General features: G+C 46.1%; 51 protein-coding genes and 1 riboswitch (2 of these 52 running past the window's edge). Of the genes, 28 read left to right on the forward strand and 23 right to left on the reverse strand.

Going from position 1 to position 57,671, the window contains the following annotated elements; genetic code table 11:
* The 3 genes from MHH56_RS00650 to MHH56_RS00660 all read left to right on the forward strand — a co-directional run.
* Positions 1-1,953 carry the end of a collagen-like protein gene (locus MHH56_RS00650; protein ID WP_339205947.1) on the forward strand. 2,175 nt of this gene lie to the left of the window's left edge, so the window shows 1,953 of its 4,128 coding nt (coding positions 2,176-4,128); the start codon falls outside the window, past its left edge; it ends in the stop codon at positions 1,951-1,953.
* Between the two features lie 75 nt (positions 1,954-2,028).
* On the forward strand, positions 2,029-3,135 hold the full coding sequence (locus MHH56_RS00655; protein WP_339205948.1) for a glycosyltransferase family 2 protein: 1,107 nt from the start codon (positions 2,029-2,031) through the stop codon (positions 3,133-3,135).
* Positions 3,136-3,531: 396 nt separating this feature from the next.
* The gene (locus MHH56_RS00660; protein ID WP_076271553.1) at positions 3,532-3,945 is read left to right on the forward strand and encodes an organic hydroperoxide resistance protein; all 414 of its coding nucleotides are present in this window, start codon (positions 3,532-3,534) and stop codon (positions 3,943-3,945) included.
* Between the two features lie 69 nt (positions 3,946-4,014).
* Here MHH56_RS00660 and MHH56_RS00665 read toward each other — a convergent pair whose 3' ends face one another.
* The 6 genes from MHH56_RS00665 to MHH56_RS00690 all read right to left on the reverse strand — a co-directional run bounded on the left by MHH56_RS00665 (position 4,015) and on the right by MHH56_RS00690 (position 10,707).
* Positions 4,015-4,728, reverse strand: a complete 714-nt coding sequence (locus tag MHH56_RS00665) for an amino acid racemase (protein WP_339205949.1) — start codon at positions 4,726-4,728, stop codon at positions 4,015-4,017.
* A 45-nt stretch (positions 4,729-4,773) separates the two neighbouring features.
* Positions 4,774-5,838, reverse strand: a complete 1,065-nt coding sequence (locus MHH56_RS00670; RefSeq protein ID WP_339205950.1) for a C39 family peptidase — start codon at positions 5,836-5,838, stop codon at positions 4,774-4,776.
* An 83-nt stretch (positions 5,839-5,921) separates the two neighbouring features.
* Positions 5,922-7,769 (reverse strand): asparagine synthase (glutamine-hydrolyzing), encoded by a 1,848-nt coding sequence (gene asnB, locus MHH56_RS00675; RefSeq protein ID WP_339205951.1) that lies wholly within the window; start codon positions 7,767-7,769, stop codon positions 5,922-5,924.
* Positions 7,770-7,808: 39 nt separating this feature from the next.
* Positions 7,809-9,278 (reverse strand): UDP-N-acetylmuramoyl-L-alanyl-D-glutamate--2,6-diaminopimelate ligase, encoded by a 1,470-nt coding sequence (locus MHH56_RS00680; protein WP_339205952.1) that lies wholly within the window; start codon positions 9,276-9,278, stop codon positions 7,809-7,811.
* 41 nt (positions 9,279-9,319) lie between these two features.
* Entirely contained in the window at positions 9,320-10,507 is a 1,188-nt protein-coding gene (locus tag MHH56_RS00685) for a carboxylate--amine ligase (RefSeq protein ID WP_076271558.1), read from the reverse strand.
* The gene (locus MHH56_RS00690; protein ID WP_339205953.1) at positions 10,504-10,707 is read right to left on the reverse strand and encodes a hypothetical protein; all 204 of its coding nucleotides are present in this window, start codon (positions 10,705-10,707) and stop codon (positions 10,504-10,506) included. Before MHH56_RS00690 ends, MHH56_RS00685 begins: the two co-directional genes overlap by 4 nt.
* Positions 10,708-11,057: 350 nt before the next feature.
* Here MHH56_RS00690 and MHH56_RS00695 point away from each other — a divergent pair, with 350 nt between their 5' ends.
* Positions 11,058-11,252: an aspartyl-phosphate phosphatase Spo0E family protein gene (locus MHH56_RS00695; RefSeq protein ID WP_076271559.1), complete on the forward strand. Its 195-nt coding sequence runs from the start codon at positions 11,058-11,060 to the stop codon at positions 11,250-11,252.
* Positions 11,253-11,258: 6 nt separating this feature from the next.
* Here MHH56_RS00695 and tadA read toward each other — a convergent pair whose 3' ends face one another.
* Positions 11,259-11,723 (reverse strand): tRNA adenosine(34) deaminase TadA, encoded by a 465-nt coding sequence (gene tadA / locus MHH56_RS00700; RefSeq protein WP_076271560.1) that lies wholly within the window; start codon positions 11,721-11,723, stop codon positions 11,259-11,261.
* 212 nt (positions 11,724-11,935) lie between these two features.
* On the opposite strand from tadA, the gene MHH56_RS00705 reads away from it, so the two are divergent.
* Genes MHH56_RS00705 through rluF form a run of 3 tightly spaced genes read left to right on the forward strand, consistent with a single transcriptional unit; the run spans position 11,936 to position 15,281 of the window.
* Positions 11,936-13,750, forward strand: a complete 1,815-nt coding sequence (locus tag MHH56_RS00705) for an ATP-binding protein (protein ID WP_339205954.1) — start codon at positions 11,936-11,938, stop codon at positions 13,748-13,750.
* A 45-nt stretch (positions 13,751-13,795) separates the two neighbouring features.
* Entirely contained in the window at positions 13,796-14,572 is a 777-nt protein-coding gene (locus tag MHH56_RS00710) for an NAD(P)H-binding protein (protein ID WP_339205955.1), read from the forward strand.
* A 7-nt stretch (positions 14,573-14,579) separates the two neighbouring features.
* On the forward strand, positions 14,580-15,281 hold the full coding sequence (gene rluF / locus MHH56_RS00715) for a 23S rRNA pseudouridine(2604) synthase RluF (RefSeq protein WP_339205956.1): 702 nt from the start codon (positions 14,580-14,582) through the stop codon (positions 15,279-15,281).
* Between the two features lie 76 nt (positions 15,282-15,357).
* Here the strand turns inward: rluF and MHH56_RS00720 are convergent, their stop codons facing one another.
* On the reverse strand, positions 15,358-16,191 hold the full coding sequence (locus MHH56_RS00720; protein WP_339205957.1) for a flagellar motor protein MotB: 834 nt from the start codon (positions 16,189-16,191) through the stop codon (positions 15,358-15,360).
* Complete coding sequence (gene motA, locus MHH56_RS00725; protein WP_054027115.1) at positions 16,175-16,975, reverse strand: flagellar motor stator protein MotA; 801 nt, start codon at positions 16,973-16,975, stop codon at positions 16,175-16,177. Before motA ends, MHH56_RS00720 begins: the two co-directional genes overlap by 17 nt.
* 181 nt (positions 16,976-17,156) lie before the next feature.
* Between motA and MHH56_RS00730 the strand changes: the two genes are divergently transcribed.
* Together MHH56_RS00730 and MHH56_RS00735 are read left to right on the forward strand one after the other, a co-directional pair.
* A complete protein-coding gene (locus tag MHH56_RS00730) occupies positions 17,157-17,450 on the forward strand; it encodes a hypothetical protein (protein ID WP_076271564.1) in 294 nt (97 codons plus the stop codon).
* A 131-nt stretch (positions 17,451-17,581) separates the two neighbouring features.
* Complete coding sequence (locus MHH56_RS00735) at positions 17,582-18,820, forward strand: EAL domain-containing protein (RefSeq protein ID WP_339205958.1); 1,239 nt, start codon at positions 17,582-17,584, stop codon at positions 18,818-18,820.
* Here MHH56_RS00735 and MHH56_RS00740 read toward each other — a convergent pair.
* Positions 18,817-19,293: a GNAT family protein gene (locus tag MHH56_RS00740; protein ID WP_339209449.1), complete on the reverse strand. Its 477-nt coding sequence runs from the start codon at positions 19,291-19,293 to the stop codon at positions 18,817-18,819. The two genes, MHH56_RS00735 and MHH56_RS00740, sit on opposite strands and share 4 nt — an antisense overlap.
* A 164-nt stretch (positions 19,294-19,457) precedes the next feature.
* Between MHH56_RS00740 and MHH56_RS00745 the strand changes: the two genes are divergently transcribed.
* A complete protein-coding gene (locus MHH56_RS00745) occupies positions 19,458-20,693 on the forward strand; it encodes an MFS transporter (RefSeq protein ID WP_339205959.1) in 1,236 nt (411 codons plus the stop codon).
* Between the two features lie 96 nt (positions 20,694-20,789).
* Here MHH56_RS00745 and MHH56_RS00750 read toward each other — a convergent pair whose 3' ends face one another.
* The 5 genes from MHH56_RS00750 to MHH56_RS00770 all read right to left on the reverse strand — a co-directional run bounded on the left by MHH56_RS00750 (position 20,790) and on the right by MHH56_RS00770 (position 26,951).
* Complete coding sequence (locus tag MHH56_RS00750; protein WP_339205960.1) at positions 20,790-22,133, reverse strand: deoxyribodipyrimidine photo-lyase; 1,344 nt, start codon at positions 22,131-22,133, stop codon at positions 20,790-20,792.
* A gap of 158 nt (positions 22,134-22,291) precedes the next feature.
* Positions 22,292-22,768 carry a C40 family peptidase gene (locus MHH56_RS00755; RefSeq protein ID WP_339205961.1) on the reverse strand — a complete coding sequence of 159 codons (477 nt, stop codon included), beginning with the start codon at positions 22,766-22,768 and terminating at the stop codon, positions 22,292-22,294.
* 3 nt (positions 22,769-22,771) lie between these two features.
* Positions 22,772-22,925, reverse strand: a riboswitch (cyclic di-AMP (ydaO/yuaA leader).
* Between the two features lie 417 nt (positions 22,926-23,342).
* On the reverse strand, positions 23,343-23,927 hold the full coding sequence (locus MHH56_RS00760; protein ID WP_339205963.1) for a hypothetical protein: 585 nt from the start codon (positions 23,925-23,927) through the stop codon (positions 23,343-23,345).
* Between the two features lie 165 nt (positions 23,928-24,092).
* Positions 24,093-24,908 (reverse strand): hypothetical protein, encoded by an 816-nt coding sequence (locus MHH56_RS00765; RefSeq protein WP_339205965.1) that lies wholly within the window; start codon positions 24,906-24,908, stop codon positions 24,093-24,095.
* A gap of 27 nt (positions 24,909-24,935) precedes the next feature.
* Positions 24,936-26,951, reverse strand: a complete 2,016-nt coding sequence (locus tag MHH56_RS00770) for a M1 family metallopeptidase (RefSeq protein WP_339205966.1) — start codon at positions 26,949-26,951, stop codon at positions 24,936-24,938.
* 106 nt (positions 26,952-27,057) lie between these two features.
* On the opposite strand from MHH56_RS00770, the gene MHH56_RS00775 reads away from it, so the two are divergent.
* The 5 genes from MHH56_RS00775 to MHH56_RS00795 all read left to right on the forward strand — a co-directional run bounded on the left by MHH56_RS00775 (position 27,058) and on the right by MHH56_RS00795 (position 30,795).
* Positions 27,058-27,582 (forward strand): YwhD family protein, encoded by a 525-nt coding sequence (locus tag MHH56_RS00775; protein WP_339205968.1) that lies wholly within the window; start codon positions 27,058-27,060, stop codon positions 27,580-27,582.
* A gap of 304 nt (positions 27,583-27,886) precedes the next feature.
* Positions 27,887-28,339, forward strand: a complete 453-nt coding sequence (locus MHH56_RS00780) for a sigma-70 family RNA polymerase sigma factor (protein WP_339205969.1) — start codon at positions 27,887-27,889, stop codon at positions 28,337-28,339.
* Positions 28,336-28,899, forward strand: a complete 564-nt coding sequence (locus MHH56_RS00785) for a hypothetical protein (protein ID WP_339205971.1) — start codon at positions 28,336-28,338, stop codon at positions 28,897-28,899. The genes MHH56_RS00780 and MHH56_RS00785 overlap by 4 nt, the downstream gene beginning before the upstream one ends.
* A gap of 31 nt (positions 28,900-28,930) precedes the next feature.
* Positions 28,931-30,109 (forward strand): hypothetical protein, encoded by a 1,179-nt coding sequence (locus MHH56_RS00790; RefSeq protein WP_339205973.1) that lies wholly within the window; start codon positions 28,931-28,933, stop codon positions 30,107-30,109.
* Positions 30,106-30,795: a hypothetical protein gene (locus MHH56_RS00795; RefSeq protein WP_339205975.1), complete on the forward strand. Its 690-nt coding sequence runs from the start codon at positions 30,106-30,108 to the stop codon at positions 30,793-30,795. Before MHH56_RS00790 ends, MHH56_RS00795 begins: the two co-directional genes overlap by 4 nt.
* An 85-nt stretch (positions 30,796-30,880) precedes the next feature.
* Here the strand turns inward: MHH56_RS00795 and MHH56_RS00800 are convergent, their stop codons facing one another.
* From MHH56_RS00800 to MHH56_RS00830, 7 genes are all read right to left on the reverse strand, one after another.
* Positions 30,881-31,900: a GNAT family N-acetyltransferase gene (locus tag MHH56_RS00800; protein ID WP_339205976.1), complete on the reverse strand. Its 1,020-nt coding sequence runs from the start codon at positions 31,898-31,900 to the stop codon at positions 30,881-30,883.
* 170 nt (positions 31,901-32,070) lie between these two features.
* Positions 32,071-32,409 carry a cytochrome o ubiquinol oxidase subunit IV gene (gene cyoD, locus MHH56_RS00805; protein WP_076271578.1) on the reverse strand — a complete coding sequence of 113 codons (339 nt, stop codon included), beginning with the start codon at positions 32,407-32,409 and terminating at the stop codon, positions 32,071-32,073.
* Between the two features lies 1 nt (position 32,410).
* Positions 32,411-33,052: a cytochrome o ubiquinol oxidase subunit III gene (gene cyoC, locus MHH56_RS00810; RefSeq protein WP_339205978.1), complete on the reverse strand. Its 642-nt coding sequence runs from the start codon at positions 33,050-33,052 to the stop codon at positions 32,411-32,413.
* Complete coding sequence (locus MHH56_RS00815) at positions 33,052-35,022, reverse strand: cbb3-type cytochrome c oxidase subunit I (protein WP_076271580.1); 1,971 nt, start codon at positions 35,020-35,022, stop codon at positions 33,052-33,054. The genes cyoC and MHH56_RS00815 overlap by 1 nt, the downstream gene beginning before the upstream one ends.
* A gap of 62 nt (positions 35,023-35,084) precedes the next feature.
* On the reverse strand, positions 35,085-36,080 hold the full coding sequence (gene cyoA, locus MHH56_RS00820) for a ubiquinol oxidase subunit II (RefSeq protein WP_339209450.1): 996 nt from the start codon (positions 36,078-36,080) through the stop codon (positions 35,085-35,087).
* A 290-nt stretch (positions 36,081-36,370) separates the two neighbouring features.
* Positions 36,371-36,655 (reverse strand): hypothetical protein, encoded by a 285-nt coding sequence (locus tag MHH56_RS00825; protein WP_339205979.1) that lies wholly within the window; start codon positions 36,653-36,655, stop codon positions 36,371-36,373.
* 181 nt (positions 36,656-36,836) lie between these two features.
* The gene (locus MHH56_RS00830; protein ID WP_339205980.1) at positions 36,837-38,945 is read right to left on the reverse strand and encodes a PBP1A family penicillin-binding protein; all 2,109 of its coding nucleotides are present in this window, start codon (positions 38,943-38,945) and stop codon (positions 36,837-36,839) included.
* 510 nt (positions 38,946-39,455) lie between these two features.
* Here MHH56_RS00830 and MHH56_RS00835 point away from each other — a divergent pair.
* The 8 genes from MHH56_RS00835 to argS all read left to right on the forward strand — a co-directional run bounded on the left by MHH56_RS00835 (position 39,456) and on the right by argS (position 50,949).
* Positions 39,456-42,419, forward strand: coding sequence for a carbohydrate-binding protein (locus tag MHH56_RS00835; protein WP_339205981.1), 2,964 nt, complete (start codon positions 39,456-39,458; stop codon positions 42,417-42,419).
* A 166-nt stretch (positions 42,420-42,585) separates the two neighbouring features.
* The gene (locus MHH56_RS00840; RefSeq protein WP_339205982.1) at positions 42,586-43,629 is read left to right on the forward strand and encodes a LacI family DNA-binding transcriptional regulator; all 1,044 of its coding nucleotides are present in this window, start codon (positions 42,586-42,588) and stop codon (positions 43,627-43,629) included.
* A gap of 242 nt (positions 43,630-43,871) precedes the next feature.
* The gene (gene speE / locus MHH56_RS00845) at positions 43,872-44,699 is read left to right on the forward strand and encodes a polyamine aminopropyltransferase (RefSeq protein ID WP_054025894.1); all 828 of its coding nucleotides are present in this window, start codon (positions 43,872-43,874) and stop codon (positions 44,697-44,699) included.
* Between the two features lie 38 nt (positions 44,700-44,737).
* On the forward strand, positions 44,738-45,607 hold the full coding sequence (speB, locus tag MHH56_RS00850) for an agmatinase (RefSeq protein WP_076271583.1): 870 nt from the start codon (positions 44,738-44,740) through the stop codon (positions 45,605-45,607).
* A gap of 210 nt (positions 45,608-45,817) precedes the next feature.
* The gene (locus tag MHH56_RS00855; RefSeq protein ID WP_339205983.1) at positions 45,818-48,052 is read left to right on the forward strand and encodes a bifunctional 2',3'-cyclic-nucleotide 2'-phosphodiesterase/3'-nucleotidase; all 2,235 of its coding nucleotides are present in this window, start codon (positions 45,818-45,820) and stop codon (positions 48,050-48,052) included.
* 158 nt (positions 48,053-48,210) lie between these two features.
* The gene (locus tag MHH56_RS00860) at positions 48,211-48,720 is read left to right on the forward strand and encodes a DNA-deoxyinosine glycosylase (RefSeq protein ID WP_339205984.1); all 510 of its coding nucleotides are present in this window, start codon (positions 48,211-48,213) and stop codon (positions 48,718-48,720) included.
* A gap of 76 nt (positions 48,721-48,796) precedes the next feature.
* A complete protein-coding gene (locus MHH56_RS00865; RefSeq protein ID WP_339205985.1) occupies positions 48,797-49,270 on the forward strand; it encodes a DUF1934 domain-containing protein in 474 nt (157 codons plus the stop codon).
* Positions 49,270-50,949, forward strand: a complete 1,680-nt coding sequence (gene argS / locus MHH56_RS00870; RefSeq protein WP_339205986.1) for an arginine--tRNA ligase — start codon at positions 49,270-49,272, stop codon at positions 50,947-50,949. Before MHH56_RS00865 ends, argS begins: the two co-directional genes overlap by 1 nt.
* Positions 50,950-50,978: 29 nt before the next feature.
* On the opposite strand, the gene MHH56_RS00875 is transcribed toward argS, so the two are convergent.
* The gene (locus MHH56_RS00875; protein WP_339205988.1) at positions 50,979-52,115 is read right to left on the reverse strand and encodes a S8 family peptidase; all 1,137 of its coding nucleotides are present in this window, start codon (positions 52,113-52,115) and stop codon (positions 50,979-50,981) included.
* A gap of 460 nt (positions 52,116-52,575) precedes the next feature.
* On the opposite strand from MHH56_RS00875, the gene rpoE reads away from it, so the two are divergent.
* From rpoE to MHH56_RS00900, 5 genes are all read left to right on the forward strand, one after another.
* Positions 52,576-53,148 carry a DNA-directed RNA polymerase subunit delta gene (gene rpoE, locus MHH56_RS00880; RefSeq protein ID WP_076271588.1) on the forward strand — a complete coding sequence of 191 codons (573 nt, stop codon included), beginning with the start codon at positions 52,576-52,578 and terminating at the stop codon, positions 53,146-53,148.
* Between the two features lie 490 nt (positions 53,149-53,638).
* Positions 53,639-55,240, forward strand: a complete 1,602-nt coding sequence (locus MHH56_RS00885) for a CTP synthase (protein WP_339205989.1) — start codon at positions 53,639-53,641, stop codon at positions 55,238-55,240.
* A gap of 156 nt (positions 55,241-55,396) precedes the next feature.
* Positions 55,397-55,795 (forward strand): response regulator, encoded by a 399-nt coding sequence (locus MHH56_RS00890; RefSeq protein ID WP_076271590.1) that lies wholly within the window; start codon positions 55,397-55,399, stop codon positions 55,793-55,795.
* Positions 55,796-55,992: 197 nt separating this feature from the next.
* On the forward strand, positions 55,993-56,187 hold the full coding sequence (locus tag MHH56_RS00895; protein ID WP_339205991.1) for a class II fructose-bisphosphate aldolase: 195 nt from the start codon (positions 55,993-55,995) through the stop codon (positions 56,185-56,187).
* A 318-nt stretch (positions 56,188-56,505) separates the two neighbouring features.
* Positions 56,506-57,671 carry the 5' portion of a UDP-N-acetylglucosamine 1-carboxyvinyltransferase gene (locus tag MHH56_RS00900; protein ID WP_076271592.1) on the forward strand. 97 nt of this gene lie beyond the right edge of the window, so only the first 1,166 of its 1,263 coding nucleotides appear in the window; its start codon is at positions 56,506-56,508; its stop codon lies off the right edge, out of view.

Raw genomic sequence — 57,671 nt, forward strand, 5'->3', positions numbered from 1 at the left:
GCGACAGGAACGCCGGGAACGCCGGGATCTACCGGAGCTACAGGAGTCGGACTAAGCGGAATCGTGGTATTTGATCCACTCGCAGCGCCAGGCTATCCATTAAGTCAGGTCGTAACGTTTAATGGAAGCACGTATATCGTAAACACGGCACCGCCAACAGGCACACCGGGAACATCGCCGGATTACACGCTGCTTGCGGCGAGTGGTGCTACAGGAGCAACGGGTGCTACGGGAGCAGGAGAAACAGGTGCAACGGGAACAGATGGAGCAACGGGTGTAACAGGCTCCACAGGAGCGACTGGAGCCGTCGGTGCAACAGGAGTAGGAGTAACAGGTGCGACAGGAACGCCGGGAACGCCGGGATCTACCGGAGCTACAGGAGTCGGACTAAGCGGAATCGTGGTATTTGATCCACTCGCAGCGCCAGGCTATCCATTAAGTCAGGTCGTAACGTTTAATGGAAGCACGTATATCGTAAACACGGCACCGCCAACAGGCACACCGGGAACATCGCCGGATTACACGCTGCTTGCGGCGAGTGGTGCTACAGGAGCAACGGGAGCTACGGGAGCAGGAGAAACAGGTGCGACCGGGGCGACTGGATTACCAGGAACGACGGGTGTAACAGGCTCAACAGGAGCTGAAGGTGCAACAGGTGCGACAGGGGTAGCAGGAGCAACAGGTGTAACGGGCTCCACAGGAGCAACAGGAGCTGAAGGCGTAACAGGTGCGACAGGAGTAGCAGGAGCAACGGGTGTAACGGGCTCCACAGGAGCAACGGGAGCTGAAGGTGCAACAGGTGCGACAGGGGTAGCAGGAGCAACGGGTGTAACGGGCTCTACAGGTGCGACAGGTGTAACGGGCTCCACAGGTGCAACAGGAGCTGAAGGTGTAACAGGTGCGACAGGAGTAGCAGGAACAACGGGTGTAACGGGCTCCACAGGAGCAACAGGAGCTGAAGGTGTAACAGGTGCGACAGGAGTAGCAGGAGCAACGGGTGTAACGGGCTCCACAGGAGCAACAGGAGCTGAAGGTGTAACAGGTGCGACAGGGGTAGCAGGAGCAACGGGTGTAACGGGCTCCACAGGAGCAACAGGAGCCGATGGTGTAACAGGTGCAACAGGAGCTGAAGGTGTAACAGGTGCGACAGGAGTAGCAGGAGCAACGGGTGTAACGGGCTCCACAGGAGCAACAGGAGCCGATGGTGTAACAGGTGCAACAGGAGCTGAAGGTGTAACAGGTGCGACAGGGGTAGCAGGAGCAACGGGTGTAACGGGCTCCACAGGAGCAACAGGAGCTGAAGGTGCAACAGGTGCGACAGGGGTAGCAGGAGCAACAGGAGCTGAAGGTGTAACAGGTGCGACAGGAGTAGCAGGAGCAACGGGAGCTGAAGGTGCAACAGGTGCGACAGGGGTAGCAGGAGCAACAGGTGTAACGGGCTCCACAGGAGCAACGGGAGCTGAAGGTGTAACAGGTGCGACAGGGGTAGCAGGAGCAACAGGAGCGACGGGTGCCACAGGTTCCACAGGAGCCACCGGTGCTGAACCTACGGCTGATTCTAGTTATGCTGGCAATACGACAGGTGCAATTATCGCTGTTGTGCTCGGAGGAACGAATGTACCTCTCCCGAGCTCACAAAACCTTAGCCCTAATATTACCGTCAATGGACTTAATGATACCTTCACAGTTGTTAATGCAGGCAGATATTATATCACTTATCAGATCAATATCACGGCTGCCTTACTTCTTAGCACTCGTCTGGTGATTAATGGTACAGCGAATCTTGCTTCTACCGTGGCTCCAGTTCTAAGCGTATCAAGCTTTAATAATGATGTCATTGTTACTTTGACAGCAGGCAGTACCATAACGCTTCAAATGTTTGGATTATTAGGAGCAGCAACGCTGTTAGGCGGCGGAGCGGGTGCGGCTTTGACCATCATTCGGGTTAGTTAATAAAGCAGAAGTAACAGGACAATGGCATGAGAATATGATGTATCAATCTAATTGACTCGTGGGAGTGTGGTTTCGTTGATTTCCATCAGCTTGTGCCTCATTGTCAAAAATGAAGAGAAAACGCTCGGTCGATGTCTAGCTTCCATGAAAGATATCGCTGATGAGATTATTATTGTGGATACGGGTTCTACGGATTTAACGAAGCAGGTTGCGAGCGAGTTTACCGATCGCATCGAGCATTTTACATGGATCGATGATTTTGCGGCAGCTCGCAACTATGCTTTTTCTTTAGCAACCAAATCCCATATTATGTGGCTGGATGCAGATGATATTTTGAAGGAAATCGATCAGCAGAAACTGCTGGCGCTAAAGCAAAATGTAGATCCTGCCGTCGACTCCATATCTATGGAATACCACTTGGCGTTTGATGAATTCGGTAATGTAACTTCAAAGCTAAGACGAAACCGAATTGTAAAAAAATCGCGGGCTTTCAAATGGATTGGTCCGGTTCATGAATACCTTGAAGTTTACGGGGATATATTGAGCAGCGATATCGCCGTAACCCATAGCAGTATACATCATGACAGTGATCGCAATTTGAACATTTATGAGAAACGACTGGCTAAAGGGGAAATCTTTTCTCCGCGCGATTTATTCTATTATGCCAATGAACTTAAGGACCATGGGAAATATGAGGCTGCTATAAGGTATTACGAAAAATTTCTTGCGACGGGCAAAGGATGGATTGAGGATAACATTGCTTCCTGCGGCAGGCTTGCGGATTGCTACAGTGAGCTTAATGAAGTACGCAATGTGGTCGATTCGATCTTCCGCTCTTTTCATTACGACAAGCCTCGTCCGGAATTTTGTTGCCGCCTCGGTTATTATTTCTTAAAGCGTCAAGAGTATAAGCTGGCAATTTATTGGTATAAATTAGCGCTCAGCACAGAGAAGCCGGAACAGAACTGGGGCTTTGAGAATTTAGCTTGTTCTACATGGCTGCCGCAGCTTCAGCTATGCGTTTGTTACGATGGCATAGGTGATTACGAAGCTGCGTACGATCATAATGAAAAAGCAGCACAATTTAGGCCGATGGATGATCGCATTTTGGCAAATCGTGATTATTTGAACAAACGCTTAGGAAAGAAAACAATTGAGATTAGTCTAGAACCCACAACTTAATGGGTAACAGAGCGAATTTCTAAGATCGGATGAGGATTATTATTTCAACTGAATATAATTAAACAACAAGATTTCTTCCCGTCAGTTTGGGAGGAAATCTTTTTTTGTTAGTTCAGCATATTTCTCTTCGCACTATTGACATCGCCTATGAGCGAGTGTATATTATATTTTATAAAATTAAATTGTATAAAACACAAAATCTTCACTGCACCAAATTGCATAAGGAGAATAGAGAAGGCTCTCTTTGGCAATAAGAAAACAAGATGTTATTTCAAGTAACGGAGGTTAAATACAAGGCCATTGTCGATAAGGTGCTTTTTCATGAGGAGCTTCAAGGTCTAAAGCTTGCAAAGTAACGTTTAAACTAAAATAAAAACCTAAACGGAGGAATTAATGATGCAAAACTTATATACAGCTACGGTAACGGCAACAGGTGGAAGAGATGGCAAGCTTGTTTCAAGCGATAATATTTTGAATGTAGATGTGAGAGCCCCTAAAGAGCTTGGAGGAGTCGGTGGTGCAACGAACCCAGAGCAATTGTTTGCAGGAGGTTACGCAGCTTGCTTCGAGAGTGCTCTTAACGTTGTGTGCCGGATGAAGAAAATTAAAGTGGAGAAAACCGAAGTAACCGCTCATGTTACGCTTGGTAAGGATGCAGATGGCGGATATGAGCTGGCTGTGAAGCTGGATATTGCGCTTGAGGGCGTTGAAGCAGACGTAGCGAAGGAATTGGTCGAAGCCGCTCATCAGGTATGTCCGTATTCTAGAGCAACTAGAGGCAACATTAATGTAGAACTCAATCTTCTTTAATCTAAAATAGTACAAGCCCAAAGCACAAAAAAAATCCGGAGAATGATCTCCGGATTTTTTGTAATGCTCTTATTTCGCGATGGTTTGTTTGCCCGACAGCTCAATAGATCTTTGTACAAGCACCGTCATTGCATCTACACAAAAGGCTGCGACGTCTTTTTGGATCGGTATGCAGGATAATTCCGTGCATGCGATGATCACACACTGGCACTCATCCTGCACGAGCAAGTGGTTAATGATGCCTTCAAACTCAGAAGGCTCAACAGGCAAATTACGTTTGACCTTGTTGTAGATAATGTCCATCACATGCTCCTGAATGGCTTCTTCAGGCTCGTGAAGGTGCATATTATACTGATTGCAGCCATGACGATACACGCCGCTGCTAACCGTTCCATTTGTAGCTAGAATACCAATCTTGCAGTGTTCTCCAAAGGTGTCATGGATCTTTTTCAGCGTCTCATCCACCATGTTGATTATATTTATGCTTGTCATTTGCTGCATATCATTATAGAAATAATGCGACGTATTGCAAGGAATCGCAATATTAGATACGCCTGCTGCCTCAAGGATTTTGAAATCTTTAGCAACCGCTTTGAGAAACAACTCGCCTTTGTTTTCTAATATGACACCTGTTCGATCTGGCAAAGTGGCATGATTGAGAATGACGATATCAATATGCTCTTGATCACGGTCTGCTGCCGTTTGCTCGATAATCATATCGAAAAATACGGATGTTGCTTTTGGGCCCATCCCGCCTATGATGCCTAAGCTTTTAGCTTCCATTGCCTCAACCTACTTTTAATGAAGTGTTTAATTGAAATGATTTAGTTATTCAACGATCATAGCATGGCTTCCCATTGCGTCATAGCTGTTAAAAAAAGTGTCTGCATCGTAAGTAACTTGTCCTTTTAACGGATTCATTACATGTACTTTACCATCTTCATATCCATTTAGGACAACAACGTGCAAATTAATAGGAGCTGAATAATATTCACCAGTATCACTGAAATACCAAGCGTAATTCATTTTTGGCGGCGTGAGATCAAGCGTAATCCAAGTTACGACAGGAATCCCTTTATTAAGCTGCTCGATGATTTCCTCTCGCGTGCTGCCGCTAATATCTGAAGTACTGTTGCTGCGCCCTGCGACATCAAAATACAAGTTAGCCGCCTCCACGATAGGAGGTGCAAAGCTGAAAAATCCGCCTTTTAACGACCTAGGTTCGCCAGCGTATGATTTATAGGGATCAGGCCCATACAATTTATTGTTTTTGGTGATAAAAGCTTGCTTCGGCAAATAATTATCCGACATTTCTGTTTTGGTAACGTCATATCCGTAATAATTGAGTACCGCGGTTAATGAAGTAATTTCACAGCCGTTAGGCAGCTCAGGCTTCTGCATAATGGTATCGACATCGATATAAACCTTCTTAATGTTAACGGAGCCATCAGCTGCCCGCTCATAATCCTTCACATATTCAAACGTTTTGTTGGTGGTTGTCAGCTCTTGTGCAGGGCCGTTAACCGCTATTTGATGCTCTTCCTCCGACAGCTGATAAGGCCTGCCGACCTTCTGTTGTTTTATCTTATAGCTGGTACCGTAATCGAGCAGAATAGATGTTGCTTTACCCATTTCGTCTGTTGTCATGGTGCCGATAACCGATCCGCTATTAGCAGCGGTTATTGTAAATACAGCATCTTTAATTGGCTGCTGCGTTGCTTCGTCTTTGCTTATTATTGTAATTGTTCCTTGCTCTATTTCTGGAGTAGGGGCAGTCGTTGGTGTAGAATCGACTTTCTCATTGAATACAGGTTTTGCATCTTCTTTCGTAAACAATGTATAAATAAAAAATATAATACCCAATAACACCAGGAGCTTGATCATTCTTTTCATGTTGGTGGCTCCTTTACTTTATAGCCGTAATAGTTATGCGACAGTGTGTAACGAGCAGGCAGCCGGTGGCTGCCCTATGCCTGTTACGCTTGCTCGAAGAACGTCTTATGCCATATAAGGAACACATACACTGTCCAAATGTATCTAGCGTAGTTCTGCTTGCCTGAATAATGCGAATCCAGATATTTCATCAGCTCATCGGTATGAAAGAACAGCTTCGCTCGGTCCGAGAGAAACATGTCCTTAACGAGCTTATAATATTTCTCCTGTCTTAGCCAGTGCCTAATAGGTACAGGAAAACCAACCTTTGGTCGATTCGCCCATTCATCGGGAAGTACTTCCTTCGCAGCTGTACGCAGTGCATACTTCGTATTGCTTGGATGTACACGAAGATCAGTCGGCAGCTTGGAAGCCAGGTCCATAACCATTTTGTCTAAAAATGGAACTCTCAGCTCAATAGAATGGGCGAGGCTCATTTTGTCTGCCTTAAGAAGAATATCTCCCGGAAGCCAAAGCTTCAGATCGAGATATTGCATTTTGGTTATATCATCTTTGCCCCGCACTTGATCATATACAGTCTTCGTAATGCTTTGTACGGATGGTCCTTGCTTATATTCGTCCTTCAATACGGCTAAGGCATCAGCTTCTTCAAACACATGCGCTTGACCGATAAAACGTTCCTCAACCCGCTGTCCGCCTTTTACGACAAAGGAGGTGATTCTGTTTTTGGACAGCTTGCCGCTTAATAATGATAACGGCCGCCTGATTGCAAACGGAAGCTTCTTGTATTTTTTCATCGCTGGTGTCGTATCGTACCAATCATAACCGCCGAAAATTTCGTCTGCGCCTTCTCCAGAGAGCACCACGGTCACATGCTTGCTCGCAAGCTCTGCTAGGAAATAGAGGGGCACGGAGGAAGGGTTGGACTGCGGTTCATCCATATGGTACTGAATCGTTGGCAGCATCTTGAAGCACTCATCCGCTGAAACCAGTCGTTTATAGTTTTCGATGTTTAAAATTTCTGACAAATCCTCTGCGAGGTTCGTCTCATTAAAGTTGCCTTCATAATCCTCAAAGCCGACGGAAAATGTTTTGTTTGGTTTTAGCAATGCGGTAATATAACTGGAATCAATGCCTCCGGACAAAAAAGACCCGACCGGCACATCGCTAATTTGGTGATAGGCGACTGTTTCTTTTACTGTGCTTTTAATTTGGTTGACGTAATGGGACAGGCTGTTCGGTTCTTCTGCAAAGTTAACGTCCCAATAAGGCTTCACTTCCAGCTTGCCTTGTTTGTAAAGCATATAGTGACCAGGCTTCAGCTTGTACACGCCTTTAAAAAACGTTTCATCAAGCACGGAGTATTGAAAGGTCAGGTAAGGCTTGAGCGCATCCTTGTTCAGCTCTTTGCGGAAGGCAGGCTGCTTTAAGAAAGCTTTGATTTCAGAGCTGAATAAGAAGGAATTATCCGTTGTGTTTTGTGTATAATACAACGGCTTTATGCCAAAGAAATCCCTGGCGAGAAACATCGTTTCCGTATTCGTATCCCATATCGCAAAAGCAAACATGCCTCGTAACTTCTGAAGCAGCGAGGTTCCATACTCTTCATAAGCATGAATGATAACCTCGCTGTCCGTATGGCTAACAAAGGTATGCCCGCACTGAATCAACTCTTCACGCAGCTCTTGATAATTGTAGATTTCTCCATTAAATACAAGAACACAGCTTTTATCCTCGTTGTAAATCGGTTGGCTGGCTTCTTCAGACATATCTATAATTTTGAGGCGTCTAAACCCTAAAGTTACTTCCTCATCTGAATAGATACCGCCACTATCGGGACCTCTATGAACGATCATATCCATCATGTCTTTAATAATGGCTACTTGATCAACGTCGGGACGACTATCTGCAAAACCTACAAAACCGCACATGTGGAATACCTTTCATTAACTTTATTGTTTTAAGCGCAGTCACATCGTTTTTAATTTGATTTCCCTGACGATTTCCGATTCATTAAATGGGATTTCCGTTTTCCCAATAATTTGCGACGTTTCATGACCTTTGCCGGCAATGAGAATGACATCGTCTTTTCTGCTGATATCAATGGCAAAAGCAATAGCGTCTCTCCTGTCGATAACGGCCTCATAAGCTCCGTTATAAGCTTCGACTCCTTCAATAATTTCCCTAATAATCAGGTTATTATCCTGCTCCTTGGGATTATCAGAGGTGATTACGGAAAAATCAGCAAATGTAGCGGCTACCTTAGCCATCGCTCTACGTTTCTCTGTGCCTGATTCCCCATCAGATGCGTAAACGCCGAACACGAGAATGATTTTGCCTTTGGTAAAAGGCCGGATTGTTTTTAATGCCTTCTCTAGGCTGTCCTCGGTATGAGCAAAATCGACGATGATCTTCGTATCCTCATCTTGATAGACAACTTCCAGCCGGCCTTTAATGCCCTCAACAGCCAAAATGCCGTCTGCGATTTGCTGTAGCGTAAATTGATTGCAATAAGCCGTTGCAATAGCGGCTAGACTATTATATACGTAGATCGTCCCAGGCAGGTTTACTTTAATTGCGATGCTGCCCTTTGGCGTATTTACATTATAAGTCGTATAGTCGGCATAATAAGTAATATCCGTCGCGTAAATGTCAGCTTCCTGCTCAATGCCATAAGTAACCAGCTTTGGGCCTTTATGCTGCAATCGGTCAATGAGGATACGGCCAAATTTATCATCTGCATTAATAATGTTAAAGTCCGTCGTCATGTCGAACAGCAAAGCCTTCGCTTCGAAATATTCCTCCATCGTATGGTGAAGCTCCAAATGATCCGGCGTTAGATTTGTGAAAATGCCAGTTTTGAAGCTGGAATGAGCAACGCGTTTCAAATTGAGCGCATGCGAAGAAACCTCCATGACGCAATGCTTCATATGTGATTCAATCATATCGGCGAAGATTCGTTGCAAATACAGCGATTCCGGCGTCGTATTTTTGTTTTGAATCAGCTTGTCGCCGATAACTGTGCCGATCGTGCCGATAATTCCGAGGGCTGTCCCCGTTTGCTCGAATATAGATTTTAGAAAATATGTGGTCGATGTCTTCCCGTTTGTTCCAGTGATGCCGAGAAGATTCATTTGCTCAGTCGGGCGATGATAGAAGTTTGCAGATACCAGGGCGAGCGCCTCACGCGTGTCGTTAACTTGCAGTACCGTTATTCCTGCTGGCACATGAACATCCTTCTCCACAATAACGACGGTCGCACCAAGTGCGATTGCTTTTTCGATGAAATGGTGTCCATCAACCGAAAAGCCCGTTATAGCGACAAATACGCCATTGGCTGAAGCTTCCCTCGAATCAAAGGCAATGGAGCTTACTTCAATATGCAAATCGCCTTTCACGAGCGTGTAATCCAGATCTTTCAGTAAGGAGGTCAATAACATACGATCAGCTCCATTCTATTACCTATTACTATTTTCGCAGGCTATCTTCTTAGAAGCTTTTTCGTAAGCTTGCCACCGATGATAGCCGCATAGGAAAAGGCTGGTTTCGGGTCCTTCCAATCCCAGATCGCATAAGCTTTCGGTTTAAACAAGGATACGAATACTTGCTTCCAAGTCAATTGACCCGTCTTGATGTAATCGCGAACAGCAAGCATGTCCTCATATCCGTACCAGAAAACACGGTTCGTATTCTCTTTGACGGCTTTGGGAGGCACAAGGTTGCCGCCAGTTAACTCTTGGTAAGTAATCCATGGAATATTTACCCCAACTCGGTACAGCAGGTTGTTCAGGTTGGTAATCCGGCAATTGACTTCGATTAAATAAAAACGGCCAGTTTCGGCGTCTTTTTTGAATTCAATCTCCGCGAAGCCTTTCCATTTCATCTTCTCTAGAAAAGGAGCTCCGATATCGAACAGCTCTTGTACGTATCTCTGTCCTGTATACACGGATGCGCCGAAGTTAATCGGATATTGGCGGAATTTTTGACAAGTGACCCAGTGAGTGACCTTTGAATCTTGGTTTAAATACGCGTCGAACGTATACATATGATCGTCGAAACCTGGGATGATACGCTGTACGATGACTTCCAAGCTCGCTTCCTTCGCTTTGGCCAGCGCTTGTTCGAGCTCAGCGCGGCTATGTACCTTAAAGAGCTTGCGTCTAAACTTGGCAACGAAGGATGGAGAATCTGTTGGTTTGACGATACAAGGATATTTAATGATTTCGTCGATCTTCTCAAAAAAACGATCTTCGTCTACACGGACCGTTTCGGGAACAGCTACGCCATTTTCTAGAGAAAGGCGCTGCAGCACTTCTTTATTCATCATATCCGAGTATATGCCCGGAATGTCTTGTGGTATGAGATAGTGTTCTCTAAGCTCTTCCAAATGCTCATCGATAACCTCAAGATAAGAATCGTGGCATGGAATAAGGACAGGAGGAGCGCTTTGCTTGCGGGCATATTCCTTCAAGAAACGAATGAACGCTGCCGTGTCTTCTTTATAATGAGGAGAGATTAGTCTCTCAGACGTATATTTTGAATCGGCGCCATAGGTATCTTTAGTCGAATAATCTACGGCAACCGTATGTACACCGTTAATGCCTAGGCAACGAATGGTGCTTAAACCTATATAATAATTACAACCCAAAATTACTGCTTTATTATTCACAAAGGCACATCCCGACATCCTAATTTATGTTCATTTCCCTGTATTACGACTAATGTTTTAAATAATTTTACTTCATACTTTCTTATAATACAAATGGATTTATCCTCATAATAGCTACAAAGATGTGGAGGATTTGGACCAAATCCGAGGCGCATGCTGCCGCTTAAAACAGCTTCTTTAACAGCCGTTTTTTCTGGCATTCGACACCATTACCCGTAAATCGCTGAAACCATTTATCGGATTTTTTAACATTAAAGCACTTGATGAGCGTTATTAGCATATTTGTGATTTTATTAACATTTTTCAATTATTCATATATATGTATATTTTACTATTCTATATTTAACGCAAGTAACTTTTTCCATATATTGATCGATTTTACTAGTTAAAAAGAACTAGAAATTGGATAAAATAACTTCATTTTGTCGAATAATGCCCGAAAATTGTCTACGTTCGTCGACAAGTTTTTACAAACTCCTTATTGCTCTACGAGTATAATAGAAGCATTACCACACGAGTGCTAGATAAGGAGCGTGCCCCGAAGCGAGCTATGGACAAAAAACACTTGCTTAAACAATTGCAGTCGTTGCGGCTAAAGCTTCATGAAATAGCCGAAGCGCGCGGCAGTCTGACAGATCCGGATGTTCTAGCGATTAGCGAAGAGGCCGATCAACTAATTGTTGCGTTACAGCATATACAAAGAAACGAGCTAACACATATTACGATACGCCGCGACGATATGTAGAGAATATTATCTCTCTCGAAGCCGTCGGAAAAATTGAGTCAACAGGTTTGAGCATTCAGGCTGTAAAATACCACTAGTGAGCTCCGTTTCATGGTTGAAACGGGGCTCTTGCAGTAAATTCATGAGTGTCCCAGCACATCCAGCCTTCGGGTCGGTTGTTCCATAAACGACACGTTTAACCCGAGATTGAACAATGGCGCCGGCGCACATTGGACAAGGCTCCAACGTGACATACAATGTACAATCTAATAATCTCCATGCGCCGATGCGATCGCAGGCGTCACGAATAGCTACCATTTCGGCATGAGCGGTTGGATCAAACCTCGTCTCACGCAAATTGTAGCCTCTTCCGATGATTTCATTGTTTCTGACGATAACAGCCCCGATAGGAACCTCTCCAATTTGCTCGGCTTTTTTGGCTTCTTCAATAGCTTCCAGCATCCATTTCTGATCTTCTTGCTCTCTTGTCATATACAATAACTCCTTTACTATTTATTCATTATACAACGAACAAATATTCCGTTGTTAACATGTCGTGGATAACATTGTGGATAACTATCATGATATACACATAAATACTCACAATTTATTCAGAGCTGTGCACAGTAATTGTGGATATTGTGTATAAGTTGTTAATAAAAACGTTTTTGTGTAAAAGGATGTGTCATTCATTGTCAATAAAGATGAAATTTTCAGTCTTGATCACGCTTATCGTTTTGACGTTTTTTATATTCCAGCACATGCTTAGCGAGTATTCGATGATTCAAAGCATGCGTGAGCAAGCAAAACGAGCGATGCACGATACTTCCATGCATGTGGCGAACACATTTTCCTCTTACGAGAAGAAGTCAGGTTCAGGCTATATCTTTCCGGAGAAGGATCGCTCAGGCCCTGGGCATATCTTTGATATCGTAAAAACATTAAATCCAAATATAAATGAAATTACAGTATTTGAGCAAGATACGTTGGCTGTTCGTTACGGTACTTACACGTATTTGGATTCGAATAGCGATCAATCTATTATAACCGATGTGAAGAAAACAGGTTTTGAGCTTCGAAAGATGGAGATCAACGGAAAATGCTATTTTAGAAGTTATTATTATACGAAGCAGATGGGCAACTACATTATAAGTGTCGTTTATGACAGTAAGGGAATTAATGATCTTATCGCGCAGAAGCGAAATGATTCATTTATTTATACGGGCATATCGATGGTGCTCGTCCTCTTTATTAGCTATTGGCTGGTAGGAGTAATGATTAGACCTTTAAAAGATATATTATGGAAGGTTAACGAGGTTTCATCTGCAAGGTTTCAACAGCCGATTCGAATTAAACGCAAGGATGAATTCGGCTTGCTGGCTCTTAAGGTCAATGCGATGTCGCAAAATCTAAGTATATATATGAACAAGCTGCGCAGAGCGTTTGAGGAAAACCGCCGGATGAAGGAGCATTTGGAGTCATTTATTAACCACACGAGCGATGCGATTCATCTTATTGATTTGGATGGTAAGGTTATTCAAGTAAACCGTGCTTTCGAGCTGCTCTTTGGTTATGAGGAAGAAGAAGCAATTGGTCTCATTAATCCTATTCTTCCCGACTCTCATCATGCAGAGATGAGGGATATGTTAAACCAGATCTTGTCGGGCAAAGTACTGCCAGCTCAGGAAACGATACGAATGACGAAGCTTGGAGAGCTGATACCTGTAAGTGTAACCATATCGCCAATTCGTGATTCGGACGGAACGATTCGTGCCTTTGCCAGCATTTCAAGAGACATGAGGAGCCGTAACAAAATGGAAGAGCTGCTGCGAAGGTCGGAGAAGCTGACGACAGTAGGGCAGCTAGCAGCAGGCGTAGCCCATGAAATTCGCAACCCGCTGACGACGCTGCGCGGTTTCCTGCAGCTCCAGCAGGAGAGTAAGAAGCTGGCGCTTTCCCACGTAACGCTTATGTTATCGGAGCTTGACCGGATCAATCTCATTGTTGGCGAGTTTCTCATTCTAGCGAAGCCGCAAGCGACGAGGTTTGTTACCAAGGACATACGGGATGTACTGCAAGATGTTATTGCGTTAATGAACAGTGAGGCACTTCTTCATAATATCGAGTTTTGTGTTACTCTAACCGATGATTCTTGCTTAATTTCATGTGAAGAAAATCAATTGAAGCAAGTTTTTATTAATTTGCTGAAAAATGCGATTGAAGCGATGCCAAATGGTGGACGAATCCATATTCATATTAACCATAAACGGGAATACATTTCGATCACGATAACGGATGAAGGAATGGGCATCCCGGACGATATGATACCGAAAATTGGAGATCCCTTTTTTACAGCGAAGGAAACGGGCACAGGGCTCGGCATTATGGTTAGTCAGCGTATTATTAACAGCCACCGCGGAACGATGGATATTAAAAGCCAGGTTAATGTCGGAACAACGATACATTTGCTGCTGCCAGCTTTGAAAGAAACACGGGAGAGCGGTATACTGGAAGCATAAGCACAGATCGGGCTTCTAACGGAAATGTAAGAGGAGGGATTCTCGTTGAAGCAGGAATCTTCTGTAGATGGTTCATGGCAAAAAGAGAACGTGCTTCATGATGCTTCAGGCTACAGCGCCTTACTCGTAGGAGCCACTGGTTTGATCGGAGCAGCTTTGCTGCGTCAGCTGCTTCGTGATCCGCTGGTGACGATGGTAACCGTTATTGTAAGGCGGCCGCTAGAGACGAAAACTTTGGGCAGCGCAAATGAGCTCTCCAAACTGAATATGATCGTTATCTCCTTTGAGGATTTGGATCAAACGCTGGAGCAGGTACATGCAGACGTCGTATTTTGTACGCTTGGCACGACGATCAGGGTGGCGAAGACGCAAGAAGCCTTCCGCAAAGTAGATTACGAATATCCGCTCACGCTTGCCAGGTTTGCAGAACGAACGAATGCTTCTTTATTTTCTATCGTGACGGCTATGGGGGCTTCCTCCAGCTCGAAAATATTTTACAGCAGAGTGAAAGGGGAACTGCAGGATGCGATTGCTAAGCTGAGCATTCCGCTAGTTCAAGTGTTCCAACCTTCGCTTCTGCTAGGCGAAAGACCGCAGGCTCGACCTGGTGAAGCGTTTGGAGCTGTCGTTTCGAAAGGGCTGCAATTTGCGATGGTTGGTCCGCTGCGCAAGTATCGGCCGATTAAGGGCGAGGATGTAGCTTTGGCAATGAGAAGAGCGGCGGGACAAGCTGGACAAATGAAGGCAGCAAGCAAGTCATCGATGATTCAATATTATTCATCGGACAAAATTGCCGACTTGGCATTACATACAACGGGGTGAAGCAGCTTTGAGAATCAATAAGTTTATTAGTGAAACAGGTTATTGCTCCAGACGTGAGGCGGATAAGCTCGTAGACAGCGGACGTGTTACGATCAATGGAGAAAAGGCACAGCTCGGCAGCCAAGCTGAAATAGGTGACGATGTACGTGTTGATGGCCGCAAAATTGGCGAGCAAAAAAATCATGTTTATATTGCGCTTAATAAGCCGGTAGGCATTACCTGTACAACCGAGCTTCATATTAAAGGCAATATTGTTGATTTTGTTGGTCATGAGGAGCGTATCTTCCCGATCGGGAGGCTGGACAAGGATTCGGAGGGATTAATTCTTCTCACGAATGACGGTGATGTCGTCAATCCGATTCTACGCTCAGAAGGCAAGCATGAGAAAGAATATTTGGTCACAGTAGATAAACCGATGACAGAAGCGTTCTTAAAAGGAATGGCAAGCGGAGTTCATATTCTAGGCAGCATGACACTGCCATGTGTTGTAACAAGAGTGACGGACCGCGTATTCCGCATTATTTTAACGGAAGGCCGCAATCGTCAAATTCGTAGAATGTGCGAAGCATTCGGTTATCATGTTCGGAGACTGCAGCGGCAGCGTATTATGAACATCCAGCTCGGCGGTCTTCATGTTGGCAAATGGCGTGATTTGAGCGAAGCCGAGAAGGCGACTTTGTTCGAAACATTAAGCTATGAGCCGGTCTAAGCAGGAAACATTCATTCGTATAACGACAAAAAAACCTGAATCACACGCTTAGGGCGAGTTGATTCAGGTTTTTTTATTATGGTTTTTTCACATTTAATTGCTGGGCATTTGTGACATCGGCGTACGTATGAATGATCGAAACCTCTACACGACGGTTTTTGGATTTGCCTGCAACCGTCTCGTTGTCGGCAACAGGGCGATACTCTCCGTAACCGATAGCGCTAAAGCGCTCAGGTTTCAGTTGTTTATTTTCGAGCAAGACGTCCAAGAAACGAATCGCCCTCATAGAGCTCAAATCCCAGTTTGATTTAAATTGGTAAGTCGAGATCGGCGTTGTATCGGTATGACCGGAAACGATGACCTCGTAATCAGGATACTGCTGCAGCATTTTGCTGATCGCAACGGCAAGCTCCTTCGATTCAGGCTTAACGGTTGCTTGTGCCGGTGCAAATAATGCGTTGTCGCTAATCGTAATCATCAGCTGTGAGAGATTTAGCTTCGTCTCAAGATCAGATGTCAGGCCGTTCTTCTGAATATAGGCATCTACTTTTTTCTTTAGATCCTCGAGATCCTTCTGCTCCTGCTTAATAAGTTCCTCGCGAGCTTTCTCTTCAGCAGATTGATTTTTGTTGACATCCTTGTCGGGAAGCTTGCCGCCTTCTTCTTTTTGCTTCTTCCCGTCATCCTCGCCGCTTTTCACAGCGGACGTTTCGGTTAGAATACCGCTGCCAGTGCTGAGTGCTAAACTAAATGCTTTCGACATTTCTTCAAACTTCTTTACGTCGACGGAGTTCATGGAGTACAACACGATAAAGAGTGCTAGCAGCAGGGTGAGCAAATCGGCGTAAGGAATGAGCCATGATTCATCCACATGCTCCTCGTGTTCTTCATGTCTATGCTTTCTGCTCAACGGCGCCTTCCTCCTTTTCCCTCATCTTCAATCTTTCTGTAGGTGTAAGGAAAACAGATAGCTTCTGATTAATAGCGATCGTTGATACGCCGGATTGAATAGAAAGAAGGCCTTCCACCATCATAAGACGGATTTGAATTTCTTTCTTAGACATGCGCTTCAGTTTATTAGCAATAGGATGCCATAATACATAACCTGTAAAGATACCAAGAAGTGTTGCGATAAAAGCTCCTGCGATGGCATGTGCTAGTTTTCCCATATCGCTCATATCAGCAAGTGCGGCAACGAGGCCGACAACTGCTCCGAGTACCCCAAGTGTAGGGGCATATGTACCTGCTTGCGTAAAAATAAGTGCCCCCGCTTTGTGGCGGTCTTCTGTTGCGGCAATATCCTCAAGTAAAACATCGCGTACAAAATCTTGGTCATTTCCGTCAATAATCATACGCATGCCGTTACGAAGAAATGTATCTTCAATCTCGTCAACTTTTGCTTCAAGAGCGAGCAAACCCTCGCGACGTGTAATGGAAGCCCATTCCATGAAGCGCTGAATCAGCTCATCACGCATAGGCAGCTTTTGCTCAGTGAACACCATTTTGAATAGTTTACCGACTTTGGATAGCTCGGACATCGGGAAGGCGATCATGACGGAGGCTATAGTTCCCAAAATAATAATCATAAAAGCAGCTGGATTTGCAAGAGAGGACAGGTGTGCTCCCTTTAAAACCATGCCTCCAAGTACAGCGACTAATCCTAGCACCAAACCAATAATTGTTGAATTTTTCATCATACACCCCGTCCAATACATTTTCGACATTTCTCTACTTCTTATATTATCGACAAATGGGTATTCTGAAGTTAGAGTATATGGAATGATTTAAGGCGAATGCGTTAAAAAATGATAAAATGCGGTAGAATAGTAGAGAGATATGTACAAAAAATGACGATAGCAAAGGTGGTATACGCAAATGGGCGTAAGACATGCAAGAGAATATTCAGATATATTGAAGGATTTTACAGCAGCTGTGGCTGAAATTGAGAATAGCTATACTTTTTTTGAAATGGAGCCTGATGAATGGGCTCAGCTGCCTGTAAGCGATCGGCATGAAGTGATGGAGGCTTTGGCGGATGATGTTTTCTTTGGGCTAGGAGAGAATCCGGTCATTGAGGTAGGCAGCGGTGTCATTACGTATAATAGCAAACATCACATCATAGAGGTTTCACAAGACGATAAGGTGACCCAAATCATTAGATTGATATAAGCATTCGACATAAAACTTCATATAAGTAGTGCTCCTGTCGGATCTTTACATTTTATGTCGACTCTATTACAATGTTATTCAATACAACATGACATATAATTTGACATTGATCTAACATAGAGGAGAACGACATGAATGAGTGCTCATCATCGTTGCTGTTGCCGAAAGCGCTTGAATTGGATGGTGAAACATTAGCTGCATTTTATCAGCCCATTATAGCGATGGATACAAGACGCATTATGGGTTACGAGGTGCTTGCTCGAGCTGTAAAGGGTGATTCCGTGAGGAGTCTTGGACCTTTCTTCTGCAATGAGCAAATTCCAGAAGAGGACCACATTATTGTGGACCGGGTACTGCGGGAGCAAGCATTCTCGAAGCTGGCTTCAATGGAAGAACAGCAGCCGATGTTATTCATTAATTTGAAGCCGTCTTGGATTTATCGGTATGAGGAGATTGGCGAGCTCTACACGTTGTCGCTGCTTGATAAGTACGGAATAGACCCGAAACGAATTGTCATCGAGATAACGGAGGAAAGCTTCCAAGGTTCCATGGATAGGCTTCGTTCTGTTGTCGACATATACCGGGCAAGGGGTTGTTTCATTGCAATCGATGATGTAGGCAGTGGTTTTAGCAATACGGATCGGATTGCTCACATTCAGCCTAACCTGCTCAAAATCGATATTCATATGATTAAGAAAAGCGCGACTCATGACGGTTATTTCGGCGTGCTGCGATCCTTCTCTGATTTAGCAGAGCAAATTGGAGCTTCGCTCCTCGTCGAGGGAGTGGAGACAAGGGAGGACTTAGCTCGCGCAATTCAGGCAGGCGCCCGTTACGTCCAAGGCTATATGTTTGCAAGGGCAGAGCCGGAGTTTCGTGAGCCTGCTTGTTTTGCATCTCTAATTGAAGCGGAGCTTGATCAGCATCTGCTGCATTTCGTTGGAACTGAACGCTATTGGCAGCGGCAATCGGAGAAGCTGGCAGAGCAGTGGGTTGCGCTTGTTCAGGAGACGCGTTACCTGGATCATGAGGATGATTGGATAGAGGGGCTGCTTCCCGAGCTTTACGACCATTGCATTCGGGTTTATTTGTGCAATGAGAGCGGTATTCAGCTCTCATCCAACTATTATCGCGATGCGGACAAGGCTTGGAGGCGAGAGGAGCAATACCGCGGTGCCAACTGGTGTTGGCGTCCCTATTTTGTTCCTAATCTCGTCCAGCTCAATGAGCATCGACGTGCAATCGTTTCGCGCGCCTATACTGATCTCGATTCTCACGCATGGATTAGAACCGTATCTGTTCTAGCAGCGCCTGGTCTTATTTTACTTATGGATTTGAGGGATTCTGAGCGCGGAGCCCAGCGTCGTTAACGTGCGGCTGCTGGCTCATAAACCATACAATGGCATTCGGCAAAGCCAGTGGGAGTAGACCGTGCATAGGTGTCTGTTATATGGAAACCGGCTTGTTCATAAACGCGCATCGCACGAATATTCCAAGTAAGCACCTCCAAATCAATTTCGTTTTGAGGGGTGCGCCTTATTGCCTCTGCGACAATGAGACGTGTGAAGGCAAGGCCGAGGCCTTTACCGCAAAGATCAGGCCGCAATCCGAGACCGAGCCGCGTTACGCCTGTTAAAGGAAAAAACTGCGCGAACCCAATGAGCGCAGACTGAGCGTCTAGGACAGCCATATATTGGGCAGCACGAAGGACGGAATCGCCAAATTCGATTTCGTCTTTTTTCATTTGCTCCCAATCCGGCCAGTTATAAACATCAAATGGAGCCTCGTAGCGCCAGCCGCATAGTTGCTGTGCATGGACGGTTTCGAGCGGGCATATGGTCATATCGCCTTCATCTCGATTATAATGAATAGAGCTTTGATGGCTTGTCATTTTTTTTTACCTCCGCTTGAAAAAAAGTAGCTGAATAGAGCGAATGTCGAATGAAATAGGTTTATTATAACAGATAGGCGTGCGTTGATCGCGCGTAAATAAGGAGAAGCATCAAAATGAAGAAGTTGATCTGGCTAGGCTGCTTGTCATATTTAGTCATCGGCGTTGCCCATGTTGTGGGCGGATCTATCTTGGAACAGCTCATTGCTCATTATGGTTTAACCTATAAAGATGGCGGGCAATGGATTATGAATCAATTCCTCGGGTTCCTGGTGGGTGTTCTGTTAGCGCCATCTATTACTTCGAGAGTTGGAAAAAGAGGCGCAGTACTGATTGCGATGGGCGTACTGACGCTCAGTGAGGCGGCATACAGTTTGCTGCTGCCATGGGGCTGGATGCTCGCGATTGCTCCGCTTGCGGGTCTTGGCTTTGGGATGACGGAAGCGGTCGTCGGCGCAATGATTATTGATATGGCAAAAAACGGCAAGGCATCGGCAATGAGCCGATTGGAAACCTTTTTTGGCGTTGGCGCATTGTTGATTCCAATTGCAGCGGCTTATCTGATTCAGCATAGCATATGGCAGGTTTCCTTTCCGATTCTGGCAGCGATGTCAGGCATCACCTTTGTTCTCTGGCTGACGATGTCCTTTGGAGAGCTGGATGATGAGCTTGGTATAGTTGCTCGAACACCGGAAGTGAAGGAAGGCCTTTCGAATGAGTTGGAAGGATTGCAATCCACTCGCGGATCTGTCTTTTTTGGCTATCCGCGCAAAGCACTTCCATTTCTCTTGTTATCGGCTTTATTTTTTATGCTTTATGTAGGAATGGAAATGAGCTTCTCCAACTATCTGCCTTCTATTCTCATCGTTCGTTCAGGCGTAGGAGAATCCAGTGCGGCAGCGGTGCTCAGCTTGTTCTGGGGAACAATGGTGCTTGGGCGTCTATTTGCGGGGCTGCTGGCTGATCGAATGGGTTATTCGCGTTATTTGCTTATTGCTACAGCAGGCGCCTCGGTCGTTTTTGTTTTAATGGCTGTTATGGGTCAGCTTAGCTGGATGCTTGCCTTTGTCGCACTTAGCGGATTGTTCTTCTCGGGTATATTCGGTATCGCTCTTGTTTATGCCAATGAGCTCATTCCAGGTATGACGGAGAGGACAACGAGTTTGCTTGTAGCATTCGGCGGGCTTGGAGGAGCGATTTTTCCGCGTTTGACTGGCTGGATAATGGATCAGTACAACGTGCAATCTACGTTATGGTATATAAGCAGCTTAGTTATACTGATGCTGCTTCTGCTAGCGGCGATGCTCCTGCTCGGAAGAAAACAAGTTCACAGCGTACGATCCAAGGCTTAAATGAACTACAAATTATAAAAAACCTCCACATTCGCTGTTTCAAAGCGGGTGTGGAGGTTTATTTATTATTAAACGTGTTATTCTAAATGTTTTCAGCTATTTAAGAATGGTTTTGTATACCTCTATGGCGCGCGCGCGTGATGCTTTCAAGTCGACGATGGCACCGCTTTGCGGCTGATGAATCTCTTTGTCTGTCAAATGATTCAAATGAGGCAGCCAGCGCCTAATATAGCTGCCGCTAGGATCATGCGTCTGTGACTGAGTTGCGGGATTCATGATGCGGAAGTAAGGCGCTGCGTCATACCCGAGTGAAGAGCACCACAGCCAACCGCCGCGATTAAGCGTGTTGTCATAATCGCTTAAGTGAAGGCGGAAATATTGTTCGCCAAGCGTGAAGGGACATAGCAGATTTTTAGTTAAAAACATAGCTGTTACCATTCGCAAGCGGTTGGGCAGCTCACCTGTACGATTGAGCTGCGTCATGGCCGCATCAATGATTGGAATGCCGGTGGCAGCTGCAGCCCATGCTTCTAGATGAGCATCTGAGAGCTTGGACATATCAGCGAGCTGCTCGTAACGAAAAAAATCATCATGATACATCGCTTGATATAAATAAAAATCACGCCATGCCAGCTGCCTTACCCATGATTCAGACCCCGGAAGCCCTTGGGTCATTTCGTAGGCTTGGCGGGCGGAGATGGCGCCCGTATTAAGGAAACGTGCAAGCTGGCTTGTATGATCGTCGGCATAAGCGTCCCTGCTCTCCGAATAAGAGGCAAGGCGTTCTCGTACGAACCGTTCCAGCTTGGATAATCCTTTGGACGATCCTTGCACGTTTGTGCCGCCTAGGGCGCATGAAACGGATTCGGGCAAAGCGAAGGACAACGCAACCTTGGCATTAATTTCGCTTAAGGTAGCAAGCTCATGAATCGTCGTTTCACTCATTGGGCTATAGCACTCCAGCATAAAGCTGCTCCACTTGCGATAAAAGGGTGTGAAAACCTTGTATGGCTCCATTTTTCGAGCAAATGCCGGGAAAGCATCTAGATCAGCAAGAGGTGAATCGGCAATAGACATCCAGCGGCGGCCAAGGCTGCGTGTGATTAGCCCAAGCTGCTCATCTCGCTGCCGTGAGTAAGGCGTATAGTCTGTATGAACAATAACCTCATCAATAGGATGCTCATGCAGCAGTGCTTCGGTGATCGCAGCAGGATTACCATAAAGCACATGCAGTTCCTTTCCTGCATTAGAATAGCTGTGCAGAAGCGAGGCGGCTTGCGCCATGAAATTTCGACCGCTATGACTAGTTAAACGGCCATCTCCTGTAATAACGGGATCTATGATTAGCAAATGAATGCCTTGTTTCTCTTTTTTCTTCAAATAATCAAAAGCGCGCAAATCTGCAATACGCAAATCCTTGCGGTGAATAAACAAATACATCAGTGATAGCTCCTTCCATAAGCGCAACAGTGAACGGCCGCATTCCAGCTGGAATGAAACAGCAAAGCCGCAAGTCATTTGTCGTCAGAGGACAAAAAACTGCGGCTTTGCTAGATGAGTCTACCCGTTCAATCCTCAAGAAGAGGGATTAGGTTGCTCTATTTTACGTCAACGTTGGCTTGGTATGAATCAGCATCCATGATACGACGAGCAGTTACATATCGTCCCTCATAGTACTCGGAGTTAAGTTTGTCAGTTACAACGCCTCTGCTCGAGGATGAATGTACAAACTTTCCATCTCCAATGTAAATGCCAACATGGGATACGGCGCTATTATTGCCGCCAACTGTGTCGAAGAACACAAGATCTCCCGCAATGAGGTCAGCCTTAGCGACCTTTGTACCTTCTTTTGCTTGCGAACCAGAAGTACGTGAAAGCTCAATGCCCATTTTCTCGAACACATAGCTCGTGAAGCCGGAGCAATCAAAACCTTTCGACGACGTTCCGCCGCTTTTGTACGGAGTGCCAATAAGATCATTAACAATTCCGTTCAATTTTGAGTCAGCGAAAGCGCTTCCCGCTTGAAAAGCGAGCACGAGAACGAGACCCAGGATTAATGCGGTAATCTTCTTCAATTGTGAAACTCCTTCCAATGCCGACGAGGTTAGCTGTGGGGTTCGGTTGAAGGCTCCCTATGATTCCTCGGGCGTTTGAAAAAAACTCAAACGTCGGAATCAATTCACCCAAAGTGGTTCCCCCGTATCCCAATAGGGAATTAGGCAGTTTTTTTATTGCTTTGAGAAATATTCGATTATTTTCAATGATCTCCTGCCTTTAGTGGCAATTTCTAATAATTCTCATGTAACCTTTTGACAATTTTCTTCGTTAAACCGTTCTTTCTGTAATATAAACACGCCATAGTAGTGCTTTCTAACTAAATACATGGAGTCAATTTCATTAATTATGTGGATGTTGTGTAAAATATACCGATTTGTCCTTTAGGCGCTATATCGCAAGGACTAGCTTAAAGTGCCGTAAACGGCGGTATTTCACTATTTTGCTCCTAATAAATTAGAAAAATCTCATCTATATCACTCGTGAATAAGCGTAGATTCAGACAGCCTAGCTGCTGCTCCAGATAGAGCGGCAGAAATAGACAAAGGAGGCTGTTCATGAGAACAGCCCCCTTTGGGCAATCGAAAAAAAGTTTTATTTTGCAGTAACGATTTTTTCAGAAATGAGCTGTGGATCGTTGTTTTTTTGCTGCATCCAAAACTGTACCTTGTATTTTCCAGCATTTTTAAAATCGTAGGAAACGAGCTTGGAGCTGAACCAAAAGGTGTCTTTTTCGACGAACTCTTTAAAATCATCATCATCCTGGCTGCGGCTGTCGATTGTCGTTTCCTTATCATTAGGATCAACGATGGTCACTTTGAACTCTGAAATCGCCATATTCAAATTATCGATTTGCGCTTGCACTAAAAATTTCTGAACACTGCCTTTATCAACCTGTCCGAACATAGCTCGCTTCTCGTTCATTAGAAACATATGCACATTGGGCTTTTGAATAATGAGCTTCTTATCACTGCTCTTCCATTGGACGAAGGCTTGGAGGCTGTCGCTTAAAGAACGAATACTAATATAAACCTTATCATCCACAACGACAGCATCGTCAGTGGATTGCTTATTATTATAAAGGAGCGTTACCTTCTGAAATAGTTTGTCTGCTGCAACCAATGAACCGCCCGATAAGAGCAATACCATGGATATAATAACTAGTTTTTTACGCATCATTTGTGAATATCCCCCATTTTTGATTTTCTTTCAGTTATTTATACAGAACTGCCATCATTTAGTTGCGGTTAGTTGTAAAAAAAACCTCCACACCACAGCAAAGCGTGGAATGAAGGTTTATTTTTGCTTCAGCATCTAGAGGACGCTGAAGGCTTTTTTGGTTTGCTACATTCTTTTCGTTTCCAAAAAGTCATATTGCGCGGCAATCGTCCAAACCTTCATCAGTGTTTGAATGAGATAATAGCCTTGATGCAGGATAAGTGCAATTAGCCCGGCCCAAAGCATGGAGAGACTTGTCACCACAAGCCCAGCAGCCGCTCCAATCCCCCACATGATGAGCGACACAGCTGCATAGGTGAGGAAATTTTGGAGAGCGTGCCATAAGGAACGGAATATGCTTCCTCCTGATGCAGCGCTGAATTGCATGGCTAGAAACAGTAGATGCAGTACTGTGCCCCATAGGAGCCATAGAAGGGCTCCAGGGAGCACCGTTTGCAGTAGCTCTGGAATAGAGCCGCTCTCTAGCAGAGCATCCAGTGAGCGCGGCAGCACATACCAAGCAGGAGCCACAGATAAAATAACCTCGATCCAGTAAAGCAGAACTACAGGCTTCCAAGCTTTGCGAATGCCTTCTAGAAATCGTGTCCCTCCATTCGATCTGGACTGATTTAACGAATAGAATAGACCGGCATTGAATAAGGGAGTGATCAGCATTCGGGCAACAAGGAGACCGCCCAGCGTCCAGACGTAAGGATTAATGAGATCGGTCTTGAACAGCTGGAATTGTGCTTCGGTCATGAATAGCTGAACGGCTGCTTCTGAAGGAGCGGAGCTTGGATATCGCCGCAGCAGCGGAGCTACGACCGAATCAATGAAGCGGTAAAGGAAGAACCCCCAGATCAGCTGATAAAGAAATAATAAAACAACAATGTAAAAATGTTTTACCGCTAACCGCCAGCCTTGCTTCAAATGTATTTTCATCGTTTATCGCTCCTTGAACGCAATTACTTACCAGCTCAGCGACCCGAGCAGTCCTTCAATTAGTTGGACAACGCCGAGGCTCCATCTCGTGCGTTTATCCTCTGGCAGCTGAGCCTGCATGTAGTTGTTAATGAGCTTATTATCAAGCACATTGCTGTTGTTTGGGTCAACGACTGCCCATTCAAGCGGAGCGGAATGCAGCTGTTTATATTGCATATGGGATTCCTGAGTATCCCAAAGCTTTGTTATTTTGGTGCCGTCAGTAAACTTCATCAACACTTTTATCTCGCCATTGCTGCCGCCGTTTTTCTTAATGAGTACAACAGATTCATACATCTCAGCACCATCTTGGGTGACTGGGCGTACATGAATCGATTCGATCGAAAAGTCGGCCATTTTGTTGCCGTAGACATATTGGCTGAAATAATCATTCCATTTCGTTTTTGTTACCTGTTCGACAACACGCTGGAAGTCTGCTGTCGATGGATGCTTGAACTTATACTTTTGGAAATAGGTTCGCAATATTTTTTGCATCGTTCTGGAGCCGACCTGATTCTCGATACCAATGAGCACCAGCTTTGCCCTCAGATATACATTCTCGGCATATTGCGAGTGGCTGGCGTATGACCAAGATTGCTGCTTGAGCGGAGCAGGGTTGGTCATATAGCTCGCTTCCATGCGCAAATTCGGCTCCAAGCCGTATGCCGTCTCCATTACTTTATCCTCGGCATAGGACGTAAACCCCTCGTCCAGCCATGCCTCCTCGAATTCATTAGAGGCGACCATTCCGTACCAATATTGATGGCCAATCTCATGAACGACCGTACGTTCAAGATCGTAGCCTGGGTTATCATTTTCTGCAGCGAAAGCGGTTATGAGTGTTGGATACTCCATGCCGCCAGCTCCGTTCGCTCCTTTGGGCGGAACGACGATCGACAGCGTACTGTAAGGATATTCACCATACCACTTGGCGTAGCTTGAGAGTGCGGACTTGGCTGCATGCATGTAGCGATCCTTAAGGTCAGCATGCGCAGGATCAAGATACAGCTTAATGCGCACACCGGGAATGCCGGTATCTGAATAAGCAGTCTCTTCATAAACGAAGTCTGGTGAGGCCGACCAAGCAAAATCATGAATATCATCAGCATAAAACTGGTAAATCTTTGTTGCTTCCTTGATCTCGATAGGCTTTGTTTGGAAGCCCGTTGCAGCGACGGTGTAGTTCTCAGGCACATTAATCCGAACGCTGTATATGCCGAAGTCGCTGTAGAACTCAGAATTGCCATGATACTGATGGACATTCCAGCCCTCAGCTGTACGTCCGCGCATGCCGGCTGTCTCATATACAGCGAGCTTTGGAAACCACTGCCCAGCCATCACGAAGTTGCCGGAATAGCCCATTCTTGCGAATACCTCTGGGAGCTTCACCTCGTAGCTCATTCGCAGCGTTACGGAGGTGCCGGGAGCGATAGGCTCCGGCAAGCGGATTTTGGCCAAAGTAAAATCATTGGCATTGCCATCGTCAGGTTGTACATATTGAAGACGTGGCAGAAGGCTCTCACCGTTCAGCGTTTCTAACGTAAGCAGGTTCATATAGCCTTGGCTATTGGTTGTTGCTTTGTCCTGGCGCAGCTTGCCGCCGGATTCTTTCATAAACGTGGTTTTGCCCGATTGAAACGCGTTCGGGTACAGATGGAAATAGAGCTCGGACACTGTTTTTTTGCCAGGGTTAGTCCAAGTTACGGTTTGCTCACCGTTCAGCTGCTTTGCATCATTCGTTAAATGCACGTTGATATGGTACTCAACGACACGTTTGCTCAGCTCTTGCGGTTTAGGTGTGATGACCGTATTCGGCTCCTGCACGGCAGGCGGCTTGACCGACTTTTGGGCAGGCGCTAGTGCTTGCTTGGCGTTAGCGGCGGGGGCGAAAGCATAAGTATATTGGGATTGCCAAGCAGTCCCGAAGTCATGCTGCATCGATATACCGAGCAGCGCGACTGCGAGTATTACGAGTAAAATTCGTTTGAAATAGCGTGGAGTCATTGAACGTTTCCCTCCCGTTGACAAGCATCTACAGCATGTATATGTTTGCTTTTCGATGATTATTAGCTAAAATGGAATTATTGTATCGGGGAAGGTGTGAATACGCATGACGGAAGAACAAGGGCAGTCGGCTGAGCCGGTAAAGAAAGAAAAGAAATCACTGTCGCTCAACGTAGTGAGCAGCAAACAACATAAAGGTTTTGGAGCAGGAACGATCGATTTGAGCGCGGTATCCTGTGTTATTATTGATGATGGCGTTGCTTATATTGATGTTGGCGCTATGCATGCAAAGAGTAAAGTAGAGCGTGGCATTAAGTTTACGCCTAACAAAGAGGATACTCCGAACGGTCGTCAATGCTGGATCGTATGGGTAGCGGTTGACCGCAATGAAGAAGGTTCCTATTACGCGGGCGCTACGGCATGCGAGATGCTGATTGATTCCGAGGCGCGTCGCGGGTGGAAGCTTCTCCCGGATCACGTGAACAAGCTGGATCAATCACTCAAACGCCGCTATAACTTGTCCGAGCTTGGCGATGTCGATAAATCGGCGCTTCGCAAGCTGCTTGTGGAGCATAATCTTGAGTGGTGGGATCGCTCCCCAGATGAGCTTAAGCAAGCTTTGAACGTATAACAGCTGGCGTTATTAGCAGCAGATTGAGTTTATTGTGAATTTTGGATGAGAACCTCATCGTTCGTAGGCTAGTCCTATCGAATGATGAGGTTTTCCGCGTTGATAGAGGCTGATAAAGCATTAGAAAAATTTTTTGGCAGCAAGTGCAGGGTATGCGGGACAAGCTGGCGTCTATTAGATTGGGAAGGAGGGGAGCGACATTCAAGACGAGGATTGGATCAGAGAGGTACAGAAGGGCGGGCCCGAGCATTTTGGTCCTTTTGTACAGGCATATGGTCCTTATATATATAGAACAGTCTTCGCAGTGCTTCGTTCACCGCATGATGCGGAGGATATTACACAGGAAGTGCTGCTGCAAATTTATCGCTCCCTTCCGGATTGTCGATTGGATGGGCTCAAAACATGGATTACCCGTATTGCCGTCAATCGAGCGATCGATTTCAAACGCAGCCGTGCACGAAAGCCAGAGGAGCTAATGGATAGCGAAGCGATGTCTGAAAAAGTACATGAAGAACTTGTGTCTGCTCCTGCTGCAGAAACATTAGCCATCGAACAGGCGGATAGGCAGCAGATACGAGAGCGAGTTGATGAAATGCCGGAAAACTATCGTGAAGTCATAACCGCTTATTATATGGAAGACAAGTCATATGAACAAATCGCAGCCGAAACTGGACTAGAACGCAAAAGCGTAGAGTCCAGGCTGTACCGTGCAAGAGGCTGGATGAAGCGCCATTTTCGGAAGGAGGACTTCGAATGATGATTGAGCATATCTCTTCTGATCAAATGTCCCGTTACGTAAACGACAGACTGGTTGATTCTGAGCGTATACCGGTTGAGCAGCATTTGGCTGCTTGCGACTTCTGTTTGCAGCTGTTCGTCATTGCGATTGAAACAGCTGAGGGCGAGATGCAGCGGGCAGATTCTCATTTAACGACCCCGCTGCCTAACATGGAGCAAATAGAGAAGCGTGTCGTGGAGCAATTGATGATGGAGCAGGAACATGATCATAGAGAAGTCGGGCCACATGTTGTGACGAGTACTATACAAGAGAAGCCTCGCCGCCTGCGGACATGGCTTCAGCATCCGGTAACACACTACACCATTGCAGCTTCGATTACGCTGCTGCTGCTTGCCAGCGGGACTTTTGCCTCCTTCTCACAGAAGCTGGCTCAGCTTGATATGAATGAGAATAAACAGCAGGATATAAGGCCGAATCCGCCAGCGGCGACAGGTGGACATTCCGAATCTTGGTCAGACAGAATGGTTGATCAAACGGGGTCGTGGCTCGATGGCTTAAAAGCATCTCGATTTAGATAAATGAAAAACGATGATAGAAGGGAATGAATCAATGATGAATAAAAGCCCGTTAGCGGCGTTCTTTCTTTCTTTTTTACCTGGCGTAGGACATGCCTATGCAGGTCGCCCAGTACGTGCGGTTTTGTACGGGGGAGCTTTCTTTGGTTCGATAGGATTGTGTATTCTATTTGGATTAATGGGCGGGTATATGGAGGATACAGTTTATATCTTTTTGTTTTTTATAGCGGCGATGGCGGGAATCATTAATATGATTGATATGGTCATCTTCCTGTTGCTAGGCAAGGGATTGCCGTCAGGCGCTGCTAACCAGCATCCATTCGCGCATCCTGCTGATCATTTCTCGCCAGGCTTTGTTCCTTTGGAGCAGGAGCGCCAGCGCGAGAAATCGCGTACCATCATGTTCTCTCTGATTCCGGGTCTAGGGCATATGAATATGGGGCTTATGCAGCGGGGCATTACCTTTCTCATTTCCTTCATTGGCTGGTTTGCGATTATCGTCTTCTTAGGCACGATAACGCACAGGGCAGAGCTGCTCGTGTTTCTTTTGGCGCTTCCCGTTATTTGGATATACAGCATGTTTGACGCAATCAGCCAGCTGCATGCCAAGCAGCGCGGGGAGCATGTGGCGGACCGTGCAATATTTGAGGATATGGAATCGTACATCGCCTCTGGGCGTAAAAGCAAAGTGCTGGCTATCGCGTTAGCTATTTTTCCAGGTGCAGGACATCTGTATCTAGGTTTGCAAAAACGCGGACTGCAGCTAATGGGCGGTTTTCTTCTCGCCGTCTATATTATGGACAATTTGCGCTTGTCGCTGTTTTTTTTCCTGCTTCCGCTGTTCTGGTGCTTTGCTTTCTTCGATGCGCTGCAGCAGACGTCTCGTTATGAGCGTCAGGAGCTTACCGATGAACCGGTATTGACGCAGCTTGTCCCTTATCAGCGCTGGTTTGGTTTTGGGCTGCTGGGATTCGGCGTTTATTACTTGCTCGATCGTGTAGCTGTAGAGGTTACTTCTCATTTCTCAAGGGAGCTTTATTCCCAATACATGCAAATTAAATATATGATACCAACGGCTGTTGTCGCATTTATTATGATTATTGTAGGCATGCGTCTAGCTTTCGGAAGCAAGGCATCTCCGGTAATGAGCAAAGGTAAACCGCCAGAGCTTCATAAGCCGGTGCCAAGAAAGTACGAGGAGGATTCGCATTGAACACCAACACGGTAAATATGGCTGAACCGTCTGTCAATCAACCATCAGGCGTTCGCACTTGGCGCGTCGGCTCATTATCCATGGGCGTGACACTGATTCTCGTGGGGACAGCATTAGCTGTCTCTCTATGGCAGGACATGGAGGCTTACGAGGTGCTCGTGTGGGTCGCACCCGTCGTTTTCATTATGCTTGGAGCGGAGCTGCTGCTTTACTTGAAGTTTTCTAGCAGTGCGCGTACTATCGTTCGTTATGACTGGATGAGTGTCTTTTTTGTAGGAATGGTTGGAACAGCCAGTCTCGGGCTTGCACTGCTCATGTCAACGGGCTTGTTCGATGAGCTGCAGCGAGGGCTGCAAATGTCGCAGCGTTCAGCATTCGTGGAAACGAAGAAAATAGGGGTGCCTGCTGATATTAAGAAGATTGTTGTGCACACCTTGGATGGCGTGACGCTTGAGCATACGGAAACACGTGAGCTTAAGCTGTTTGGCCAAATTCGTTATTGGTCATCCGAGAAGTATGAGCGATTGGACAATAAAATGCTGAAAACCGATGTTGTTGGCTCAACGATGTATGTCATGATTGGTTCCGTCGATCACCGGGACGGCGGCCTCATCTCAGACACGGTCAGCCAGGAGCTGACATTAATTGTACCGAAGGATGTAGAGGTTGTGGAACAGGGGCGTTAGTAGCGGAATTGGAAAAGCAGCTTGAAGCGGGATGTTCTCGCTTTAAGCTGCTTTTTTTAAGAGAGGGGATATGAGGAGATGTCGTTCATTGCTGTACTTCAATGGGCAACTTACTCAATACCTCTTGAAGAGGAGCTAGGACACGATAAGAGCCGCGAAGAGGTATATAACCTAACTTGCGATTAATGCTGAGAATAGGTGCATTTGTTGAGTCATTATCTGTACGGATATATGCGGCTTGATGCTGCTGAGCAAGCTCAATCGCTTTGAGCTTTAAAGCAAAAGCAATCTTTCTGCCGCGATAAGCTCTGCTTACGCCGGTATATTCATGATACATCCCGTTTGTTTGTGGATTAAGCAGGACATTAGTAACCCCTACGAAGCGGTCGCCGTCAGCCGCGATAATCACTTGCTCAGGCGCATAGCCGTCTACTTTCAAATACCATTTGCGCCATTCGACGAAATCAGGGACTTCACCAAGATAACCGGGAATGTCCACCAGCGTTTCTTTATAGATCTCATACAGCTTCTGTTCGCTTTCTTCACCGGGTTCATCGGCAAGCGTTAGGAAGCGCAGCGCCCCAAGGTCTGGCATGCTTGGAAATTGTGGTTGTTGCGCTCCATCATGTTCGCCAAGTGTAAGGACGGACTGGAAGGCATGGCGTTCAATTACAAAAGCATGTCGCTTTGCAAACTGAATCGCATCCTCATTATCGTCCCATACTTCAGTAATGAGCGTAGAAGCGCCGATTTTCAAAGCCCATTTTCCAATGTGAGCTAAAAGCAATTGGCCGATTCCCTGCTTGCGATAAGGCTCTGATACGACAAGCGTATTGCATAAGTAGCCAGGCTCTGTCCAAGGCGCCCGCCAGGTCCAGGCGTAGCCAACAATATCGCCTTGCTCGTTTACTGCAACCTGCCGCTCACGATCGTATCCGGCAAGCAGTCCGTTCTCATCCATCCATGTATGTCCAATCTCATAAAGCTTCTTATCTGCATCATGCAGGTTCTCAGCAGTCGTCGGTTCTGACCACACTTGATTAAGCAATTGTGCAAGCTGCTCGTAGTCCTCTGGCAGCTGCAAGGGGCGTAGTGTAATGGACATGGCGTCCCACCTCATCTTTCGTTTCGGTATTCATATAAGATGATTATGGCACGGATGAAGCAGCCCTAGATAGGGAGAGTTTGACTATAAGCATTAAATAACAAACGAAAAAAAGCTGTGCCAAAGTCAGAGAGACTTTGGCACAGCTTTATATTTATTCATATTGCCGATTATGAAGCGACGGCAACGGCATTGTAAGTCATAATCCATACAGAACCTGCGACGATCGTCAGCAAAATAACGAGGCCGAATATAAGCGCCATCAGGTTGAATCGAGGTTTCTCCTCATCCCTTATGTGCATAAAGAAGATAAGCTGAACAGCAAATTGCAGAACTGCCGTCACAAGGATGAGCAGGGTTGCAGCTTTTTTGCTGAGCAGGTCATTCATTACTACGACAAGCGGAATGATTGTCAGAATGATGGAGAATAGGAAGCCGATCACATAAGACTTCATCGATCCGCCGTGGGACCCGTGTGCGTCCTGCGAATGTGTGTTATGGTTTTCCATCCTACATCACCCCCATCAAATAAACGATTGAGAATACGAAAATCCATACGACGTCCAGAAAATGCCAGTACAAGCTGATGATGCCTATTTTGCGCTTCGTAACGGGTGTAATGCCGCGGCGTCTAATCTGAAGAATCAGTGCAATCATCCAGACTAAGCCGAGCGATACGTGAAGTCCGTGTGTGCCGACGAGAACGAAGAAGGCTGACCAGTAGGCACTCGTTCCGATATTAGCGCCTTCGTGCACCAAATGCATGAACTCATTTACTTCAAGATAGATAAATGAAGCGCCGAGCACTGCTGTAATGGCGAGCCAAAGTATAAGGCCGCGCTTGTTGCCTTTGTTCATTTCAAGAACGGCTATACCGCTTGTAAAGCTGCTTGTCAGTAGAATGAAGGTAGAAATGATAATACCGTTCATCTCAAGCAATTCGGCACCTGTCGGTCCGCCGTCAGTGTTGAGACGGAGGACGACATAGGTTGCAAATAACGTACCGAACAAAATAACGTCGGTTATAAGAAACAGCCAGAAGCCGAACATTTTCATCGATTCTTGATCGTGATGATCGTCATGGTGACCGCCGCCGTGTCCAGCGCCGTGTCCGCCATGCGCTCCTGCTGGAGTGGAAACTGCATGTGCCATTATTTTGTCCCCCTTAACGCTGCTTCCGTACGTTCAATCTCATCCACCGGAATGTAATAATCGGTATCGTAAGAGAACGAACGAACAAGCATACATACGGCTACGCCGACTAGACCTGGTATGGCCATCCATAGCCAATCCCATACGAAGCCGAAGCCTGCAATAAACCAGCAGATCGACATAATGAATGGAATACCTGAATTTTTCGGCATATGAATCGGTTCAAGCGGCGCAAGTGGTTTAGCAGGCTGACCATTCGCAATGCGCTGCTTTTCTTCCCACCACTCGTCTTGGCTAGTAACCTGTGGCAAGCGAGCAAAGTTATAGAGCGGCGCAGGTGATGGAATCGACCATTCTAGCGTACGGCCATCCCATGCATCGCCATCCTTTTCTTTCTTGAAAAACTTGATGCTGTGAGCGATTTGCCATACTTGGAAAATAAACGCGATACCCATCAAGAATGCTCCAACAGTAGAGACGACGTTCAAAGGCTGCCAGCCCATATCGAAGTCATATTCGTTGAAACGACGCGTCATACCCATTAAGCCAAGTGCGTATTGCGGCATGAAACAAACATAGAAGCCGATGTTCCAGAACCAGAATGCCCATTTGCCAAGACCTTCATGCAAACGGAAGCCGAACATTTTTGGCCACCAGTAGTAAAGGCCTGCGAAGTAACCGAACACAACGCCGCCAATAAGCACCTGATGGAAATGCGCGATCAGGAAGTAACTGTTGTGGAACTGGAAGTCAGCAGGTGCGACAGACAAGAGCACCCCGGTCATCCCACCGACAACGAAGCAGGGAATAAATGCTACCGTCCACATCATTGGAGTCGTAAACCTAATTCGGCCTCGATACATCGTAAACAGCCAGTTGAATATTTTAACCCCGGTCGGTATTGCGATAATCATCGTAGTCAAAGCGAAGAAAGCATTGACGTTGGCGCCTGAGCCCATTGTGAAGAAGTGATGCGCCCATGTAAAGAAGGAGAAGAAGCTGATCGACATAAGCGCGAATACCATTGACTTATAACCGAACAATTTTTTCTTCGAGAAAGCCGAAACAATTTCAGAGAAAATACCAAAAGCCGGCAAGATAACAATATATACTTCAGGATGTCCCCACATCCAGATGAGGTTGATATACATCATCGGGTTGCCCCCGCCGTCGAGCGTAAAGAAGTGAGCACCCAGATAACGGTCGATGAACAATAGGAACAAGGTAACAGTCAAAATTGGGAATGCGAAGATAATAGTTACACATGACGACAAAACAGACCATACGAACATCGGCATTTGCATGAGCTTCATGCCTGGTGCACGCATTTTTAGAATCGTAACGATAAAGTTAATACCTGTAGCCAATGAACCGATACCTGAGATTTGAATACCCCATATATAGAAGTCCTGTCCGAGTCCCGGACTTCCTGACAGCTCAGAGAGCGGCGGATAAGCGAGCCATCCAGCATCAGGTGAACCGCCGATAATGAAGGAAACGTTAAACAGCATGGCACCGAAGAAGAACATCCAGAAGCTAAGGGAGTTCAAGAACGGGAATGCAACGTCGCGGGCACCAATTTGCAGTGGAACGACGATATTGAATAAACCGAACATAAGCGGCATCGCCATAAACAAAATCATGATTACGCCGTGCGTCGTAAAGATTTGGTTATAGTGATCCGGCTGCAAAAACTCCACTTCAGGAGCTGCGAGCTGAACACGCATGAGCAGCGCATCAACGCCGCCGCGGAATAGCATAAGAATAGATGCGATGATATACATAATACCGATCTTCTTATGATCGACGCTGGTCAGCCATTCCGTCCAAAGCCAGCGCCATTTTTTGAAAAAGGTAAGCGTGAATATAATCGCCACAACCGACAGGCCGATGGATACTTGAGCCCCTAAAATAAGCGGATCGCCTGTGACGAAAAATTCGGACGCGAAATCTTTAATTTTGTCTAACATGAGGGGTCCTCCTAAAAGTTTGTGGCACAAACTCGCCTCTTAAGCATTTGCTTGAAAGCGGGTTAATGACCCGCATGAATATGAGCATTTAAATCTGGTTTGCTTTTCGTTTCTTTTTGCGTCTCAGACGTATCCGCTGTAATGGATTCTTTATCCGTTCCTGCGGCGGGCTCTGTTGCGGCTCCACCATGATGCTGGTGAGCGCTGCCGTCGCCTTTTACATATTGCGTTACAATTTTATTGAACAATCCTTCAGGGAAGCTGGAGAACAACTGCACATTAGAAGGACCTGGTTCAGTAAGCTTCTCGAACCCTTCCATTGTCAGTTCAGGCGACGATGCTTTAACCTCGCTTACCCAAGCTTTATAGTCCTCTTCAGACGTAGCATCCACCTTGAATGTCATTTTGGCAAAATCTTTTCCTGTGAAGTTAGCACCGGAGCCATAATAGCTGCCTTGCTCATCAGCCTGTAGGAATAAGGTCATTGCCATCCCTGACATGGAATAAATTTGTCCGCCGAGTTGTGGAACCCAGAAGGAGTTCATCGCCGTATCCGATGTTAACTGGAATCTAATCGGCGTATCTTCAGGAATCTTCAAATAGTTGACGGTCGCAATATCCTCTTCTGGATATTTAAACAACCATTTCCAATCAAGTGAAGTAACCTGAATCGTAATTGGCGCCTTAGCCGACTCAATCGGTTTGGAAGGCTCGAGCGCATACGTGTATTTGACGGTGACTATAGCAAGAACAAGGATCGCTACAATCGGAATACTCCACCAGGTAATCTCTAGCTTCGTGCTGTGCTCCCAGTTAGGCTTATAGGAAGCTTTACTGCCGGGCTTATCACGGTACCGCCAGACGATAACAGCTGTCAGGATAAGTACGGGCACGATAATAACCGCACACAGAATGGTTGAAAAATAAATCAAATCTTTCTGAGACTCGCCGATTGGCCCTTTCGGATCGAGCACGATGAATTGCTCGCCGCAGCCGGAAAGCATAACGGCCATTAGCATAATCAGTGCGGGTGTCAGCATACGAAGAAACGGTCTCATCATCAGTTCAACTCCTCAAAATTACTGCTTACGACTACAATAGCAGATCCACAAGGTAATAACTGCGGGGTTAACAATTACGTCAATAATTCGTCTTTATTCTGTAATAGAAAGTTCACGGCTTAGACAACTGTTAGATTTAGGAGCGTTCAGACAGTGAATTGTTCTTACATATAGTAACTTTACCCAAATAAAATTGTTTTGTCCCAGTAAAAGCAAATAGACAGTCGCATCTGGTCATTGACCGAATGTGACTGTCTATTGGTTAAGAGTGATGAAGTTAATTTTAATTATTGAGGCTCGTTAAAATCCTTTGACGACTGGTCTTGGTTAAGGCGTGCATGAACAAGTCCGATTGCTGTGCCAATAACGTAAATATGAACGCTGCCGATTAGGAATCCGATGCCGACCATAAGTCCAACATTTTTATCGCTGAAATGGCTTAAGTTAATGAGGCTGAGTAGAACGCCAATAGATAAAACGATCCAAGAGATGGCAGTCATTGCCTTTACGAGGCGCTTGACATCTGATTTAGAAGGCTGAATGTTGCTGATTGTTGCGGTTTTTGTTGTCATATTTAACACTCCCGATCAATTGTAAGTGTTTTCTTATCCTTACTATACCACAACATCGAGGTTTTGTTCAAAGAAAATTCACTTTTTGATCATAAGTTGGACAAAAATGCGCAAAGATCACGGTTGGTTCATTATTGGAAGGAACAGCAGCCCTCCTCATTAAAGGAAGGCTGCTGTTTGTTTAGTCTGTCCACCAGCGTTTCAAGTCATTCCACCAAGAGCGTCGTCCTGCTGTACCAGATCCATTTTGAGTGGCGTCACTGTCGTTATTTCCTGCACCCGCAGGCTCGCCGCATACATCAGTCGGCTCCGTTCCGCTGATGAAGGTTTCTAATCGTCTGTGCGGACAGCTGCTTTCTGCAAGCTTGCCGCTTGTCGGATCGATATACACGTTCACGATGCCTTCCGGAATCGGGAAAATCTTCGGCGGTATGGCAGTCAGCGCTTGCTCCGTAAATTTTGCGAAAATGGGAGCAGCGCGGTAAGCCTCGGCAACGGTTAATTTGCGATCCTTATCGTAACCTACCCACACTGCTGTCGCTAGTTCAGGCGTATACCCAACGAGCCATGCATCTGTTGGGGTCGTACCCGTCTTGCCTGCTATCGGCCGCTTAATAATAGAAGATACGCGGAAACCTGTTCCGCCTTCTTCAAATACACTCTCCATTAAACTGGTCATAACATAGGCTTCGGCTGGGGTGATGGCTTGCACTGATTTTTGTTTCGCTTCATATAATACCTGTCCCTTGCGATCCTCAATGCGGAGAATCGCAACCGGCTCCATGTGGATGCCGCCGTTTGCGAAAGTGCCAAATGCAGAAGCCATTTCGAATGGGCTGACTGGAAAGGTGCCAAGCGCAAGTGAAGGGACCGGCTTCATCGGACTTTCAATTCCCAGCTTCTTTGCCGTTTCAATAACTTTATCAGCTCCGACGGTCATGATGGTGTTAACCGCATAAATATTGTCCGAGCTGGCCAGCGCCTGTCTCATATCAATCAGCTCATTCAAATACTTGTCACCGTAGTTGCGCGGTTCATACGTCTTCCGTCCCTCATCATAAGTGAATACAGTTGGTTCACTTTTATAACGGGTAACAGGTGACATAAAACCACTTTGCAAGGCGGTTAAATATAAGAAAGGCTTAAAGGAGGAGCCGGGTTGGCGCGTCTTTGCAAACACTCGATTATATTGGTTGTTCTTATAATTTCTTCCGCCAACCATCGCTTTGATATATCCGGTGCGCGGGTCTATAGCAATGAGCGCCGCCTGCTGCTCAGAGTTTTCGGGAAAGCCCTTTGCAATGACCTCTTCAGCCGTTGCTTGCGCGGACGGATCAAGCGTTGTATAGATGGTAATTCCGCCCTCATTCAGCAAATGTTCATTAATACCTAGCTTGTCGACAGCAATATACCTGATATAATCGCGAAAATAAGGCGCAAACCCTTCCTGGTCGCCAGAGCCAAGTGTCTGGAAGCTCAGCATTTCCTTATAAGCGGCATCGGCCTGCTCGGATGTAATTGAGCCGCCTTCAAGCATCGCCTGTAAAATAGTAAGCTGGCGGTCCTTTGCATTCTTCATGTTAAGGTACGGCGAATAATACTTAGGGCCCTTCGGAATGCCGGCAAGCATCGCGCTTTCTGCAAGCGTGAGCTCGGAAGCGTGTTTATTGAAGTACATCATCGCCGCTGCTTCAATACCATAGGAGCCGTGGCCATAATAAATTTGATTCAAATACATGCCCAGAATTTCGTCCTTGGAGTAATTCATTTCAAGCTGAACCGTGTACATCGCTTCCTTCAGCTTGCGCTGCCAGGTTCGCTCATGCGTCAAATATAGATTACGTGCGAGCTGCTGAGTAAGCGTGCTTGCGCCTTGGCGTGCCGAGAAGCTTTGGACGTTAACCATAACGGCTCGCGCCATTCCCTTCATATCGAAGCCGCGATGATCATAGAAGCGGCGATCCTCAATAGCTAAGGTTGCTTCAATTACATAATGCGAAATGTCGGATAGCTGTACAGAACGGCGGTTCTCTCCAGCATGAAACGTATCGATGACATTGCCATGCAAATCAAGCATTTGAGATGTTTGGCTAATCGCAGTGACTGGCAGCGATTGCGTACGTAAGAAGATAAGTGTACCGGCCAAGATGAGTATGAAAAGGGTGAATGCGGCAGCTGCCCATCTCAACCATTTCTTCATTTTCAGAAATTGGGGAAGGAACCTCTCGGTTATAAATGGAAAAGCAGGCCTGCGGCGCAGCTTACCCTGCTGGTTGGAATTTTTTTTCATGGAGCAGGCTCCCTTCAATGCAAAACTTCGCTTTTCCTTAGTATGGAAAAACGAAGAACACCCTATTCACGAAGAGGAGCGTAATCGTAAATATTTGTAGAAGGGGATTAGATAGTTTTCATTATATAGATTGATATTCGGACTTTATTCAGTAGCGTGGCAAAAGAATGAGCAGCCTGCAGTACAAAAATAATAGGCTTGAAATTAGGATGTTGACGATAAGGAAAACGCATGATAATCTCTGATTAAAGGTTTAACCACGAATGACGAGCGTTATTTGGTTAAACGTTTAATTGGTTATCATAATCGTAAAATAAGGCATGGTACTATGCAAAGATCCATGAACCTTCCTTATTATGCTGCCAAGGGTTCAAAAATTGTTCTATTGAAAGGTGGTGTTGCCTGACATAGTGGATGACGATTTATGAATGCGTTTACATTATAATCGCACTTATTCAAATCAACGCAGGTAAATGAGCTTCTATTATATGAAAAGGATCGTGATGATTAATGACGAATAGCCTTAAGAAACGTCTATCCGTACTCATTATTATGAGTATGGTGCTCACATTCTTCGCGCAGGCACAGACTAGCTATGCAGCTTCTTACGAAGCGGAGTCGGCTTTACTCTTAGGGGGAGCTGTATACGCGAATGATCATACGGGTTATTCCGGTTCTGGCTTCGTTGGCGGTTTTATAGATGGCAATAAGGGAAATGCAGCTGCTCAGTTTACAGTAAGCGCGGCAGCAGCTGGGGTTCATAACGTAACCGTGCGGTATGCGAATGGAAATGGCAGTGCGAAGACGTTGAGCCTATACGTAAATGGTGTCAAAATGAAGCAAACGACGCTGAATGCAACCGCGAATTGGGACAGCTGGACGACCAGCACGGAAGCATTGACGCTCGCAGCAGGCAGCAATACGATCCGCTACAAATTCGACACGACAGACACAGGAAACGTAAACTTAGACAAAATTGATGTTGAAGCAGTGCCAGCTGGGCCAAACACCCTTGAAGCAGAAGCGGCGACTCTTACGGGAGGAACAACTATAGCTAACGATCATACGGGCTATACGGGAACCGGATTTGTCGGAGGCTTCACAGATGGCAACAAAGGAAGCGCGGCGGTACAATTTGCAGTTACGCCAGCCGCAGCCGGAAGCCGTGAGCTGACGTTCCGATATTCAAATGGAACAGGCAGCGATAAAACATTAAGCCTTTATCTGAATGGAACAAAGCTTCGTCAGGTTATGCTTCAAGCTACATCGAATTGGGACACATGGGGCACCAAGCTGGAAGTCGTTACTCTGAATGCAGGCAGCAATGCCGTTCGGCTTCAATTTGATACGACGGATTCTGGAAATATCAATTTGGATAACCTCGTTGTAGGTGCTCTTACAACAACGCCGACACCAACCCCTACAGCAGCTCCAACTCCAACACCAACCGTGACACCAACGCCTACGCCTACTGTAACACCAACACCAACGCCGGGCACGGGGTTTGTGTATCAAGCGGAAGATCAATTTTTCTCAGGTGGAGTAACCAAAGCATCGACCTATTTGCAAAACTTTACAAGCGTCGGTGCGAGAGCAATTTTCACCGTTAACCGGACTGCGGAGGGGAACTCGGCTGTTGAGCTTCGCTACGCAAATGGAACAGGGGCGAGCAAGACGATAAATATTTACGTGAATGGCGTGTTTGTTAAAACAACAACACTCTCAGCAACTGGAGGAGCAACCACTTGGGGCAGTCAAAGCGAGACGCTGAGCCTCCGCAAAGGTTTAAATACGATTACGTATCAATATGACAGCGGAAATAGCGGCGGAATAGCGATCGATTACATTTCCGCAGCAGGTGGAATCAGCTTGGCGGCGCGGGGAGCAACCGTACCTTATCAAGAGCTGGAAGCGGAGAGCGGCACGACGAACGCTCAGGTGCTTACAGCAAACCGTACTTATTTAACTGTTGAATCAGAATCGTCGGGAAGACGCGCTGTAAAGCTGACATCTACTGGGCATTATGTGCAGTGGACAGCGCCACAAGCAGCTAACTCTGTTGTTGTCAGGTATAGTATGCCTGATTCGGCTGGGGGCGGCGGTACGAATGGAACACTTAGCCTTTATGTGAACGGAGCTAAAACACAGACACTCAGCCTAACGTCACGTTATGCATGGACGTATGGCGCTTATCCGTACAATGACAATGCTGCGAACGGCGAAGGACATCGATTTTATGATGAGAGCCGCTTCCTTGTCGGAAACATTCCTGCGGGGGCTACGGTGAAGCTGCAGAAGGATTCTGGCGATACAGCTTCTTACTATACGATTGATCTTATTAACTTGGAACAAGTAGATGCCGCCTACACAATGCCTGCTAATTTCGTGAGCATTACCTCCTTCGGAGCTGTTGCGAGCGATGCAGGTGATGATACGCAAGCGATTCGCGACGCTATTGCTAATGCGAAGTCGACAGGCAAAGCAGGCGTGTGGATTCCATTAGGCACCTTCCGAATGAATGACCGTGTGAATGTGGACGGTATCCATATTCGCGGCGCTGGCATGTGGTACTCTAATTTGCAAGGCACTAACGGGAAAGGCGGCTTTTATGGCGTAGGCGGTAATGTAACGATTACCGATCTTGCGATTACGGGAGATTCGCTGTATCGGAACGACGGTGCGGACCACGCTGCTTTCGAAGGAAACTTTGGAATAGGCTCGCTTATTCAAAATGTATGGATCGAGCATACGAAGGTGGGCTTCTGGCTGCAGTCTGGAACGGACGGTTTATATGTAGTCGGAGGTAAGATTCGCAATACATGGGCGGATGGAGTAAACCTTCATGGCGGTGTCAAAAATACAACGATCAGCCATTTAAGTGTACGCAATACAGGAGACGACGCCTTCGCGATGTGGTCGGACGGCTCACCGAATGAGAACAGCATGTTCCGCTATAATATCGCCCAGGTCCCTGTTCTTGCAAATACGTACGCCCTTTACGGCGGCAAGGACAACAAGATATGGGATAACATCGGTGCAGACACGGTGACGGCTTCTGCAGGCATCGTGGTCAGTACAAGGTTCAATGCCATTGCATTTAGCGGCACGACTGAAGTGAAACGAAATACGCTGAACCGTACAGGCGGCTGGGAGCGCAACTGGAACACGAGCTTCGGCGGTTTATGGATCTATGCAGAAAACCAGAGCATTTCGGCTCCAATCGTTGTCGATAATGTTCAAATTAATGACAGCACCTATGAAGCTGTGAAATTCAGCTACAATCAATCGATAACAAACGTGAGCTTTAATCAAGTGAATATCAGCGGCGCCGGCACCTATGGGATATTGTTCGATTCCGTTACTGGATCAGGGACGTTTAGCAATGTAACGGTCACAGGGGCTGCATCGGGAGGGCTATCGAATCCGAATAATCAGTTTGTAATAACTAGAGGTGCAGGCAACAGCGGCTGGTAGTATGCAATATAGGGGAAGCAGGCGGCTCGCTTGAGCCGGTTTGCTTCTTCTTTTTTTATATTTTCGGAGTACAAATTTTAGTGCCTCCACAAATAAGCTATACTATGATAAAACGTTTAACTCAAGGAGCCGGATGGGCTTTGAGACGAAAGAGAGCGATAAGAGGATGAAAAATGAAGTAAGCATCGTAGACGTTGCCAAGATAGCTGGTGTATCGATTGCGACGGTCTCTAATGTTATTAACGGCAAGGGAAGGGTATCGGGCACAACGAAAGAAAATATCGAGCGGGTAATTATCGAGCTTGGCTACACGCCCAATCTGCCTGCTAGAAATCTAAAGACTCGGCGTACGCATCTTGTTGGACTGGTCGTACCGATGATGCAGCCTGGGAGGCTGCAGGACAACCCATTTTATTGGGACCTGCTTACAGGTGTAGAAGAAGGGGCTCGTGATCGCCAATTTCATATTATTTTATCGGGTATTGATGAGAGCACAGAAACATTCACATTCGCCAAGGAGCGTCGATTGGATGGATTAATCGTGATGGGGACGAATGAGGGCTCGCAGGCAGTTGATCGCATTGTAAACTTAGGCATGCCTGCCGTCTTTATTGATAGCTACTTGAAGCGGGAGGATCTATATCAAGTTAATTTAGAGGACAGAAAAGGAAGCTATCGCGCGATTCGTTATTTAATCGACCAAGGACATCGACGAATTGCGCTTTTAATTGGAGATATTCCGCTTGAGCGCATCACATATTACGGTGTTTTGCATGAGCGATGGTTAGGCTATAAGGATGCGCTGGCAGAAGCGGGTATTCCATACGACCAAACCTTAATGATCAGGCTCCCGACATCGCTAGAAGGTGGCTATTGCGCTGCGGATCAGCTCATCAAGCTTGCGGACGTGACGGCGATTTTCTCGTTTTCGGATGTAAGTGCGATGGGCTTGCTTAAGCGGCTGCGAGAACTCGGCAAAAAGGTGCCGGAGGACTATTCGGTAATTGGCTTTGACAATTTGTCCATCTCTAGTTTTACTTCGCCTGCGCTAACGACCGTCTCTCAAAATATTTTGGAGAAAGGGCAGGAAGCGATCCGCATGCTGCTCGATCAGATTGATGGCAACCCTGTTCAGGAGAGGTGCAAGGCATTGCCGGTAGAGCTGATCATACGTGAGACGACAGGCTGCGTGAAGCTGGCAAATGATTGAGAAGGACGTTATATAAAAGAACAGGTATGACCTTCTCAAGATGAACAAAGGCTGTCCCATGTTATGTGGAGCAGCCTTTGTTGTGAAACAGCATCTACATATCGTACGGAAAATCAGGATATTATACTTAATAAAATCTTTGAAAAACGTTAATGCACGGATTGTCTAGAGTACTTGTAGTGATTTAATAATTTTACTATAATACAGGTTGAACGATTGAAGGAAAGAAGGGATTTAACACCATGGAATTGTGGTATACGGAAAAACAAACAGATAGCTTCGGCATAACGGCGAAGATCACTAAGACTTACGTTAATGAACAAACAGATTTTCAACAGCTTGATATGATCGAAACGGAAGAGTTTGGAACGATGCTTGTTCTCGACGGTATGGTTATGACCACGGTTAAGGATGAGTTCGTTTACCACGAAATGGTTGCGCATCCTGTACTTTTCACGCATCCGAATCCGGAGTACGTGCTTGTTGTTGGCGGCGGAGACGGCGGCGTTATTCGTGAAGTAATGAAACATCCGAAGGTGAAGAAGGCAGTTCTTGTCGACATCGACGGTAAAGTAATCGAGTACTCCAAAAAATACTTGCCATCCATCGCTGGCGAGCTCGACAACCCGCGTGTTGAAGTGCTTGTAAACGACGGCTTTATGCATATTCATGATCATAAAAACACCTATGACGTTATTATGGTTGATTCCACTGAACCGGTTGGCCCTGCGGCAAACCTATTTACGAAGGGCTTCTACCAAGGCATCTACGAAGCATTGAAAGAAGACGGTATCTTCGTTGCTCAAACGGACAACCCTTGGTTTAAAGCGGACCTGATCCAAAGCGTAAACAAAGACGTGAAGGAAGTATTCCCGATCGTTCGTGTATATGGCGCGAACATTCCTACTTACCCAAGCGGTCTGTGGACGTTCACAATGGGCAGCAAAAAACACGATCCTCTTGCTGTTGATGAGACAGCAATTCCAGAAATTGATACAAAATATTACACGCCTCGTCTTCACAAAGCAGCATTCGTGCTTCCTAAATTTGTTGAAGATCTTGTGAAGTAACAAGCGGCTACGCTTCAGGAAAGAGAGGGACATACCTCATGAAATTGGATCAAAAATATTCAGGCAATGTCTTCATTTTGAGCTCTGACAACTACGAAGCTTCCAAAGCGGTTATCTACGGCATGCCGATGGATTTCACGGTTAGCTTCCGTCCAGGCTCCCGTTTCGGCCCTCCTCGCATTCGCGAAGTGTCGATTGGACTTGAAGAATACAGCCCTTACCTAGATCGCAGCCTCGAGGATATTGAATATTTCGATGCTGGTGATTTGCTGCTTCCTTTCGGAAACGCAGCGCGCAGTCTGGAAATCATCGGCGAATTCGTTCGCGGTGTGCTAGACGACGGTAAAATTCCTGTTGGTCTCGGCGGCGAACATCTTGTTTCTTGGCCGATCTTCCAAGAGGTGTACAAAAAGTACCCTGATCTTGCGATCATTCACTTCGACGCTCACGCTGATTTGCGCGAGTCGTATGAAGGCGAGCCATTGTCTCACTCTACGCCGCTGCGCAAAGCAGCTGGTCTTATGGGTGGACAGAACATTTACCAGTTCGGTATTCGTTCAGGATCGCGCGAAGAGTGGCAATATGCACGCGAGAACATCAACTTCCATCCGTTCGAGGTTTTGGAGCCGCTTAAGAAGGTGCTTCCTGAGCTCGAAGGACGTCCAGTTTATTTAACGATCGACATCGATGTGCTTGATCCATCTGCAGCACCAGGTACAGGTACAGCGGAAGCGGGCGGCATTACATCGAAGGAGCTTATTGAATCCGTTCATGCCATTGCACGTTCCGGCGTGAACATTGTGGGCTTCGATCTCGTTGAGGTTGCTCCAGCTTATGATCCGACGGAGCAAACGCAAATTGTTGCGGCGAAGGTTATTCGCGAGATGCTTCTAGGCTTTTTGAAATAGTCATTAAATATAGTGAAGGCTTCACTGCCAGCGGTCATTTATCCGCGTGGCGTGAAGCCTTTTTTTTATTGTAAAAGGGCACTTTGGATTAACAAAATAAATAAATGACAATTCAGAATATTTAAATTAATATATTGTAGGAAAACATTATTTCATCTTGTGCTTGCAGCAGAGCATCTTATTAATAGAAAAAGAATGAAGGAGGCGTTTTTGTTGGTTAACAAATCGGTGTGGAAGGGTGCTTTAGCTGCTGCTATTACCGTTAGTCTAGGGGCTATGCCGTTCACGGCAATGGCTGATGCGGGTGCAGGCAATACAGTGCAACTGCGAATTATGGAAACGTCGGACCTGCACGTGAACATGATGAACTATGACTATTTTGCGGACAAGCCTACTGATGAATATGGGTTCGCGAAGACGGCTACGCTCATCAAGAAAGCGCGGGAGGAAGCTCCGAACAGTCTATTATTTGATAATGGCGATTTGATACAAGGAAATCCCCTAGGTGATTATGTCGCTACGGTTGATAAGCTGAAGCAGGGCGAGACGCATCCGGTGTACAAAGCTATGAATTTGCTTAACTACGATGCAGGCAACTTAGGCAATCATGAATTCAATTATGGCTTATCGTTTCTGGACACCTCGCTCGCGGGTGCAGACTTTCCTTATGTAAATGCAAACATTTATAAAGTAGATGGAGACAAGGATGAGACGAATGATGTTAATTTGTTTAAGCCTTATCTCATTATTGATAAAGAGGTAACAGACAGCAAGGGCGCGAAGCATAAGCTGAAGGTTGGCGTGATTGGATTTGTGCCTCCGCAAATTACAACATGGGACAAAGCTCATCTAGAAGGCAAGGTTATCGTTAAGGATATTGTCAAAACGGCAGAAAAGTTTGTACCGGAAATGAAAGCGAAGGGAGCGGATATCATTGTTGCGATTCCGCACTCGGGCTTTGAAGATATCCCGCAATCAGAGCTCATGGAAAATTCGGTGCTCTATTTAAGCAAAGTTGCTGGCATTAATGCGATTTTGTTCGGACATGCGCATAAAGTATTCCCTGACAAATCGTTTGAAGGAAAAACGGGTGTCGATCTCGCCAAAGGAACGATTAACGGAGTGCCTGCGGTTGAACCGGGCTTCTGGGGAAATAATCTTGGGATTATTGATTTAACACTGGAGAATAAGGATGGGAAATGGGCCGTTGTTGATTCGAAAAGCACGGTTAAGCCTATCTTTGATTCGGTAAATAAGGTACCTCTTGTAGAAGCTGACAAAGCTGTTGTCGATGCGGTGAAAGAGGATCATGAGCATACGCTGGCGTATGTGCGAGGGCCTGTCGGCAAGACGACAGCGTCAATCAACAGCTGGTTTGCTCTTGTTCAAGATGATCCATCCATTCAAATCGTTACGAATGCACAAAAATGGTATGTAGAGAAGCAGCTGCAGGGAACGGAATATGAAGGGCTTCCTGTTCTTTCGGCAGGAGCGCCGTTTAAGGCTGGCGGCCGCCAAGGACCGAACTATTATACCAATATTCAGGCGGGCGATATTGCAATCAAGAATGTTGCCGATTTGTATTTGTACTCGAATACTGTGAATGCTGTACTCGTCACAGGAGCGGAGATTAAAGAATGGCTCGAGTGGTCAGCTGGTCAATTCAAGCAGATCGATGCAGCGAGCACAGAGAAGCAAGAGCTGATCAATTATGATTTTCCAACGTACAACTTCGATGTCATTGACGGTGTGACCTATCAGATCGATGTTGCACAACCGACGAAGTATGAAGCTGGCGGCGCGCTCAAGAACGAAAGCGCGAAGCGGATCGTTAATTTGCAGTTTGAAGGAAAACCAATTAAGGCGGATCAGAAATTCGTTGTTGCAACGAACAACTACCGTGCATCTTCTAGCAAATTCGCTAACCCGGACGGCAAACGTATTATCCTTGCGTCCCCGGATGAGAACCGCCAGGTTGTCATTGACTACATTCGCTCCTTCAAGACGATTGATCCGGCAGCGGATGGCAACTGGTCGCTAGCGGCAATTAATGACACCGTGAACGTGACAATCAAGACATCACCGGAAGCAAAGAGTGCAGCGGAAGCGAATAAGTTGACTTCCTACACGGGTGATACAGCTGACGGTTATGCAGAATTTAAGCTTAATCTAAGTGCGAAGTCAGTAGTGTTGCCGGTAGAACCAACAAAACCGATAACACCAACAACACCGACGAAGCCGACAGAGCCAGCTAAACCTGAGAAGCCAACGACTTCTGTTCCAACGACTCCTCAAGCTTCGGTGTATACGGTTAAAGCAGGGGATACTCTTTATGCAATAGCTTTGGAACACGGAACGACGTGGCAGAAATTAGCCAGCTACAATAAGCTAAAGAACCCAAATAGAATCTATCCGGGTCAAAGCATAAAGATTCCGGCCAAATAATCGATTCGCATTGATAAAAAGACGTTTTCCGCGTAATCTTAGCGGGAAGCGTCTTTTTCTAATACAAACAGAAAATGCGATCGTATGATCAAGGCTAGAATGGGCTTATAATAAGACGTTATTGCTGCTTTTAAAAATAGATTAGGGGGCTATACGACATGCGCATTTATTCGTTTCCGCCTGTTATCGATGAGCGATCACGCGTACTGATTCTTGGGACAGCACCAAGCGTTAAATCGCTTGAGCATAAGCAATTTTATGGACACCCGCAAAACTTTATGTGGAAAATTATATATCGTTTATTTAATGAGTCAGACCCAGACCCTGTGTATGACAACCGTCTCGCATTCTTAAAGGAGCATCGCTTAGCGTTATGGGATGTTATCGAATCTTGCGAGCGCGAAGGCAGCTTGGATGTGAACATACGTGGAATCGTACCGCAGAAGCTGCCGGAGCTTGTAACCAAATATCCAGAGCTGCGCTGCTTTGCATTTAACGGAAGCAAGGCATACGATACCTTTCAGAAATTTTATAAAGGGCATGAAAGCTTTCGAAGCATCACGTTACTCAAGCTGCCTTCCTCCAGTCCGATTCCAACTCCGCGTATGCGAACGCTCGAAGATCGTGTGGAGGCATGGCGTGAAATCGTACCGTTTGCGACAAGTTAACCGGGCTCTAGCGTTGAAATTCGGAGCCTACCTGTATATAGTAGTTACATAAGATTAGACTGATAACAGGAGCAAGATGATGGCAGACAGCAGGAAAGTGCGAATTACATTGGAGAGTGTGCAGGATGGAAGCTCGCATACTCATGCTTACAAAGGGGATTGGTTCCGCAAGGAGAAATCCATATTTATCCGCTACATCGAGCCGGCAGTGGAAGGCGATACAGAAGCTGGTGAAATACGGACACTTATTCGATACCGGCCGGAAGAAATGTCAGTTGTGCGGCGCGGCGCTATAGAATCGGAGCAGCTTTTTGTTCCTGGACATAGGAGAGCTGGCAGCTATCAATCACAAATGACATCTTTATCGCTTGAAGCAGAAACGCTGCAGCTGCGGCTTCATGCGCCGGGTGAAGATGGTGTAATGAAAGTGATGGACACATTGCCCGATCAGCTTCCTTTTACACTTGAATGGGAGTATGAATTGTACGTTGGTGATCAAATGTCGGGTCGGTTTCATATCTGGCTCCATATACAGGAGGAACAAAATTAATGAATGCAAATGTATTAGAGAAGATGTATGAACAAGTCAAAGCAGCGATCGCAGATGCAGCGGTAGCGGCTGGTTTGGCAGCGCGGGAAGAGCTTCCGGCGTTTGTGCTTGAAGTTCCTAAGGATAAATCGCACGGAGATTTGGCAACAAATGCAGCGATGCAGCTGACGAAGCTGGCGAAGAAGAACCCTCGTCAAATCGCTGAGGCGATTATTGCGCATTTGGATACGAAGCAAGCTTCTATTCAAGCAGCGGAAATTGCAGGCCCGGGCTTTATTAACTTCCGTATGGATAACAGCTATCTCTATCCGGTTGTGGCTGCAGCGCTTGAAGCGGGAGAAAACTATGGACGTACTTCGGATGGTTCCGGCAAAAGTGTACAGGTAGAGTTCGTGAGCGCGAATCCTACGGGCAGCCTGCATCTTGGACATGCTCGCGGTGCCGCAGTTGGCGATTCATTGTGCAATGTACTTGATTATGCGGGATATGATGTTACGCGCGAATATTATATTAATGATGCGGGCAAGCAGGTGGAGAACCTAGCTGTATCCATTGAAGCTCGTTACCGTCAAGCGCTTGGTCAAGCGGCGGAAATGCCGGAGGATGGTTATTATGGCGAGGACATCATTGGTTTTGCAAAACTTCTTGTCGAGCAAGAAGGCGATAAGCTGCTGGAATTGCCGGATCAAGAACGTTTTACGTTTTTCCGCCAGTTTGGCCTTGAGCGGGAGCTAGACAAAATTAAACGCGATCTCGGAAGATTCCGCGTCAGTTTTGACGTTTGGTACAGTGAAACAGCATTATACGAGAGCGGACAAGTGGAGCAAGGTCTTGCAACGCTGAAGGCGACAGGGCATGTCTATGAAGAAGAAGGAGCGACATGGCTGTCTACCATGACTTTTGGCGACGACAAAAACCGCGTGCTCGTGAAAAATGACGGCTCATATACCTATTTGACGCCGGATATCGCATATCATATGGATAAATACGGACGCGGCTTCGATCAGATGATCAACATTTGGGGTGCCGATCACCATGGCTATATTCCGCGTGTGAAAGCAGCGATGGAGGCACTGGGCAACGATCCGAAGAAACTGACCGTGTTAATTGCACAGATGGTCAGCTTGTTCCAGAACGGCGAGAAAATGAAAATGTCGAAGCGTACGGGCAAAGCGGTTACTATGCAGGATCTGATGGATGAGGTAGGCATCGATGCGATTCGTTACTTCTTCTCCATGCGGAGCATGGATTCGCATCTTGATTTCGATATGGATTTGGCGATCTCTACTTCAAATGAGAACCCTGTGTTCTATGTTCAATATGCGCACGCTCGGATTTGCAGTATTTTCAGGCAAGCGGAGGAACAAGGCATTGTTCTTAAATCCACAGACTCTATCGATTTCAGCAAGCTGACTGCCGAGGGCGAGTTCGATCTTCTTCGTAAAGTTGGTGAGCTGCCGCAGGAGATCTCTGAGGCTGCAGCACAATATGCGCCTCATCGTCTTATTCGTTATGTATACGAGCTGGCTTCCCAGTTCCACAGCTATTATAGAGCGGAGCGCGTCATCACAGAAGATGCTGAGCAATCGCAAGCGCGCTTAGCCTTGCTTGGTGCCGTACGTATTGCTATTGCGAACGTGCTTCGTTTGGTCGGCGTTTCTGCTCCAGAACGCATGTAAGCTTTGTTTCATAAAAATAAACCGTGGACTCATACTTTATCCACGGTTTGCATCATACGCATCACGTCAAGCTCGCCGATCGTTCGGCGGGCTTTACTGCCTCTAAGGGGCTGAACGGATCGTTTAATAATTGTCTTGATCTCGGTAGGCGTAAGTCCCGGCTTATGTGCGAGCAGAAGCGCGATTGCTCCGCTGACATGCGAGGTGGCCATGGAGGTTCCACTCATTTCATTGTATTTGCCGCGCAGCCATGCGGATACGATTTTGTCGCCAGGTGCGTAAACGTCAATATAGGAGCCTCGATTGCTGAAAGGTGCAACGCGGCGGAGTTTATTCGTAGCGCCAACAGCAATCGTTTGAGGGTAGCGTGCCGGATAATCAACGGAACGGCGCTTCCCGTCATTGCCGGAGGAAGCAACGATAATGACACCTGCATTGTGAGCGTTAATGACAGCTCCAAGCAGCGCTTTGCTTTTTGTCTTCATACCGAAGCTCATGTTGATGACGTTCATGCGATTGCGGATACACCATTCAATACCGAGAATAATGTCGGATACGAAGGCGCTCCCATTATGGTCAAAAGCTTTGACAGGCGAGATTAACGCCCGCGGGGCTACGCCAATCATGCCCTGTAATTGATTTGCTGCGGCGATGGTACCTGCAATATGTGTACCATGACCGTTATCATCATGAGGGAGCATGCTGCGATTGAGAAGGTTGATGCCCCTAGAGAGTGATTGGCGAAGATCTGGATGGCTGAAATCAGCTCCTGTATCGATGACGCCGACTTTGACCCGGTGACCGGTTGTCGTGCTCCAAGCCAGCGGGGCTTTAATCTGGTTTACACCCCAGGGGATGCCCTTATCTACAATAATCGACTTTTGTGGAGAAGAATGCACGCTGATTTTACAATCTTTCTCAATCCAAACACGCCCGGCGAATCGCTCTAATGATTCCTCGGCCGGCAATGTGCAGGCTATTCCAAGAATGCTGGGCATTTGTCTAATGCTTTTTTGCGGTAAAGATGATGAAGTGACTTTAGGCAATTGCTGTAGGAAGTATCGGTAGTCGCTCGCACGCTGAAAGCGAATGATACGCTTAACAGTCGTTGTGTCCGTGCGAGCCATCGTATCCTGCAACATACGGATGAAAGCGACGGTGTCCAAACTTGGCTTCCCCTCCCGACGGACCATGCTGAACTATTGTATGAACGAGCGCTCTATAACGCATGAGCAACTTGCCTTTTTTCACATAATTAGGCTGAAAACCGTGTCAAAAATCGACTGGGGACATACGATGAACAAAGAGTTCTCAGGGACTCTTACGACCAAGGTGCGTTGCCTCGTGTCATGGCCGGATGGATACAGTCAAAGCGGAAGGACTATCCTTTCGCTTTTTGCATAGAAGTCCAAGCTATACCGCAGCAGCGTGGTCCGCTTGCTTTTTTGCAGGAAATAGGTTTTACTATACTGTGACTAGCGTAAACGACGGGTGCGAGCCTCTGGCAGTTACCGATCGTTTTGCGATTAAATGTGAGCGGTGTATAAGAGAATAACGTACACGATCCTTGCATTTTATAGGTAAGAACGAGTACATAAATTGAATGGCAAGAGAGGATGTGTCCATATGAGCAGCAGCAATTTCACGTTAAAGCTGGATCCTGAACGTATGAAGGAAATGCCTATGGTCGATTTGGCCTTTGAAGTGCTGAAAGCGGCTAATACGCCTTACTACTATCGCGATCTAATGATGGAGATCGCTAAAATACGCGGTCTTTCCGCAGACGGAATCAACCAGTTCATCGCCCAAGTGTATACAGAAATCAACATTGATGGACGTTTCGCTTGCGTTGGCAGCAACATGTGGGGACTGAAACGCTGGTATCCAGTTGAGCGTTCTGAAGATCCTGTAGGTAATGCGAAGCGTACGCGTATCATTAACGATGATGATGATCTCGAAGATGATGATGTATTTGCGGACGAAGAAGAGGATACTTACGCAGAGGCTGAAGAAGACTACGATGTATTCGACGAGGACCGCGAGGACTTCGAAGAGGCAGAAGAGGAAGCTGAAGTCGATGAGGAAGTTGGAATCGACGACGAGGAGCTGGACGAGGAAGAAGTCGACGGTGAACTCGATGCGGATGATGATGAGTCGGATGATGAGGAATTTGAAGACGACGACGAGTCTGACAAGTAAATGTTTGCTGAAAGTATAAGGCGGTTTAAGCACCCAGCTTATCCTCCTTCTTATACTTTTCTGCGGTACGAGCTCTGCTCTATACAGATGGCTTAGTCGTTTGAACTGGCGTGAGGAATATCCAGTCAGTTTCGCTTGACAGTTGCTAGGAGCGCAGAGTAAACTATCTCATGGGCTTAAGATTCGGTTAACAAATAACGCATACAAGCGCAAACGACTCGTTTTCGTCTTTTGACGAGAAGGTCAAGTTTCGCGGTGAAATAGAAGTGGAGCATAACGCATTGCTGATGCTTGCTTGTATTTTTATATATGCCAAAAAAGGAAAAGTGCCCCGTTGCTACGGGTGTCACTTTTTTTGTTTGTGAGGGATGGGTCTGTAGGATGCATTCCCACAAATTGGATGGATAGGCGGAGTGTATCCGCATCCATGTTTATCGAGTAAATGGGCAAACCTAAACATTAACCATAGGGCTTGGAGGGTATCATCACAGTGACCAAATATATTTTTGTAACCGGCGGCGTAGTGTCGTCCTTGGGCAAAGGGATAACAGCAGCCTCGCTTGGCCGATTGCTGAAGAACAGGGGCCTCAAAGTAACGATTCAGAAGTTTGATCCATACATCAACGTCGACCCAGGAACGATGAGTCCATATCAGCACGGAGAAGTATTCGTTACCGATGATGGTGCAGAAACAGATTTGGATCTTGGTCACTATGAACGGTTTATCGACATTAATCTGTCGAAGAACAACAATGTGACGTCCGGCAAAATCTATTCCAACGTAATTACCAAAGAGCGCCGCGGCGACTACTTGGGTGGAACTGTTCAGGTAATCCCGCATATTACGAACGAAATTAAAGACCGTGTATTCCGTGCGGGCAAAGAAGCGGGTTCTGATGTTGTTATTACAGAAATCGGCGGTACGGTTGGTGATATCGAAAGCTTGCCTTTCCTTGAAGCTATTCGTCAAATCAAAAGTGATATCGGGCGCGACAATGTAATGTATATCCACGTAACGCTTATTCCTTACATCAAAGCGGCAGGTGAAGTGAAAACAAAACCGACGCAGCATAGTGTTAAGGAATTGCGCAGCATCGGTATTCAACCGAACGTAATCGTATGCCGTACAGAGCATCCGCTTGCTGAAGATTTGAAACGTAAAATTGGCTTGTTCTGCGATATCGATGCGAATGCAGTCGTGGAATGCCGCGATGCGTCCACTTTGTATGAAGTGCCATTGATGCTTCGTGAGGAAGGCCTCGACGAGATCGTTGTTAATCATCTGAAGCTTAAGACAGAACAGCCGGATATGCGCGAATGGGAAAGCCTTGTTCAGCGTGTGAAGTCGCTTCACAAGAAGACGGAAATTGCAATTGTTGGTAAATATGTCTCGTTGCATGATGCGTACCTCAGTATTGTAGAGTCGCTAGAGCATGCAGGTATTGCTTCCGACTCAGAAGTGAAAATTCGTTGGCTGCATGCAGATGAGCTTACGGAAGAGAACGCCCACCAGCAGCTTAGAGGCGTTAATGGTATTCTTGTGCCAGGCGGCTTTGGCGATCGCGGTATTGAAGGCAAGATTACAGCGATTAAATACGCACGTGAAAACAAAATTCCGTTCTTCGGTATTTGCCTTGGCATGCAGGTAGCTGTCATTGAATATGCTCGAAATGTGGCGGGACTAGCTGGTGCGAATAGCTCTGAAATTAATTCATCCACTCCATATCCGGTTATTGACTTGCTGCCGGATCAGAAGGATGTTGAAGATATGGGTGGCACGATGCGTCTTGGTCTCTACCCTTGTAAACTTAAGCCAGGTACGCTTGCTGAGCGTGAATATGGCGACGAGCTCGTTTATGAGCGTCATCGTCACCGGTATGAATTTAACAATGAGTACCGTGAAGCAATTGAATCTGTTGGTCTTACTATTTCTGGAACTTCCCCAGACGGCCGTCTTGTTGAGGTTGTGGAAATGGCTGATCATCCTTGGTTCTTGGCTGTTCAATTCCACCCGGAATTCAAGTCTAGACCGAACCGTCCGCAGCCATTGTTCCGCGGATTTGTACAAGCAGCGCTTAACCATTCCGAGTAATATATTGCATTTTTGATCAATGGCAGATTCTTTAACAACAACAGATAAGTTTTTCTCTTAACGAGAAGGATTATATACCCACTTTAGCGAATATATTAACGATTATGGAAGAGTTGGCCATTTTCTGGGTAAACACATTTGCGGGGGGATTTGGAGTTGGATAAGAAGAAAGTGTTGATCGTTGATGATCAGAACGGTATTCGCGTATTGCTTATGGAAGTTTTCAGCAGCGAGGGCTATAATACGTTCCAAGCGTCTAATGGCAAGCTGGCTTTGGAAATCGTCAAGAACGATGCTCCTGATCTTGTTCTGTTGGATATGAAAATTCCCGGCATGGATGGTTTGGAAATTTTAAAGCATGTGAAAGCTATCGACCGAAACATTAAAGTCATCATGATGACCGCATATGGTGAATTGGATATGATTAAAGAAGCGACGGATCTCGGGGCATTAATGCACTTTACGAAACCTTTCGACATCGATGAGATGCGAATTGCGGTTAATATGCAGCTGCGAGGCGGCAACTCCACAAGTCGTTTTGCAATAGGCTCCTGATTTAGCAAATAAACGGTATCGTCTCTTACTTGAAGGCGATGCCGTTTTTTTATTTATTGGCAATAGCAAAACAAGCTTTACTATTCCAAGGCTCATTATGTTATAATGTCTCAGAATGACAAGTCGGACCGAGCTGGAGGAAGAAAGATAACATTTACGAGGAAGACAGCGATCTTGTTAGTTCCTATGAATGAATTTTGCCAGGCGCTTATAGCAAGCGAGAAACAGTAGTCCAGTTCAACACAGACATCAGGGTAATTACACAAACGATTGTTGAAGCTGCTAAGGAAGAAAAATCACCGTTTATTTGCAAGGTCAGCGAAAGCGCCTTGAAATATATGGGATTCAATTCACTGCTGCAATGGCGTGTGCCGGGGCCAAAAAAAATCTAGTCTTCCAATCGATTTGATTTTGATCATGATTTCAGTTTCAGTATCCCTTTGAGAGAAACATGTTGCTTTTACAAATACAATTTCAAGAAAACAAATAGCTAACGCTGATTCGTTGGAACTACGCCAATACTTGACAGCTGTGCGAATTGAGAAGCTGGCTGTTACTAACAAAAATCCGTTTGTTCGGAAGTAACAACTATGTGTAATAACAGGAGCAAAGGAATAAACCGCCTCATAACGGCAAGTGGGTTTAACACTCGCTTGCTTTGGCGGTTTTTCCTTTATTCTCTTCCAATCTACGGGAGGAACTATAATTAGATGGAGAAATTGATGATACGCGGTGGACGGCCGCTTCGCGGTACCGTTCAAATCAGCGGAGCCAAGAACAGCGCGGTGGCTCTTGTACCTGCTGCTATTTTAGCAGAATCAGAAGTTGTGTTGGATAATTTGCCTATTATAAGTGATGTAGCTGTATATAGTGAAATTTTGCAGGAGCTTGGTGCTGTCGTAAAGCGTGACGGCGATATGATGCGCATTGATCCTTCCGCGCTTGTCTCCAAACCGATGCCAAACGGCAAAGTGAAATTACTGCGCGCATCCTATTATTTGATGGGGGCAATGCTTGGTAGGTTTGGTGAAGCGACAATCGGAATGCCAGGGGGCTGCAACTTTGAGCCTAGACCAATTGATCAGCATATTAAAGGGTTTGAAGCACTTGGTGCCACGGTAACTAATGATCATGGATCTATTCGAATTCATGCTGAGCAATTACGAGGTGCAAAGATTTACCTTGACGTTTCAAGTGTTGGAGCAACGATTAATATCATGCTAGCTGCCTCGCGGGCCAAAGGAATAACGATTATTGAAAATGCGGCAAAAGAGCCTGAAATTATAGATGTAGCTACTCTCCTTAATGCCATGGGCGCAAAAATCAAAGGTGCCGGGACTGAGACGATTCGTATTGAAGGCGTCGATCAGATGCATGGCTGCCGCCATTCCATTATTCCTGATCGAATTCAAGCCGGTACGTATATGATTGCAGCTGCAGCAACGCGCGGCGATGTCCTTATTGATAATGTTATTCCGAAGCACTTGGAAGCGATGAGCGCTAAGCTTGAAGAGATGGGTGTTCAAGTTATTGAGATGGATGAATCCATCCGTATTATTGGCGGACCTAATTATTCGTCCATTGATGTAAAGGCACTTGTGTACCCTGGTTTCCCTACGGACTTACAATCTCCAATGACAACCTTGCTTACACAAGCGAATGGAGTCAGTATTTTAACTGATTATGTATACGGCACTAGATTTAAGCATGTTCCTGAGCTCACTCGCATGGGAGCGGATATTCGTGTTGAGGGCCGTTCAGCTGTTATTGAAGGCGGCAAGCTGAGTGCTGCAAAAGTTAAGGCTGCTGATTTACGCGCAGGGGCTGCACTTGTTGTCGCTGCTTTGACTGTTGAAGAAGGCGTTACTGAAATTTC

Source organism: Paenibacillus sp. FSL K6-3182 (assembly GCF_037976325.1).
Classification (GTDB): Bacteria; Bacillota; Bacilli; order Paenibacillales; family Paenibacillaceae; genus Pristimantibacillus.

Excerpts from the sequence above, each read along its gene's own strand:
- MHH56_RS00660 (WP_076271553.1), top strand. The coding sequence starts at position 3,532 with ATGCAAAACTTATATACAGCTACGGTAACGGCAACAGGTGGAAGAGAT.
- MHH56_RS00665 (WP_339205949.1), bottom strand. The coding sequence starts at position 4,728 with ATGGAAGCTAAAAGCTTAGGCATCATAGGCGGGATGGGCCCAAAAGCA.
- MHH56_RS00670 (WP_339205950.1), bottom strand. The coding sequence starts at position 5,838 with ATGAAAAGAATGATCAAGCTCCTGGTGTTATTGGGTATTATATTTTTT.
- asnB (WP_339205951.1), bottom strand. The coding sequence starts at position 7,769 with ATGTGCGGTTTTGTAGGTTTTGCAGATAGTCGTCCCGACGTTGATCAA.
- MHH56_RS00680 (WP_339205952.1), bottom strand. The coding sequence starts at position 9,278 with ATGTTATTGACCTCCTTACTGAAAGATCTGGATTACACGCTCGTGAAA.
- MHH56_RS00690 (WP_339205953.1), bottom strand. The coding sequence starts at position 10,707 with ATGCCAGAAAAAACGGCTGTTAAAGAAGCTGTTTTAAGCGGCAGCATG.
- MHH56_RS00695 (WP_076271559.1), top strand. The coding sequence starts at position 11,058 with ATGGACAAAAAACACTTGCTTAAACAATTGCAGTCGTTGCGGCTAAAG.
- tadA (WP_076271560.1), bottom strand. The coding sequence starts at position 11,723 with ATGACAAGAGAGCAAGAAGATCAGAAATGGATGCTGGAAGCTATTGAA.
- MHH56_RS00705 (WP_339205954.1), top strand. The coding sequence starts at position 11,936 with ATGAAATTTTCAGTCTTGATCACGCTTATCGTTTTGACGTTTTTTATA.
- motA (WP_054027115.1), bottom strand. The coding sequence starts at position 16,975 with ATGAAAAATTCAACAATTATTGGTTTGGTGCTAGGATTAGTCGCTGTA.
- MHH56_RS00730 (WP_076271564.1), top strand. The coding sequence starts at position 17,157 with ATGGGCGTAAGACATGCAAGAGAATATTCAGATATATTGAAGGATTTT.
- MHH56_RS00735 (WP_339205958.1), top strand. The coding sequence starts at position 17,582 with ATGAATGAGTGCTCATCATCGTTGCTGTTGCCGAAAGCGCTTGAATTG.
- MHH56_RS00740 (WP_339209449.1), bottom strand. The coding sequence starts at position 19,293 with ATGACCATATGCCCGCTCGAAACCGTCCATGCACAGCAACTATGCGGC.
- MHH56_RS00745 (WP_339205959.1), top strand. The coding sequence starts at position 19,458 with ATGAAGAAGTTGATCTGGCTAGGCTGCTTGTCATATTTAGTCATCGGC.
- MHH56_RS00750 (WP_339205960.1), bottom strand. The coding sequence starts at position 22,133 with ATGTATTTGTTTATTCACCGCAAGGATTTGCGTATTGCAGATTTGCGC.
- MHH56_RS00760 (WP_339205963.1), bottom strand. The coding sequence starts at position 23,927 with ATGATGCGTAAAAAACTAGTTATTATATCCATGGTATTGCTCTTATCG.
- MHH56_RS00765 (WP_339205965.1), bottom strand. The coding sequence starts at position 24,908 with ATGAAAATACATTTGAAGCAAGGCTGGCGGTTAGCGGTAAAACATTTT.
- MHH56_RS00770 (WP_339205966.1), bottom strand. The coding sequence starts at position 26,951 with ATGACTCCACGCTATTTCAAACGAATTTTACTCGTAATACTCGCAGTC.
- MHH56_RS00775 (WP_339205968.1), top strand. The coding sequence starts at position 27,058 with ATGACGGAAGAACAAGGGCAGTCGGCTGAGCCGGTAAAGAAAGAAAAG.
- MHH56_RS00785 (WP_339205971.1), top strand. The coding sequence starts at position 28,336 with ATGATGATTGAGCATATCTCTTCTGATCAAATGTCCCGTTACGTAAAC.
- MHH56_RS00790 (WP_339205973.1), top strand. The coding sequence starts at position 28,931 with ATGATGAATAAAAGCCCGTTAGCGGCGTTCTTTCTTTCTTTTTTACCT.
- MHH56_RS00800 (WP_339205976.1), bottom strand. The coding sequence starts at position 31,900 with ATGTCCATTACACTACGCCCCTTGCAGCTGCCAGAGGACTACGAGCAG.
- cyoD (WP_076271578.1), bottom strand. The coding sequence starts at position 32,409 with ATGGAAAACCATAACACACATTCGCAGGACGCACACGGGTCCCACGGC.
- cyoC (WP_339205978.1), bottom strand. The coding sequence starts at position 33,052 with ATGGCACATGCAGTTTCCACTCCAGCAGGAGCGCATGGCGGACACGGC.
- MHH56_RS00815 (WP_076271580.1), bottom strand. The coding sequence starts at position 35,022 with ATGTTAGACAAAATTAAAGATTTCGCGTCCGAATTTTTCGTCACAGGC.
- cyoA (WP_339209450.1), bottom strand. The coding sequence starts at position 36,080 with ATGAGACCGTTTCTTCGTATGCTGACACCCGCACTGATTATGCTAATG.
- MHH56_RS00825 (WP_339205979.1), bottom strand. The coding sequence starts at position 36,655 with ATGACAACAAAAACCGCAACAATCAGCAACATTCAGCCTTCTAAATCA.
- MHH56_RS00830 (WP_339205980.1), bottom strand. The coding sequence starts at position 38,945 with ATGAAAAAAAATTCCAACCAGCAGGGTAAGCTGCGCCGCAGGCCTGCT.
- MHH56_RS00835 (WP_339205981.1), top strand. The coding sequence starts at position 39,456 with ATGACGAATAGCCTTAAGAAACGTCTATCCGTACTCATTATTATGAGT.
- MHH56_RS00840 (WP_339205982.1), top strand. The coding sequence starts at position 42,586 with ATGAAAAATGAAGTAAGCATCGTAGACGTTGCCAAGATAGCTGGTGTA.
- speE (WP_054025894.1), top strand. The coding sequence starts at position 43,872 with ATGGAATTGTGGTATACGGAAAAACAAACAGATAGCTTCGGCATAACG.
- speB (WP_076271583.1), top strand. The coding sequence starts at position 44,738 with ATGAAATTGGATCAAAAATATTCAGGCAATGTCTTCATTTTGAGCTCT.
- MHH56_RS00860 (WP_339205984.1), top strand. The coding sequence starts at position 48,211 with ATGCGCATTTATTCGTTTCCGCCTGTTATCGATGAGCGATCACGCGTA.
- MHH56_RS00865 (WP_339205985.1), top strand. The coding sequence starts at position 48,797 with ATGATGGCAGACAGCAGGAAAGTGCGAATTACATTGGAGAGTGTGCAG.
- argS (WP_339205986.1), top strand. The coding sequence starts at position 49,270 with ATGAATGCAAATGTATTAGAGAAGATGTATGAACAAGTCAAAGCAGCG.
- rpoE (WP_076271588.1), top strand. The coding sequence starts at position 52,576 with ATGAGCAGCAGCAATTTCACGTTAAAGCTGGATCCTGAACGTATGAAG.